The sequence below is a fragment of the Rheinheimera sp. genome (assembly GCF_037442525.1).
Taxonomy (GTDB): Bacteria; Pseudomonadota; Gammaproteobacteria; order Enterobacterales; family Alteromonadaceae; genus Pararheinheimera.
The window spans coordinates 1-57,671 of sequence record NZ_JBBIQD010000001.1; the positions used below are offsets into that span (position 1 = coordinate 1).

At 51.6% G+C, this 57,671-nt stretch carries 50 protein-coding genes and 1 tRNA gene (1 of these 51 running past the window's edge); 22 read left to right on the plus strand and 29 right to left on the minus strand.

The window, feature by feature from the left end:
- Positions 1 to 188: 188 nt before the first annotated feature.
- From pgsA to WKJ03_RS00020, 4 genes are all read right to left on the minus strand, one after another.
- Positions 189 to 731 carry a CDP-diacylglycerol--glycerol-3-phosphate 3-phosphatidyltransferase gene (gene pgsA, locus WKJ03_RS00005; protein WP_337840096.1) on the minus strand — a complete coding sequence of 181 codons (543 nt, stop codon included), beginning with the start codon at positions 729 to 731 and terminating at the stop codon, positions 189 to 191.
- 18 nt (positions 732 to 749) lie between these two features.
- Positions 750 to 2,564 carry an excinuclease ABC subunit UvrC gene (gene uvrC / locus WKJ03_RS00010; protein ID WP_337840097.1) on the minus strand — a complete coding sequence of 605 codons (1,815 nt, stop codon included), beginning with the start codon at positions 2,562 to 2,564 and terminating at the stop codon, positions 750 to 752.
- Between the two features lie 6 nt (positions 2,565 to 2,570).
- Complete coding sequence (gene uvrY / locus WKJ03_RS00015; RefSeq protein ID WP_337840098.1) at positions 2,571 to 3,215, minus strand: UvrY/SirA/GacA family response regulator transcription factor; 645 nt, start codon at positions 3,213 to 3,215, stop codon at positions 2,571 to 2,573.
- 169 nt (positions 3,216 to 3,384) lie between these two features.
- A tRNA-Ser gene (locus WKJ03_RS00020) sits at positions 3,385 to 3,475 on the minus strand.
- 166 nt (positions 3,476 to 3,641) lie between these two features.
- Here WKJ03_RS00020 and ansA point away from each other — a divergent pair.
- Positions 3,642 to 4,655, plus strand: coding sequence for an asparaginase (ansA, locus tag WKJ03_RS00025; protein ID WP_337840099.1), 1,014 nt, complete (start codon positions 3,642 to 3,644; stop codon positions 4,653 to 4,655).
- Positions 4,656 to 4,706: 51 nt separating this feature from the next.
- Here the strand turns inward: ansA and WKJ03_RS00030 are convergent, their stop codons facing one another.
- The 5 genes from WKJ03_RS00030 to WKJ03_RS00050 form a co-directional block, all read right to left on the minus strand.
- The gene (locus WKJ03_RS00030; protein ID WP_337840100.1) at positions 4,707 to 7,403 is read right to left on the minus strand and encodes a DUF349 domain-containing protein; all 2,697 of its coding nucleotides are present in this window, start codon (positions 7,401 to 7,403) and stop codon (positions 4,707 to 4,709) included.
- Positions 7,390 to 7,668 carry a DUF1315 family protein gene (locus WKJ03_RS00035; RefSeq protein WP_337840101.1) on the minus strand — a complete coding sequence of 93 codons (279 nt, stop codon included), beginning with the start codon at positions 7,666 to 7,668 and terminating at the stop codon, positions 7,390 to 7,392. The genes WKJ03_RS00030 and WKJ03_RS00035 overlap by 14 nt, the downstream gene beginning before the upstream one ends.
- 2 nt (positions 7,669 to 7,670) lie before the next feature.
- Positions 7,671 to 7,997, minus strand: coding sequence for a zinc ribbon domain-containing protein (locus WKJ03_RS00040; protein WP_337840102.1), 327 nt, complete (start codon positions 7,995 to 7,997; stop codon positions 7,671 to 7,673).
- A 105-nt stretch (positions 7,998 to 8,102) separates the two neighbouring features.
- Positions 8,103 to 9,230: a M14-type cytosolic carboxypeptidase gene (locus tag WKJ03_RS00045; protein WP_337840103.1), complete on the minus strand. Its 1,128-nt coding sequence runs from the start codon at positions 9,228 to 9,230 to the stop codon at positions 8,103 to 8,105.
- Positions 9,231 to 9,376: 146 nt separating this feature from the next.
- Complete coding sequence (locus tag WKJ03_RS00050) at positions 9,377 to 10,828, minus strand: glyceraldehyde-3-phosphate dehydrogenase (RefSeq protein WP_337840104.1); 1,452 nt, start codon at positions 10,826 to 10,828, stop codon at positions 9,377 to 9,379.
- Between the two features lie 167 nt (positions 10,829 to 10,995).
- Here WKJ03_RS00050 and WKJ03_RS00055 point away from each other — a divergent pair, with 167 nt between their 5' ends.
- Positions 10,996 to 11,796, plus strand: a complete 801-nt coding sequence (locus tag WKJ03_RS00055; RefSeq protein WP_337840105.1) for a DUF2989 domain-containing protein — start codon at positions 10,996 to 10,998, stop codon at positions 11,794 to 11,796.
- On the opposite strand, the gene msrB is transcribed toward WKJ03_RS00055, so the two are convergent.
- The 5 genes from msrB to malQ all read right to left on the minus strand — a co-directional run bounded on the left by msrB (position 11,786) and on the right by malQ (position 20,390).
- A complete protein-coding gene (gene msrB / locus WKJ03_RS00060) occupies positions 11,786 to 12,169 on the minus strand; it encodes a peptide-methionine (R)-S-oxide reductase MsrB (RefSeq protein WP_337840106.1) in 384 nt (127 codons plus the stop codon). The genes WKJ03_RS00055 and msrB overlap by 11 nt on opposite strands.
- An 87-nt stretch (positions 12,170 to 12,256) precedes the next feature.
- Complete coding sequence (gene gndA, locus WKJ03_RS00065) at positions 12,257 to 13,786, minus strand: NADP-dependent phosphogluconate dehydrogenase (protein ID WP_337840107.1); 1,530 nt, start codon at positions 13,784 to 13,786, stop codon at positions 12,257 to 12,259.
- A gap of 76 nt (positions 13,787 to 13,862) precedes the next feature.
- Positions 13,863 to 15,899, minus strand: a complete 2,037-nt coding sequence (gene glgX / locus WKJ03_RS00070) for a glycogen debranching protein GlgX (RefSeq protein ID WP_337840108.1) — start codon at positions 15,897 to 15,899, stop codon at positions 13,863 to 13,865.
- A gap of 3 nt (positions 15,900 to 15,902) precedes the next feature.
- Complete coding sequence (gene glgB / locus WKJ03_RS00075; protein ID WP_337840109.1) at positions 15,903 to 18,080, minus strand: 1,4-alpha-glucan branching protein GlgB; 2,178 nt, start codon at positions 18,078 to 18,080, stop codon at positions 15,903 to 15,905.
- Positions 18,081 to 18,206: 126 nt separating this feature from the next.
- Complete coding sequence (gene malQ / locus WKJ03_RS00080) at positions 18,207 to 20,390, minus strand: 4-alpha-glucanotransferase (RefSeq protein WP_337840110.1); 2,184 nt, start codon at positions 20,388 to 20,390, stop codon at positions 18,207 to 18,209.
- 184 nt (positions 20,391 to 20,574) lie between these two features.
- Between malQ and gap the strand changes: the two genes are divergently transcribed.
- A complete protein-coding gene (gene gap / locus WKJ03_RS00085) occupies positions 20,575 to 21,588 on the plus strand; it encodes a type I glyceraldehyde-3-phosphate dehydrogenase (protein WP_337840111.1) in 1,014 nt (337 codons plus the stop codon).
- Positions 21,589 to 21,652: 64 nt separating this feature from the next.
- Positions 21,653 to 22,528: a D-hexose-6-phosphate mutarotase gene (locus tag WKJ03_RS00090; RefSeq protein WP_337840112.1), complete on the plus strand. Its 876-nt coding sequence runs from the start codon at positions 21,653 to 21,655 to the stop codon at positions 22,526 to 22,528.
- On the opposite strand, the gene WKJ03_RS00095 is transcribed toward WKJ03_RS00090, so the two are convergent.
- The gene (locus tag WKJ03_RS00095; protein WP_337840113.1) at positions 22,507 to 22,899 is read right to left on the minus strand and encodes a hypothetical protein; all 393 of its coding nucleotides are present in this window, start codon (positions 22,897 to 22,899) and stop codon (positions 22,507 to 22,509) included. The genes WKJ03_RS00090 and WKJ03_RS00095 overlap by 22 nt on opposite strands.
- A gap of 289 nt (positions 22,900 to 23,188) precedes the next feature.
- Between WKJ03_RS00095 and ccoN the strand changes: the two genes are divergently transcribed.
- The 11 genes from ccoN (at position 23,189) to ttcA (ending at position 33,017) form a co-directional block, all read left to right on the plus strand.
- Positions 23,189 to 24,616, plus strand: coding sequence for a cytochrome-c oxidase, cbb3-type subunit I (ccoN, locus tag WKJ03_RS00100; RefSeq protein WP_337840114.1), 1,428 nt, complete (start codon positions 23,189 to 23,191; stop codon positions 24,614 to 24,616).
- Positions 24,617 to 24,627: 11 nt separating this feature from the next.
- Complete coding sequence (gene ccoO, locus WKJ03_RS00105) at positions 24,628 to 25,269, plus strand: cytochrome-c oxidase, cbb3-type subunit II (protein WP_337840115.1); 642 nt, start codon at positions 24,628 to 24,630, stop codon at positions 25,267 to 25,269.
- 5 nt (positions 25,270 to 25,274) lie between these two features.
- Complete coding sequence (locus tag WKJ03_RS00110; protein WP_337840116.1) at positions 25,275 to 25,451, plus strand: CcoQ/FixQ family Cbb3-type cytochrome c oxidase assembly chaperone; 177 nt, start codon at positions 25,275 to 25,277, stop codon at positions 25,449 to 25,451.
- Positions 25,444 to 26,421 carry a cytochrome-c oxidase, cbb3-type subunit III gene (ccoP, locus tag WKJ03_RS00115; RefSeq protein ID WP_337840117.1) on the plus strand — a complete coding sequence of 326 codons (978 nt, stop codon included), beginning with the start codon at positions 25,444 to 25,446 and terminating at the stop codon, positions 26,419 to 26,421. Before WKJ03_RS00110 ends, ccoP begins: the two co-directional genes overlap by 8 nt.
- A gap of 72 nt (positions 26,422 to 26,493) precedes the next feature.
- Positions 26,494 to 26,982, plus strand: coding sequence for a FixH family protein (locus tag WKJ03_RS00120; protein WP_337840118.1), 489 nt, complete (start codon positions 26,494 to 26,496; stop codon positions 26,980 to 26,982).
- Between the two features lie 21 nt (positions 26,983 to 27,003).
- Positions 27,004 to 29,385 (plus strand): heavy metal translocating P-type ATPase, encoded by a 2,382-nt coding sequence (locus WKJ03_RS00125; protein ID WP_337840119.1) that lies wholly within the window; start codon positions 27,004 to 27,006, stop codon positions 29,383 to 29,385.
- Positions 29,382 to 29,552 (plus strand): cbb3-type cytochrome oxidase assembly protein CcoS, encoded by a 171-nt coding sequence (gene ccoS, locus WKJ03_RS00130; protein WP_337840120.1) that lies wholly within the window; start codon positions 29,382 to 29,384, stop codon positions 29,550 to 29,552. The genes WKJ03_RS00125 and ccoS overlap by 4 nt, the downstream gene beginning before the upstream one ends.
- On the plus strand, positions 29,545 to 30,228 hold the full coding sequence (locus tag WKJ03_RS00135; protein WP_337840121.1) for a sulfite exporter TauE/SafE family protein: 684 nt from the start codon (positions 29,545 to 29,547) through the stop codon (positions 30,226 to 30,228). The genes ccoS and WKJ03_RS00135 overlap by 8 nt, the downstream gene beginning before the upstream one ends.
- Before the next feature lie 32 nt (positions 30,229 to 30,260).
- Positions 30,261 to 30,977, plus strand: a complete 717-nt coding sequence (fnr, locus tag WKJ03_RS00140) for a fumarate/nitrate reduction transcriptional regulator Fnr (protein ID WP_337840122.1) — start codon at positions 30,261 to 30,263, stop codon at positions 30,975 to 30,977.
- Between the two features lie 109 nt (positions 30,978 to 31,086).
- Positions 31,087 to 32,019 carry a universal stress protein UspE gene (gene uspE, locus WKJ03_RS00145; RefSeq protein WP_337840123.1) on the plus strand — a complete coding sequence of 311 codons (933 nt, stop codon included), beginning with the start codon at positions 31,087 to 31,089 and terminating at the stop codon, positions 32,017 to 32,019.
- 68 nt (positions 32,020 to 32,087) lie between these two features.
- Positions 32,088 to 33,017 (plus strand): tRNA 2-thiocytidine(32) synthetase TtcA, encoded by a 930-nt coding sequence (gene ttcA, locus WKJ03_RS00150; RefSeq protein WP_337840124.1) that lies wholly within the window; start codon positions 32,088 to 32,090, stop codon positions 33,015 to 33,017.
- An 18-nt stretch (positions 33,018 to 33,035) separates the two neighbouring features.
- Here ttcA and WKJ03_RS00155 read toward each other — a convergent pair whose 3' ends face one another.
- From WKJ03_RS00155 to WKJ03_RS00165, 3 genes are read right to left on the minus strand one after another with little or no spacing between them, the layout of a single operon-like run.
- Positions 33,036 to 33,521 carry a DTW domain-containing protein gene (locus WKJ03_RS00155; RefSeq protein ID WP_337840125.1) on the minus strand — a complete coding sequence of 162 codons (486 nt, stop codon included), beginning with the start codon at positions 33,519 to 33,521 and terminating at the stop codon, positions 33,036 to 33,038.
- Positions 33,521 to 34,165, minus strand: coding sequence for a DUF2987 domain-containing protein (locus tag WKJ03_RS00160; protein WP_337840126.1), 645 nt, complete (start codon positions 34,163 to 34,165; stop codon positions 33,521 to 33,523). The genes WKJ03_RS00155 and WKJ03_RS00160 overlap by 1 nt, the downstream gene beginning before the upstream one ends.
- 1 nt (position 34,166) lies before the next feature.
- Complete coding sequence (locus WKJ03_RS00165; protein WP_337840127.1) at positions 34,167 to 35,033, minus strand: glucosaminidase domain-containing protein; 867 nt, start codon at positions 35,031 to 35,033, stop codon at positions 34,167 to 34,169.
- A gap of 221 nt (positions 35,034 to 35,254) precedes the next feature.
- Here WKJ03_RS00165 and WKJ03_RS00170 point away from each other — a divergent pair, with 221 nt between their 5' ends.
- From WKJ03_RS00170 to yfbR, 4 genes are all read left to right on the plus strand, one after another.
- Positions 35,255 to 35,881 (plus strand): hypothetical protein, encoded by a 627-nt coding sequence (locus WKJ03_RS00170; protein WP_337840128.1) that lies wholly within the window; start codon positions 35,255 to 35,257, stop codon positions 35,879 to 35,881.
- Positions 35,881 to 36,312 carry a lecithin retinol acyltransferase family protein gene (locus WKJ03_RS00175; protein WP_337840129.1) on the plus strand — a complete coding sequence of 144 codons (432 nt, stop codon included), beginning with the start codon at positions 35,881 to 35,883 and terminating at the stop codon, positions 36,310 to 36,312. The genes WKJ03_RS00170 and WKJ03_RS00175 overlap by 1 nt, the downstream gene beginning before the upstream one ends.
- Positions 36,313 to 36,402: 90 nt before the next feature.
- Positions 36,403 to 37,617, plus strand: a complete 1,215-nt coding sequence (locus WKJ03_RS00180) for a pyridoxal phosphate-dependent aminotransferase (protein ID WP_337840130.1) — start codon at positions 36,403 to 36,405, stop codon at positions 37,615 to 37,617.
- Positions 37,614 to 38,204 carry a 5'-deoxynucleotidase gene (yfbR, locus tag WKJ03_RS00185; protein WP_337840131.1) on the plus strand — a complete coding sequence of 197 codons (591 nt, stop codon included), beginning with the start codon at positions 37,614 to 37,616 and terminating at the stop codon, positions 38,202 to 38,204. The genes WKJ03_RS00180 and yfbR overlap by 4 nt, the downstream gene beginning before the upstream one ends.
- A 53-nt stretch (positions 38,205 to 38,257) precedes the next feature.
- On the opposite strand, the gene WKJ03_RS00190 is transcribed toward yfbR, so the two are convergent.
- Positions 38,258 to 39,172, minus strand: coding sequence for a cation diffusion facilitator family transporter (locus WKJ03_RS00190; protein WP_337840132.1), 915 nt, complete (start codon positions 39,170 to 39,172; stop codon positions 38,258 to 38,260).
- Here WKJ03_RS00190 and WKJ03_RS00195 point away from each other — a divergent pair.
- Complete coding sequence (locus WKJ03_RS00195; RefSeq protein WP_337840133.1) at positions 39,164 to 39,385, plus strand: hypothetical protein; 222 nt, start codon at positions 39,164 to 39,166, stop codon at positions 39,383 to 39,385. The two genes, WKJ03_RS00190 and WKJ03_RS00195, sit on opposite strands and share 9 nt — an antisense overlap.
- A 35-nt stretch (positions 39,386 to 39,420) precedes the next feature.
- Positions 39,421 to 39,972: a transglycosylase SLT domain-containing protein gene (locus WKJ03_RS00200; RefSeq protein WP_337840134.1), complete on the plus strand. Its 552-nt coding sequence runs from the start codon at positions 39,421 to 39,423 to the stop codon at positions 39,970 to 39,972.
- Here WKJ03_RS00200 and WKJ03_RS00205 read toward each other — a convergent pair.
- From WKJ03_RS00205 to ppsA, 7 genes are all read right to left on the minus strand, one after another.
- The gene (locus tag WKJ03_RS00205; protein WP_337840135.1) at positions 39,898 to 40,962 is read right to left on the minus strand and encodes a glycosyl hydrolase family 8; all 1,065 of its coding nucleotides are present in this window, start codon (positions 40,960 to 40,962) and stop codon (positions 39,898 to 39,900) included. The genes WKJ03_RS00200 and WKJ03_RS00205 overlap by 75 nt on opposite strands.
- Positions 40,946 to 41,458 (minus strand): cellulose biosynthesis protein BcsD, encoded by a 513-nt coding sequence (bcsD, locus tag WKJ03_RS00210; RefSeq protein WP_337840136.1) that lies wholly within the window; start codon positions 41,456 to 41,458, stop codon positions 40,946 to 40,948. Before bcsD ends, WKJ03_RS00205 begins: the two co-directional genes overlap by 17 nt.
- Positions 41,451 to 45,605, minus strand: coding sequence for a cellulose synthase subunit BcsC-related outer membrane protein (locus WKJ03_RS00215; protein ID WP_337840137.1), 4,155 nt, complete (start codon positions 45,603 to 45,605; stop codon positions 41,451 to 41,453). Before WKJ03_RS00215 ends, bcsD begins: the two co-directional genes overlap by 8 nt.
- Positions 45,598 to 49,983, minus strand: coding sequence for a UDP-forming cellulose synthase catalytic subunit (gene bcsA / locus WKJ03_RS00220; RefSeq protein ID WP_337840138.1), 4,386 nt, complete (start codon positions 49,981 to 49,983; stop codon positions 45,598 to 45,600). The genes WKJ03_RS00215 and bcsA overlap by 8 nt, the downstream gene beginning before the upstream one ends.
- A 22-nt stretch (positions 49,984 to 50,005) precedes the next feature.
- On the minus strand, positions 50,006 to 50,785 hold the full coding sequence (gene bcsQ / locus WKJ03_RS00225) for a cellulose biosynthesis protein BcsQ (protein WP_337840139.1): 780 nt from the start codon (positions 50,783 to 50,785) through the stop codon (positions 50,006 to 50,008).
- Positions 50,782 to 51,186 (minus strand): hypothetical protein, encoded by a 405-nt coding sequence (locus WKJ03_RS00230; protein WP_337840140.1) that lies wholly within the window; start codon positions 51,184 to 51,186, stop codon positions 50,782 to 50,784. The genes bcsQ and WKJ03_RS00230 overlap by 4 nt, the downstream gene beginning before the upstream one ends.
- Before the next feature lie 418 nt (positions 51,187 to 51,604).
- Complete coding sequence (gene ppsA / locus WKJ03_RS00235) at positions 51,605 to 53,980, minus strand: phosphoenolpyruvate synthase (protein WP_337840141.1); 2,376 nt, start codon at positions 53,978 to 53,980, stop codon at positions 51,605 to 51,607.
- 138 nt (positions 53,981 to 54,118) lie between these two features.
- Here ppsA and WKJ03_RS00240 point away from each other — a divergent pair, with 138 nt between their 5' ends.
- Positions 54,119 to 54,928, plus strand: coding sequence for a pyruvate, water dikinase regulatory protein (locus tag WKJ03_RS00240; RefSeq protein ID WP_337840142.1), 810 nt, complete (start codon positions 54,119 to 54,121; stop codon positions 54,926 to 54,928).
- 2 nt (positions 54,929 to 54,930) lie between these two features.
- On the opposite strand, the gene WKJ03_RS00245 is transcribed toward WKJ03_RS00240, so the two are convergent.
- The 3 genes from WKJ03_RS00245 to WKJ03_RS00255 form a co-directional block, all read right to left on the minus strand.
- Complete coding sequence (locus tag WKJ03_RS00245) at positions 54,931 to 55,992, minus strand: 2-dehydropantoate 2-reductase (protein WP_337840143.1); 1,062 nt, start codon at positions 55,990 to 55,992, stop codon at positions 54,931 to 54,933.
- Entirely contained in the window at positions 55,976 to 57,325 is a 1,350-nt protein-coding gene (locus WKJ03_RS00250; protein WP_337840144.1) for a 3-deoxy-7-phosphoheptulonate synthase class II, read from the minus strand. Before WKJ03_RS00250 ends, WKJ03_RS00245 begins: the two co-directional genes overlap by 17 nt.
- Positions 57,326 to 57,502: 177 nt before the next feature.
- Positions 57,503 to 57,671, minus strand: partial view of a TIGR02647 family protein gene (locus WKJ03_RS00255; protein ID WP_337840145.1) — the 3' portion only. It continues 65 nt past the right edge of the window; the window shows 169 of its 234 coding nt (coding positions 66-234); its start codon lies beyond the right edge, outside the window; the stop codon is at positions 57,503 to 57,505.

Here is a 57,671-nt window from a genome sequence, read left to right on the forward strand (position 1 = left end):
AACTCGTGACCTCGACCTTGGCAAGGTCGCGCTCTACCAACTGAGCTATGCCCGCTTTGCTATGGCCATTCGCCGTAACACGAGACGCATTCTACTGGTTTCTGTTTAGGCGTCAACAACAAATTCCTGCTTTCAAAACTGTTTGCTCAAAAAGTAGCAAATGCGCTGAAAATCAGGGCTTTTTCAGCTTATTTTGTCAACGCGGGCCAGGCGGCACGCAGGTAAGTCAACATAGACCAGATGGTCAGCAGTGTCGCTGCATAAAGCAGTACCAGGCCCAAATCAGTGATCCAGCCGACCGGCTGCCAAATCAGGCCAATCAACGCCAGCATCTGTGCTGCCGTCTTGTATTTACCCACTTCAGACACAGCAACCTGACCACGCTGCCCGACTTCGGCCATCCATTCACGCAATGCTGAAATCAGGATCTCGCGGCTAATCATAATAAAGGCAGGAATAGTCACCCACAGGGTTTGCATATCGACAGCAATTAATACCAAAGCCGCAGCCACCATCAGCTTGTCGGCCACTGGATCAAGGAAAGCGCCAAAAGGGGTCATCAGCTGCATCTTACGCGCCAGATAACCGTCCAGCATGTCGGTAATGGCTGCCAGCCAAAAACAGAAGGCTGCAAAAAATCGGGCGTAAGGAATGTCCGCATAAAAGCAGGCTAAACAAATGGGGATCAGGCACAAACGAAACACCGTCAATAAATTGGGAATATTCCACATGCTGCGTTACTTCTCGTTCTAATTTTGATGACAGGCCTGGTAAATCTTTTCGGCTTGTTGCCGCGAAATTCCCGGTACTGTGGCCAGTTCGTCGACTGAAGCTCTCAGCACACCCTGCAAACCACCCAGGTATTGTAACAAAGCTTGCCGGCGTTTCTCACCCACTCCGTCGATATTTTCCAATGGACTTTTCAGCAGATTCTTACCGCGTTTATTGCGATGCCCGGTAATAGCAAAACGGTGTGCTTCATCACGGATCTGCTGTATCAGATGCAAAGCCGGTGATTCGGCAGGTAAAGCAAAACCTGCAGGGTTGTCTGGCAAAATTAAAGTCTCCAGGCCTGGCTTGCGGCTGGTCCCTTTAGCGACCCCCACCAATAAGGGTTTGTGGACAAAAGTCCAACCGGAAAAAAACTCCACAGCCTGGTTCAGTTGGCCCAGTCCACCATCAATCAGGATAAGGTCGGGTATTTTGCTTTCATCCTGCAATTTGCCGTAACGCTTCTCCAGCGCAAAGGCCATGGCAGCGTAGTCATCGCCCGGGGTCACCCCTTCCACATTAAAGCGGCGGTACTCCGCTTTGTTTGGGCCCTGCCCGTCAAACACCACACAGGACGCAATGGTCTGTTGTCCCATGGTATGACTGATATCAAAACATTCCATGCGCTCCAACTGCACCAAGCCCAACAGCTCGCGCAGTTCGCGATAACGCACTGCCACCTGGTCCTTCACCGACAAGCGGGTGGCTGCTGCCAGTGCCGCGTTCTTTTGAGCCAAAGCCAGGTATCGGGCTTTTTCGCCACGCCGGGCGACCACCAGGCTGACTTTGCGTTGCGCCATATCAGAAATCGCTTGTGCCAGCTCAGTGTCATCCTCTACCTGCTGATTCAGCACTATTTCTTTGGGGACCATCTGACCGCCTGCCCCACTTAAATAAAACTGGGCCAGAAAAGACGGCATAATTTCAGTCGGGTCAGCATCGGCAGGCACTTTAGGAAAGAAGTTTTTGCTACCTAATACTTTGTGATCGCGAATAAACAGTACATGCACGCAGGCGATTCCGTGCGACCACTCCAGCGCTACCACATCCATTTCTTCCTGATCGCCGCTGACGTATTGCTGCTCCTGCACTTTACGCAGTGCAATGATCTGATCGCGAATACCGGCCGCTTTTTCGAAAGCTAAGTCCTGACTCGCCTGCTCCATAGTATTGACCAGCTGTTCAATCAACTGATGGCTTTTACCTGATAAAAACAAACTGGTGTTACGCACCAGCTCCGCATAGTCCGCATCGCTGATTTTGCCGACACAAGGGGCAGAACACAGCTTTAGCTGATATTGCAGACAAGGCCGGGTGCGAGCCCGGTAAAAGCCATCTTCGCACTGGCGGACAGGAAACACTTTTTGCAGCAGTTTCAGGCTGTCCCAAACAGCACCTGCACTGGGATAAGGCCCAAAGTACTGGCCTTCGATCTTACGCGGGCCACGATGACCACTGATACGCGGGTGTTTATGGTTAGAAATCAGAATAAAGGGATAAGACTTATCATCGCGCAGCAACACATTGTATTTTGGCAGGTATTGCTTGATCAGGTTATTTTCCAGGATCAGTGCCTCAGTTTCACTTTGAGTCACAGTAAATTCAACCTGACGGATATGGCTGACCAAAGCCCGGGTTTTAACCCCGGCCAGATTCTGGCGGAAATAACTGGATAAGCGTTTTTTCAGCTGTTTGGCTTTACCTACATAAATGACCGTATCTTTATGGTCCAGCATACGATACACGCCGGGTAAGTCCGGTACTGTTTTCAAAAAAGCTTTGGCGTCAAACATCAGCAGTTAAAACTTCGCAATATCAATCATGCCGTGGCGCAAGGCCAGGTGGGTCAGTTCCACATCCCCACTGATATCCAGCTTCTCAAACATGCGGTAACGGTAAGAGTTGACGGTTTTGGCACTGACATTGAGTTGCTCGGCAATATCATTGACTTTTTCACCGCGGGTGATCATCAGCATGATCTGCATTTCCCGATCAGACAGTTCATCAAAAGGATTGTTGCTGTTGCTGGTTACCTTGCTCATCGCCATTTTCTGCGCCACTTCGGCACTGATATAACGCTCCCCCAGGTGCACCCGGCGAATGGCCAGCACCACTTCGGGTGGCGCGGCATTTTTTGATAAAAAACCAGCCGCACCGAGCTGCATCACCTTGGTCGGTACCGGCTCTTCACAGGACACCGACAACGCGAGCACTTTAATATCCGGGCAATAATGTAAAATGCGTTTGGTGGCGGTCATGCCGCCCATGCCTGGCATATTCATGTCCATTAACACCACATCCGGCGTGTTTTGCCGGCAGAACTGCAGTGCAGTTTCCCCTGAACTGGCTTCGCCTATCACCTTGATGCCCCGCTCGTCCATTAGTATACGACTGATGCCGGTGCGAACCAGCTCATGATCATCCACTAACAATACTTTTATCACCAGAATTTCTCCGTGTTTGAAGGGGCAGCAAAGCCTCACTGAGCATAAGCAATAGCCACTCAAAGCTCAAGGGCAGTCGTTGAATTTGTGGCTAAGAACGGGTTGGAAAAATCTATTGAAAACAAAAAGATGCATAAACAAAAAAACCAGCATTCAGCTGGTTTTAAAGTGGCGGAGGGAGAGAGATTCGAACTCTCGGAAGGCTATTAACCTTCGCCGGTTTTCAAGACCGGTGCATTAAACCGCTCTGCCATCCCTCCGCGACAGGACTGCATCTTAGAGACCTCGCTTTTGGTTGTAAAGCGCTTTTCTGCATCGCCTGCACTGTTTGCTCAGCATTTGTGCAACCTGCTGAAAAATTGCCTGATTGCTCTGACAGTCCAGCCTTTACAGCGGTACAATAAAGAAAAAATCCGGATTAATTTGATGAATAAGAAGCGCATTTATGTCGCCTACACAGGCGGAACCATCGGTATGCAGCAATCCAGCAATGGCTTTGTGCCTGTGCCCGGCTTTTTGTCCGACACAGTGCGGGCTATGCCCGAGTTTTATCGTGGTGAAATGCCGGAATTTGATATTCATGAATACAACCCGGTGATTGATTCATCCGACATGACTCCGGCGCATTGGTCTGAAATAGCTGCAGACATTAAAGCCAACTATGCCGACTACGACGGTTTTGTCGTCCTGCACGGTACAGACACCATGGCCTACACCGCATCGGCCTTATCTTTTATGCTGGAAGATTTAGCCAAGCCGGTCATAGTCACAGGCTCACAAATTCCATTGGCGCAGCTGCGCTCTGATGGTCAGGTGAACTTACTGAATGCCCTGTATCTGGCCGCCTATTACCCTATTGCTGAAGTGGCCTTGTTTTTTAACAATAAGTTGTTTCGTGGCAATCGCGCCACCAAAGCCGATGCCGATGGCTTTGATGCCTTTGCCTCTCCGAACTTTCCGCCGCTGATTGAAGCCGGCATTCATATCAATCTGATTTCAGGCCATCTGACCTCGACTGCCGTCCCCAAGGCGCTGAAGGTGGCCGAAATCACACCACAACCTATCAGTGTCGTCACCTTGTATCCCGGGATCAGCACAGATGTGATCCGCAATATGGCGGCAGCACCGGTCAAAGCATTGATTATCAAGTCTTATGGGGTGGGCAACGCCCCCCAACAGCCGGCCTTGTTGGATGCACTGAAAGAAGCATCAGGCCGTGGCACTATCATTGTCAATTGCACTCAGTGCTTTAAAGGCAAGGTGAATATGGGGGGGTACGCCACCGGCAATGCACTGCGCTCCTGTGGTGTGATCAGTGGGTACGATATGACCCTCGAAGCCACCTTGACCAAGCTGCATTACTTGCTTAGCCAACCGATCAGCACTGAGCAGGTGCGACTCTTTATGCAACAAAGCCTTCGGGGAGAGCTGACACTTTAGCCTGGGCTGAACCACAAAAAAACCGGTCATCACCGGTTTTTTTGTATGCTATCAAAGCAGCGCCTGCCGCAGCTGTTTGACCAGGTCGAGCTCATCTGCACCTGGCATTCCCAGGCTGAGCCAGCGCTGCAGCAAAGCTTTCGCAGATAACTGCTGCCCCTGATTATGCTTTTCCGACAACAACAACAGCTGCACCTGAGCACGTTCTGCTTCGGAGCATAAGGCCGTTTTTCCTTGCACCAGGGCAATGGCCCAGGTCAGTTGGGCACGGCTAAACAGCTGCTCTGTTGGCTGTGTCAGCTGCTCCCGGTACAAAGCAGGCACCAGCTCTGGATCCTGCTGTTCCAGAGCAGTCAGTAGCTGCTCCAGCCCGGCATTGGCCTGACGCGCCATAAGGTCATCCAGCCGTTGTGTGATAGCTTGACGCAATTGCTGCTTTTTAGTGGCCAGCTCAGATTTCGCAGGCACAACAACAGCGGATAGCTGCAGCAACAACTGTTCCAGCTGTGCTGCACTCTGATCTTGCTGCCACTGGCTTTCCATTTCAGAAATTTGCTGCGAAGCCAAAGACAGCTCCTGCTGAGCCAGCTGTTCTTTCTGTTCGCGTTTTGCAGTCAGGGTGGCAAACACCTTGTCGCACTCTGCTCTGAATTCCTGCCACAAAGTCTGGTCCAGCTTGCCGGCAAATCCATGTGACTTCCATTGCTGTTGCAGAGTTTTGACCAAAGCAACAGCTGGGCCAGACTCCAGCTCAGATGCCGCTTTGGCCTGAACAATCAGCGACTTTTTCGCTTCAGCATTGTCGTGTTGCCATGCTGCCTGTCGTTGTCTGAGCACAGAGGTCAGTTGTTTTTGCTCTGCCGACAGCTGTTTATGCTCAGCTGCATCGACAGGGCCCAGAACGCGCCATTGCTGCAGATGACGGTTTAACCTGGTATCCAGCTCTTTGCCGGCTGGCAATTCAAGCAGTGTTTTTAGCTCAACAAGCAGCTGTCGTTTAGCGGCTGCGTTTGCAGCACGTTCAGCATCCAGTCTGGCAAAATGCTCGCGACAAGGCGCAAAGGCCTGCTCACAGGCCAGATTAAACGCCTGATTCAGCTCGTCCTCCAGCTCTGGCTGCGCTTTACCCAAACTGAGCCAGGCGGCTCTGGCCTGTTTGACCAAAGCCGCCCGCTGACCGACGTCGGTCACGGCTTCAGACGCCGCCTGTTGCATCTGCGCCACCAGTTCCTGTTTGCGCGGCGTGGCGATATAACTTTGCAGGTCGGTCAGTTCAGCTATCACCGCCCTCGCCTGTGCCATCTCTTTGTCCAGTTGCTGCTGCAAGGCAACTGGCCATTGCTGGTAATTCTGTTCTATGCCTTTGAGTAAGCCAAACAGCACATTAAAACGACCCGCCTGGTGCAAACGCCTGAACTCTGCCAGTTTGGCTTTGAGCTGTTTCAGCTCCCGTTCAACGCTGGCGGCAAAATGTTGCATAGGTTGCTGCCAGTTCTGTTGCAATTGCTGCAGCGCCAGCTGCAGGTGTTCAGGCACCAGAGCGCCCAGGTTTGCCGTGCTTTGCTTCCACTGTTTTTGCCATTGCTGGTAGCTGGAACTCAGCTGAAGGTACTGCGCCAAATCCGCGGGAATTGCTGTGCTTGACCAGTCGGCCACAAGCCGGGTCAATAATGCAAGTTGCTCCGCTTGCTGTGGCAGTTGATTCAGCTGTACCAATAACTGCTTCACCTGCCGTTTCAGTTCAGACTGAACAGTCACAGGCAACTGTTGCAGTGCCAGCTGGGTTGAAAAGTCCTGCAGTTGCTGTTGCAGATCCATCGCTGCGGTCAACTCCCCCTGCTGCAACCACTGCTGCAACTGCAGGCGAATGCGCTGCAACTCGGCGTCCAGTTGCTGTTGCAGTTGTTGCGCCTCCAGGTGCATAGCGGCAGCAGCTCGCTGCTCAGCCTGTTGTGCCAGCAGTGGTTTCCAGGCCTGCTCCGTCTGCTGTTTTATTTTTTGATACTTTTGTTCAAACTCGCCTGCATCCGGCAACAGCGACAACTCCGCAGCAAGGCCTTGCCATTCCTGCTCAAACTGCTGCCACTTTTTTTGCATTTGTTCCAGCGAGCCTTTTTCCCTCACACTGTTCAGCTTGGCCAGCACCAGCGCCACCTGCTTACGCAGCAATACAGGTTTCTCCCGTGCTTCAGCGGCCTGTTGCAACTGCTGCTTCAGCTCAGATGCCAAAGGTTCGTTCAGCTGACGACTTAATTTTTCCAGCAGCTTCGTATCATCAATCTGCTGCAACAACTGTCGCTTCTGTGCCAAAGTCAACAACTCTTGCTGCAGGTTTTGGGCGATCAGTTCGGCTTTATTCAGTCGTTGCAGAATGGAAAAACGCAGCTCGGCGTCTGGCTCTGACAACGCCAGTTTCTCCAGCACGGAGCTACGCTGACACTGCTCGACAAACTGGTGTTTTAAATGGCCAGAAATGCGGTTCTCCAGCACCATCTGGATCAATTGCTGCTCCGCATACTGTTTCAGTCGCTCGGCATTGTCCTGCTTACTGGCCTGCCACCATAAAGAGAACTCATTGAGTTTATCCAGTGCGGCACGGCGCACTGCTTCATGACCATCGTTAAAGGCCAGCTCATGCAAAATCTGTTTATGCTCTTGTGTGGCAGAAAGCTCGGCGATAGCCTGTTGCCGCACCGCAGCATCCTTATGCTGCCACTTCGGTGCGAACCAACGTTTAAAGATCATCATGGTTAAACCTGGCAATGGAGTCTGGAGACAATTCTTTTTTCATCTGGGCTTTGGATTTCACCACCATCTGGCCATCCGGGCCTATAGTGTACGGCTCATCTGATTTCAGTACATAGGCCTGATAGGCCATCACCAGTTGATGGGTCTGATCCTTTTGGGCGTCGCTCAAAGCCACCCCGTCGGCCCAACGGCCTGTGGCAATGGCATCCAGCAGGGACTGATAGGCGTCAGGCGAAAGCGAACTGACTAATGCTCTGAAATCCATAGTTAATTCTTACGTTTTAAATAAATAATCATGGCTCTGGCGGCAATGTACCAGAGAAAACCAACAGCAATGGCCGCCTGGCTGGCCTGTAACTGCCAGCTGTCCGGCTCAGACTGCCAGAAATACAACACACAAAAACCAGCCAGAAAAATAACCAGAGCCAGCATCGACTGGTTGATATAACTTTGCATCCGGTCGATACGCTTACGGCTGTTCAGCTCGTCAATCCGATCCGCGGTCATGCCGGTCATCGACAATTGACAGTGCGGACAGGATTGGCTTTTGTCAGAGATTTTTTTACCACATTGTGGACAGGCAATAATGGCCATAACGAAGGTTCCGAAGTTGAATTGGCAGCACTATAAAGTAAGCAGCGGACTTTGCAAGCAAAGGGGGCGGCTGACAACAGCACCCCGTCTGCCTGATTGTATGGTTTAACGCAGCTGGTCCACCACAGCAAGCACGGCCACTAAGGTGTCGGCACCCAACTTTATCGAACGCACATCAGACCAGCCATACGCCGGGTCTGGCAAGTTCGCATTGTCTTTAAATGGCATTTCCACCGTATAAGACAGGCACTTAAACTGTTCAGCGACCCAGGTGGACGCAATGGTCAGATTGGCCTGCCCTGGTGCATCCAGCTCATAGCCATACTGGGTCTGAAACTCTGGTGTGACGGCCAGCAGTGCCTGCTTAAACGACTGCTCCAGCTGTTGCATCCGTGAATCGTAGGATGGAACCCCTTCGGCACCAGCGACAAAGTTGTAAGGCAGGTTTTCGTCGCCATGGATATCCAGGAACATATCGACGCCAGTTTCCAGCATCTTCTGACGGACCAGATAAACTTCCGGGCTCTTGTCCATTGACGGAGTCTGCCATTCCCGGTTCAGGTTCACACCGGCTGCATTGGTACGCAGATGCCCCCGCACCGAGCCATCCGGGTTCATGTTAGGTACAATGTAAAACACCGCTTTTTCCAGCAAACGGCGTGACACTGCGTCATCTTCATCCAGCAGGCGGTCCAGCAAGCCTTCGACAAACCATTCCGCCATACTCTCACCTGGGTGCTGACGCGCGGTGATCCAGATTTTTTTCTTTTCTGCTGCAGGCTCGCCGACCACCAGCAAGGACATATCGCGACCATCCAGCGTCTCGCCAAGCTCGACCAGCTGGGCCATACCGCTGGCCTGCGTCTGATGCAGCAAGTCCATATGACGTTCGTAGCTGTAAGGCGCAAAATAAGCAAAATACACCGACTCGGCTTCAGGGTAATGGGTGATCACCAGCTCATCATTGAGGTACTGGGTTTCAACCCGGAACCAGTGTTCACGGTCATAAGACGCCACAGCCTGATAGTCTTTCCAGCCCCCTGGGTAGGCTGAATCTTTCACATTCACAATTCGCAGCGTGTGCGGTTCAAGACTGCTGGAGTTCAGCCGGAAATGGAACCACTGGTAAAAGTCTGAGTTGTTGTCTTTACGAATAGCCAGCTGAATATCCGCTGGCGAATCTGCTTTAATGACATCGATATTGCCACTGTCAAAATTGCAGGTAATTTTCATTGAACTGTCCACCTGATTGTTTGAATAGGCCACAGCGGGCCTGAAAGTGCCTGAATCATACTCTTTTTGAACGGTGCTTTGTAGTACCGGTTTATTGCAGCAATACGGATAACAAAAAGGCGCAGTTCACTGCGCCCTTGGTATTGTTACCTGTTGACAGGTAAGGTCGGGTAATTAATCCCGGCCATTTCATTCATCACCCGGATCACCTGAGTGCTGTAGCCGAACTCGTTATCGTACCAGACGTACAACACACAGCGGTCGCCATCCACAATAGTGGCCTGCGAATCAACTACACCGGCATAACGGGAGCCCACTAAATCGCTGGACACAATTTCTGTCGAACTGGTGAAATCGATCTGATCCTGCAACTCGGAAAACAATGAGGTCTTCTGCAGGAAGGCGTTCAGTTCGTCCCGGCTGGTTTCTTTATTCAGGTTCAGTGACAAAATCGCCATCGACACATTGGGCGTCGGCACCCGAATAGCATTACCTGTCAGCTTGCCTTTTAGCTCAGGCAAAGCTTTGGCGACCGCACTGGCAGCACCTGTGGAGGTGATCACCATATTCAGTGGCGCTGCACGGCCACGACGCTCAGCTTTGTGGTAGTTGTCAATCAGGTTCTGGTCGTTGGTGTACGAGTGCACTGTTTCTACATGACCATTGCGAATGCCGTATTCGTCCTGCAGCGCTTTGAGCACCGGCGTGATCGCATTGGTGGTGCAGCTGGCCGCCGACACAATGTGGTCTTGTGCAGTGATCATTTTATGGTTCACACCATAGACCACGTTTTTCACGTCACCTTTGGCCGGTGCGGTCAACAATACTTTGGCGGCACCTTTGGCTTTGAAATGAATGGCTAATTCTTTGTCATCTTTCCAGATACCTGTGTTGTCCACCACCAGCGCGTCGTGGATACCATAGTGGGTGTAATCCACCTGATCCGGTGAATCGGCGTAAATCACTTTAATAAAAGTGCCATTGGCTTTAATACCACCATTTTCTTCATCCACAGTGATGCTGCCGTTAAAAGGGCCATGAATTGAATCACGACGCAGCAGGCTGGCGCGTTTCTCCAGATCGCCTTTACGGCCCCCCCGCACCACCACTGCCCGTAAGCGTAGTTTGCTGCTGGGGCCAGAACGTTCCAGCATCAAACGGGCCAGCAGACGACCAATACGGCCAAACCCATACAGCACCACATCCACCGGCTTGATGCCATCGGCTTGATTCAGAATATCCTTCAGTTCACCGGCCAGGTACTGTGACAACTCCATGCCTTCACCTGCACCTTTATACAGGTAGGCGAAAGCCAGCTTACCAATGTCGACCCGCGCTGGAGCCAGGTCCATCTGACTGATGGCTTCGAGCACAGGGAAACTTTCCCGCAACCGCAGTTTGGTGTGTTCAAAACGCTCGACCGTTTTATGGGCTTTGATGATATCTATTGTTGTTGCGTTCACCAGCGGGCGGCCGTATACCACCACTTCAATACCTTTGTTCCGGTACAAACGGCCGATGATTGGCTGCATATTTTCGGCGTATTCCTGGCGTTCTTGCCAGCTGCGTTGGTACTGTTCTTCGTGGGATAAGGTCATGTTTTCGCCTTTTACGTCGTCTAGGGTCAGAGGTAAGCCAGTGGTCGTGCGCCACTTGATGGCCGGCGCATTGTAATTTAAACCGTAACCCTACAACAACAATTACAAAAAGATTTTTTGTTGAAACTTCGTTATGCTTGGTTCAGCTTATTTTTGCCGGATGCCCTATGAAAATTTTAGTTCCCCTTTCTCTCGTACTTGCACTGAGTGCCTGCTCAGAGACCGAGTTGAATGTACGCACTGTCTGTGAAAAAGATTCAGGGCTCTGCACTGATTTAAATGAAGATTCCCACTGTAATAATCAACGCCGTGATGTGATCCTCAAACGCTTTGAAGAAAAACGCCTGCCGTCCGACAATAACAAGTATTTATTGCTGAATGCCTTTGAAAAGTATTCCAAATGTATTGAACTGGCAGCCGGTATTGAACATATCAAACTGAAAGAAAAAACCACCTCGAGAATGCAGGGTTACCTTACCAGCCTGAATGAAATCAAGCGTTTAAGTGATGAAACAGTCTCATCCGAGGATCCGCGGTTACTGCACTACCACTGGTCGCGCAATAAAAGTGAAAGTCATCTGGAAAAGTTTTTGTTGGCAGAACAGCAAGGGCTGACTGAAACCCCGGAGCTGCAGCTGGCCCTGGTCAGTTACTACAGCAAAAGAGATATCAATAAAAGCATTCGGCTACTGCACCATGCTCTGGAACTGTATCCGGCCAATGCCTCTGTGGATCCGGAAATTTTTGCCTCACTCGCAACCATTTATTACAAAAAGAAAAACTATCCCGCGTCCTACCATTGGGCTTACCTGGCGCAACAGAGCGGAGCCTTCAACGTGGAGTTGCAGGAACTTAAAATTCAGCTGGAGCAAGCCAAACTGAACCACGAACAGATCCAGCTGCAGGCGGAGCAAACCCTGCAACAGCTGCAGCAGGGCCAGTACAAGGAAAAAGAGATCAAGGCTTAGGCTCAAAGTTCAGCGATACAGAATTTACGCAATAACGTTGGCCCGTCGGCGCCGGGCCATCGTCAAATACGTGACCCAAATGAGCGTCACAGTTGGCACAAAGAATTTCAGTTCTGTCCATGCCATGGCTGAAATCGGCCTCATACCTCACCCGCCCTGCGATAGCCGCGCTAAACGATGGCCAGCCGCAACCTGAGTCAAATTTGCTATCGGAACTGAATAACTCGGCATGACAACAGACGCAGTGGTAACTGCCGGTACTTTTGTTGTGCAGCAAGGCGCCAGTAAAGGGGTATTCAGTGCCTTTTTGGCGGGTCACCCTGTACTGCTCAGCACTCAATTGCTGTTGCCATTCAGCGTCGGTTTTTTTCATGTAGCCCCCCTGTGTAATGATGAGTCAGGTATACCTGAGCCCGATAAAAACCACGATCAAAAAAGGCCCAACAGGGCCTTTTTCCGGTTATTTTACTTTTTGCATCGGCCTGTCACTATGACTCCAGTCAACATGGAAAGTTTTGCCTTTGGCTTTGTCGGTACGTTCAAAGGTATGGGCACCAAAGTAATCACGTTGGCCCTGCAGCAGGTTGGCCGGTAAGACCGCAGTGCGGTACGAATCGTAATAACTTAAGGCTGAACTTAAAGCCGCTACCGGAATACCAGTGATAGTCGCTTCGGCCACAGCACGACGCCAGTTCGACTGATTCAGTGAAATTTGTTTGGCAAAGAATGGATCCAGCAGAAGGTTTGCCAGTTGATCATCACGTTCATAAGCCTGGGTAATGGACTGCAGAAACACTGCACGAATAATGCAACCCGCCCGCCAGATCTTCGCAATTTCAGCGAAATTCAGTTGCCAGCCATGTTCTGCTGCCGCCGTTTTCATCAGGTCGAAGCCCTGAGCATACACACAGATTTTGGCGCAATACAAGGCATCATGCAGTTGCTTAATCAGTTGCTCAGCCGTCTGACTGGTGCAGTGTTCCCGCACCGGGCCGGCCAATAAAGTTGAGGCCAGCACACGCTGCTCTTTTAAAGTGGAAATGGAACGGGCATACACGGCTTCGGCGATGGTGGGTGCCGGACACCCCAACTCCAGACTGCTGACGGCTGTCCACAACCCTGTACCTTTCTGACCTGCTTTATCCAGGATCACGTCCACCAGCGGTAAGCCTGTTTCTGAATCTTTGGTCGCCAGCACTTCCGCACTGATTTCCATCAGATAACTGCCAAGCGGCCCTTTACTCCAGTCTTTAAACACCGCACTGATTTGTTCTGCACTCATGCCAAGGGCGTCGCGCATCACCTGATAGACCTCGCAAATCAGCTGCATGTCGGCGTATTCAATACCGTTATGCACCATTTTCACATAATGGCCAGAACCACCAGGGCCAATATAGGTGGCGCAAGGTTCCCCTTCAGTCACGGGGTTGCCTGGCTCATAGCGCTCGATGGCGCGTCCTGTTTCCGGATCCACTTTGGCAGCAATAGCGCGCCAGACGGGTTCAATCCTGGTCCAGGCGTAAGGATCACCACTGGGCATCAGTGAGGGGCCAAAGCGGGCTCCCACTTCGCCACCGGATACGGCCGTGCTGAAGAAAATAAACTTGCCTTCAAAATGTTTTTCGCGACGAACTGTGTCGGTCCACAGACTGTTTCCGGTGTCGACAATGATATCGTCGGCCGCAATACCGGCATCAATCAGTTTCAGACAAACATCGTCCACAGGTTTGCCCGCTGGTACTGACAAAATAATTAAATGCGGTGCTTTGAGTTTACTGAGTAATTCGGTATAAGAACTGCAGGACAATACCCGGGCGGCTTTGTCACCCCGTTCAGCTTCATCCTGTGCCAGCACGCCTTCCAGTTTTTTATGGTCCAAATCAAACGCCGCGACCTTGTAGCCATGGTCAGCCAGGTTCAGGATCAGGTTTTTCCCCATGACACCGGCACCTACAAAACCGATATCGCATAACATGGAGCGGTCAGACATTTGATTTTCCTTTTAAAATCAGGCACTGCAAAAGTGGCCGGCATTATACTGGAAAACACAGGATAAAGAAAAAGCTCTATTCGCTCTTCAGGCTCCAGATGGACAAAGAACGGCCAGCCTGCCGGTAATTCTGGCTGGTCACCGCTGCGACGGGTTCGCCTGTGGCTGAACTGGTATCCAGCATCAAAGTCCAGGGATGTTCAGGTAGCTCCAGCGCAAGCTCCTGCTCCATCGGGTTCATCACCACCAGTAATTCTTTGTGGCTTGGCAGTTGCTCGATCACCAGTACCAAATACTGGCCGTTCACCTCTGACCAGTCCTGATCCTGCATGAGCACTGCATCCGCACGATACCAGCTGACATTGTGTTTAGCGCCGTGCAGCCGGTAATGGTCGTCGGTCAACGACAATTGCTGCAGGCAGCTGAATTGATGACGCAGTGCGATCATGCGGCAGACAAATTGATAAAACTGCGTGGCATGGTAATCCAAAGTCCAGTGCAACCAGCTGATGTCATTGTCCTGACAATAGGCGTTATTGTTACCTTGTTGGCTACGGCTTAACTCATCACCGGCCAGCCAATGGATCAGACCCTGACTGAGCAGCAAGGTGGCGACCAGATTACGTTTGTGTTGGTAGCGCGCCTGCAACACTTTGGCCTCATTGCTTGGGCCTTCAACCCCATAATTCAGGCTCAGATTATGGTTATGGCCATCCCGGTTCTGTTCTGCATTCAGCCAGTTGTGCTTGTCCTGGTAGCACACCAGATCATGCAATGTAAACCCGTCATGGTAGGTGAGACAGTTCAGGCTGCAGACTGCAGGTTTACGGTGCTTCTGGAAAATATCCCTCGAGCCCATCAGCCGGGTAGCAAACTCCGCCCGCCCTCCTGGCTGTGGCAACCAGTAGGCCCGGAAACTGTCGCGACTTTTGTCATTAATTTCGCTCCAATGTGCCGGAAACTGCCCCAATTGATAGCCGTATGGCCCAACATCCCAGGGCTCTGCAATCAGTTTCACCCGGCTTAATACAGGGTCTTGTGCCACTATCTGTAAAAACGCAGCGTGGGGTTCAAAGCGTTTATTTTCCCGGGCCAGTGTCACAGCCAGGTCAAAGCGGAAACCGTCCACCTGCATTTCGGTTGCCCAGTAACGCAGCGCATCCAGCACCATACGCTGCATCATTGGATGTGCCACATTCAGGGTATTGCCGCAGCCACTGAAATTGCTGTTGTGGCGGTAGTCGGTGATATTGGCATGACTTTCGTACAGGTAATACTGGCGATTGGCCAGACCACGGAAGCTCAGCAGGTAATCATCTCCTTCCGCGCTGTGGTTAAACACCAGGTCAAGGATCACTTCGATACCATGCTGATGCAGAGTCCGCACCATAGTTTTAAATTCAGTGACCGGCTCAGCCTGGGCATAACGCGCATCAGGCGCAAAAAAATTGACCGGGTTGTAACCCCAATAGTTGACCAGCTTGAGTTTTTCCAGCCGGGGCTCCGACATGAAACTGGTCACTGGTAACAACTGAATACTGGTGATCCCCAGTTTTTTGTAATGTTCCAGCATTACGGGGTGACACACCCCCAGATAACGCCCTTGCTGCTCAGCCGGAATATCCGGGTGTAATTTGGTCAGCCCCTTGACATGAGCCTCGTAAATAATGGTTTTTTCCCGGGCTATCGCTGGTTTTTTCGTGCCCTGCCAATCAAATGCCTGTTGCTGCAACACAGCTTTAGGCACCATGTAATGGCTGGCACTCTGGTACAAACGCTCGTTCCAGACCAAAGCGCGGTTCAGCTGTCGGGCATAAGGGTCAATCAGCAGACGCTCCGGCGCAAACAAGAAGCCTTCGTCAGGGCGCTGCGCGCCGTCTGCTTTTAAACCATACAGAGTGCCTGGCTGGATGCCCTGAACTTCCAGATGCCAGATATCGCCTGTACGGCCGGCAAAAGGCAGTTGGTGCAGCAGCTCTTCCGTATCCGGGCAAAACAGGCACAACCACAACCCGCTGGCTTCCGGGGCATAGACAGCAAAATTCCAGTTGTGCTCATCCAGAGCGCTGGCACCGAGTGGATAAGCCTGCCCGTAGTCCGAGTACAACTGCATCACTTACTCCGGCTTTCGTCTGATATACAAGGTCGATAGCGGCGGCAGATCGAGCCGCAACTGGTATGGGGACGAAGCCCCAGTTCCCTGTAAATCATCCAGCCGCAGGATCACCGGGTAATTACTGCCCCAGTAATAAGCGCTGTCAGTGTTCAGGATCACTTCGTATTCACCCGGCTCAGACACAGGCAAAGCATGACCATCACGTGGCACAGGAGTGAAATTGGCCACAACATACAAAGACTGCTGTTCAGCATCCTGTCGGATAAAGCTTAGCGTGCTGTGTTCACTGTCCTGATAATTCAGCCAGCGAAATCCGGCAGCTTCATGGTCCAGCTGATGCAGCGCTGTCACCTTGCGGTACGTCAGGTTCAGGTCGCGCACCAGTTGCTGAATACCTTTGTGTTTGTCAAATTCCAGTAAAAACCAAGGCAGTTGCTGGTTATGATTCCATTCGGTACCCTGACCAAATTCATTACCCATAAAATTCAGCTTTTTGCCCGGATGAGCGTACATAAAAGCGTAATAGGCCCGCAGGTTAGCTGCCTGCTGCCATTCATCCCCTGGCATTTTGCCCAGAATACTGCCTTTACCATGCACCACTTCATCATGGGATAACGGCAGAATAAAGTTTTCGTTATAGGCGTACACCATTGCAAAGGTCAGATCGTTATGGTGGTACTTGCGGTACGCCGGGTCTTTGCTGATGTAACGCAGGCTGTCATTCATCCAGCCCATATTCCATTTGTAACCAAAGCCTAATCCGCCCGCATCTGTCGGTCGGCTGACGCCGTTAAATGAGGTGGATTCTTCTGCGACCATCATAGCGTTCGGAAAGCGGCTGTACACTTCAGTGTTCAGCCATTTCAATAAGCTGATGGCTTCATAGTTATGATTACCACCGTCAATATTCGGGATCCACTCCCCTGCACGGCGTGAATAATCCAGATACAACATCGAGGCAACCGCATCGACCCTCAGGCCATCCACATGGAAATAATCAAACCAATACAAGGCACTGGCCACCAGAAACTGCCGGACATAGTCTTTGCCATAGTCGTAGATGCAGGAGTTCCAGTCTGGATGCCAACCTTTACGCGGGTCTTCATATTCATAAAGGCAACTGCCATCAAAACGGGCCAGCCCGTGGCCGTCCTCCGGAAAGTGGGCAGGCACCCAATCCAGTATGACGCCAATACCGGCCTGATGGCAGGCGTCCACAAAGGCCTTAAACTGGTCTGGTGTGCCATAACGTGATGTAGCAGCAAACAAACCCAATGGCTGGTAGCCCCAGGACCCTGTGTAAGGATGTTCCATCACAGGCAACAACTCAATGTGGGTATAGCCCATATCCAGCACATAAGGGATTAGTTGATCAATCAGCTGCAGGTAAGTCAGAGGTTCATTTTTGTTGTTGTATTTCCACGAGCCCAGATGCACCTCATAAATACTCATCGGCTGGTGATAGCTGTCTGCTTTACGCTGCTGCCAGCGCTGATCCTGCCACTGGTATTTGCCATGATCGTAGACCAGAGACGCATGAGACGGATACTGCTCCGCAGCAAACGCCAAGGGGTCAGATTTATGCGGCAGTAAATTACCGGTACTGTCTTTAATTTCGTATTTATAGCGCACGCCAGCGGCGATTTCTGGCATAAACAGCACCCAATGCCCGCATTCGGTGCGCTGCATCGGATGGCGACGGCCATCCCAGTGGTTCATATCGCCAATCAGGCTGACACTGGACGCATTCGGCGCATAGACAGCAAACCGGGTGCCTTTAATCAGGTGTTTGTCCTGTTCAAACTCAACCAGCTGGGCCCCCAACTGAAGGTACAGGTTCTCTGGCAGCGAATTGACATAATGCACAGCGTAGAACGCCTGCTCACGAAACTGATAAGGGTCGGTCAGCACATAACTATGGCCAGAGCCAAGGGTCACCTTCAACTGATACAGGCAGGTTTTACGCTTGCGTGGCAATTCCAGTTCAAACAGCCCGTGCAATTCAGCACACTGGCTAAAATGCCCCAAAGACTTCGCCGTACCGAGCTCCAGGGCTTCCACCTGAACCGCATCTGGCAGGTAGCAGCGTAATAACAGCCCCTTGCTTTCGCCGCTTTGCCAGGACAACAACGAAAAAGGATCAGCACACTGAACCGCAGCGAGTCGGGCAACAGACATAAAAATTCCTTGTAAATCAGCTAAAAAGACAAGCTTCTTTTGAGTTCAAAACACAAGAGTCTTGTTTAAGATACCAAATCAAAATAAAACTGCCATCTACAGATGGCAGTTGTTTGGCTATTTTTATCAGGCGTGGCGTAACGAGGTCAGCTGTTGTAGCAGCGTTGTGATGTCTTCCCGACCAGCCAGCTGTTCCAGTGTCATGGTTAATTTGCGCCGCCAGTTTGGGTATTCGTCGCTGGTCCCAGGAATATTGACCGGCTGAGTCATTTCCATCCAGTCTTCCAGTTGCAGACACAATAACTGACTGGCCCCTTTGGCAACATGCCGCTGAATTGCATGGCTGAGTTCAGTGGTCATGCCAACCTGATCCACCTGACTGGCGAAATCAGGCCGCAACATCGCATGGCCATGCAAAGAATCCAGAATACGTTGCTTATCCTTGTGGCGGGATGCAAATAAGGCAGGTAATTGGTCATCGCGATACAACCCGACTTTTTTACCCAGCTCCAGATCGCCACAGTGCCAGTAGCCAATCAGGGTGGGCATATCATGCGTGGTTAAGGTCGCCATCGCCTGCACCGGGTAATGTGCCGGCGAAATATAACCGCCGTCTTCCGCTTGTTCAAAGAAGAACACCCGGTACGAATACATGCCATATTCAGCCAGTATTTCACGAATACCGTCGGGCACTGTGCCCAGATCTTCACCAATAACCACCACCTGATGGCGCTGAGATTCCAACGCCAGAATGCCCAATAAATCCTGGATTGGGTAATAGATGTAAGCGCCTTCCCCGGCACTTTCTGCCCCTTTGGGTACCCACCAGAGCCGCAGCAGCGCCATCACATGATCAATGCGCAGTGCTCCACTGTTTTGCATATTGGCACGGAACAGTTCAATCATGGGGCGGTAGGCCTGACGGAACATCTGATAAGGCAGCATTGGCGGTAACCCCCAATTCTGACCTTTAGGGCCCAGAATGTCCGGAGGAGCTCCTACACTGGCGTCGCGGCAATACAGATCCGGATTGCCCCAGATCTCGGTCGAAGCCTGGCTGACACCAACAGCCAGATCACGGTACAACCCCACCAGCATTCCCTTGTCTTTGGCCAGCCTTTGTACTTCAGCCAGTTGTTCACGGGCCATAAATTGCAGATAGCAGTAAAAATCAAGCTCGTCCGCATGGGCTTTGGCAAAAGCCTGTACTTCTTCGCTGTCCGGACGCTGGTAAGCTTCAGGCCAGACAGGCCAGCCCCAGGCATGTGGGTCCTGTTGGATCAGATGGGCATGAATCGCATCATACAGCGCCAACTGTAATAAACTTTCACCACCCTGTTGTTTAAATACAGAAAATGATTGCGCCAGTTCTGCACAGTCGGCCTGATGCTCCATAAACCAGTGATACAGCGCTTTTAAAACCGGCAGCTTCAGTGCCGTCACATTTTTATAATCGACCCAGTCGGTTGCACGCACAGCATTCAGCTGTTGCATAAAACCGGGCGCGGAGATCAATTGTTTTACCTGCTGGCACTGGTCAAAACCGGGTAATGAGGTCACCGACAGGTAAATGATGTTCAGCCAGCGTCGTGACGACGGGCTGTAAGGGCTGGCCGACTCTGGCATCGCCGGATAAAGCGCGTGAATAGGATTCAGGCCGATAAAGTCTGCGCCCTGTGCCGCCAGATAATTCACCAGCTGTTTTAAATCCGCAAAGTCGCCAATACCCCAGTTTTGCTCAGAGCGGACACAGTACAACTGAACGGACACGCCCCACTGCTTTTGCGTTTTAAACTGAGCAGGCTGATAACAGGCCGACGGCACAATAATCAGGCTTTGGCTGTAGCTTTGCTGCTCCAGCGTTAACTGCAACTGGTGATAACCCAGCTCCAGTTGCACCGGCAAGGTCCATTGGTACTGCTGAAACTCCTCGTCATCCAGCACCGTGACATGATTCAGCTCTGCATCGTCAGTCGCCACCAGACTAAACTGATGTTTCTGGCCTGCCTCTGTGGTGAGCTGCAGCGTCAGCGGCTGATTGGCCTGGGCAATCGACAGTTTGATCTGCACCTGAATGTCCTGCCCGGATTTTTGTACTGACACCGGATCAATCACCTGTTGCCAGATGTCGAGCTGCCGATCCAGCAACTGTTCTCTGGCCAGTTCATCGTTGTCTGTGGCAAAGCCCTGGGCGGCCAATAAGGTCAGCAGGTTGTGTTCCTGCACTTCGGCTTCATTTCCCCAGGCGTCGGTAAACCGGGTTTCAATTCCGCAAAACGCGATCAAATCAGCCAGCAAAGTTTTATCCATAAAGGCTCCAGCAATATGACTCTATTCAGTCTGGTAAAGGATGAGGGCACCACTAACTACCACAGTCTACTGCAGATGCAAGAGCCTGAAGCAGAAAATACGAATGCATAGATTTATTTGGCTTGAAAAACACCAAGAAAAATGTAATTTTATTACAGAATTAAATTACATTCCGGGGTGAGTGATGACTATTCGTGTGGCAATCAACGGTTTTGGCCGTATCGGACGCAACGTTTTACGTGCTTTGTATGAATCAAACAAAAACTACGATATTAAAGTCGTGGCCATTAACGATTTGGGCGACGCCGCTATTAACGCCCATTTACTGAAGTACGACACGGCTCACGGTATTTTTTCCGCCGACGTCAGCCATGATGACAAAGCTATTTATGTCAACAAAGACGAAATACAGACCCTGAGCGAACGCAACCCGGCCAATTTGCCGTGGAAAGAGCTGCAGATAGACGTGGTATTGGAATGTACTGGTTTATTCACAGACCGTAAAACCGCAGGTGCCCACTTGGAAGCTGGCGCCAAAAAGGTCATCATTTCGGCACCGGCCAAAGATGTCGATGCCACTGTGGTCTATGGAGTGAACCATGACGTCATCACGGCAGATATGACCATCATCTCGAACGCATCCTGCACCACCAACTGTTTATCGCCGGTCGCCAAGCCATTGTATGAAGCTCTGGGTATTGAATCTGGTTTGATGACCACCATTCACGCCTACACCAACGACCAGCGACTGAGCGACGTGTACCACACGGATGTGCGCCGTGCCCGTGCGGCGGCCATGTCGATGATCCCGACCAAAACCGGAGCCGCTGCCGCCGTTGGCTTGGTGGTTCCGGCATTAAAAGGCAAATTCGATGGTCTGGCCGTGCGGGTTCCGACTCTGAACGTATCACTGGTGGATCTGACCTTCATCGCAGGCCGTGAAACCACGGTGGACGAAGTGAACGACATTATCCGTCAAGCGGCTGCATCTGCCCCAATGAGCCAGGTGCTGGCTGTCAATGACTTACCTCTGGTGTCTGTCGATTTTAACCACAACCCGATGTCATCCATTTTTGATGCCACTGAAACCCGGGTGTTGGGCCGGCTGGTCAAAGTTATGGCCTGGTATGACAATGAATGGGGTTTCAGCAACCGCATGCTGGACAACACAGTTGAACTGATGAAATTCGGCCGTTAAGCTGTTTATCTATCCGAAAGGCGGCATCAGCCGCCTTTTTTAATCGCTGAACACCGCAGTTTTTATGACGGAGCATCAAAAAGTGCTTGCCCAAATTGAACCTCTGAATGGTTTTGCCCATTTAGCCGAGTTGCCTTGCCTGCGTCTGGCGCTTGGCGACGCCACGGCAGTCATCAGTCTGTACGGCGCCCAACTGCTGTCTTACCGGCCTGATGGTCAGACTGAATTGCTCTATCTGTCTCCAACTGCCGAGTGGCGCAACCAGACGCCGATCCGCGGAGGGGTTCCGGTTTGCTGGCCCTGGTTTGGTCCTGCCGCCCCAGGCTTTTCACAAAACAATCCGTCTCTGCCAAGTCATGGCCTGGTCAGAACTCAGTTGTGGACAGTCACGCAGCAACAGGTTGATGCGGATCAGGTGACACTTAGCCTGCAACTGGCGCTGCCCGCCCAACTTTGTTTTCATCAGGGCTTGTCGGTCTGTCTGACCGTCGTTTTAACTCTGGATTCGCTGCGGATTGAACTGCATTCACCAAGTCAACCGCTGCAACAGGCAGCATTGCACAGCTATTTTTCGGTGCAGCAACTGGACAAAGTGCAGGTCAGCCCATTAAAGGGTCATTACCTGGACAAGGTCACCGGCTCCAGGGCAGAGCAACACAGTGATATAGTGCAGTTTGAGGCGGAGACAGACAGAGTGTATCTGGACACTGCAGCCGAGCTCAGCTTGATCACAGGCCAGTATCAGCTTCAGCTTCGTCAGCAAGGCCATGATGGCAGTGTGTTATGGAACCCCTGGCAAGACAAGGCAAAACGTATGGCAGATTTACCGGACCTGGGCTATCTGGACTTTGTCTGTGTCGAAACTGCGCGGCTGGATCTAAAGGACCAAAGCCCTTTATGCCTGATACAGGAAATCCGTTATTGCCCCCAGCGGGAATAAAAAGGCAGGTCAAGGCGACGCAATTGTCCTTGTGGGGTGACCAGCTGCAACTGCAATTGCCATTGCATCGCCGGGTCAGAACAGGCCCCCAGCACAAACTCGGCGTTATAGCCACCGGCATGGTGCTGCAGACGCAGCGGGATCTGCCCCATCGCCATCGACAGCCCGACAATTTGCGCCTGTTGCAGTTCAAATCCGGCAGGCAGCTGCACCTGCAGCTGTAACACCTGCTCCACCAACACAGGTTCAGGCCCAAGTGTCACCACGACGCCGTCCTGCTGATACAAAGTGGCCATACGACTACCCTGCTCAGCAGCATCAGAACAGCCCAGCAGTAACAAAACTGACATCAGCCTACAAATGGCGTTCATCACCAGGCTCCGGAAAAAGTGGGTTTTTAGTGTATAAAAAAAGCCATCACTGATGCAAAAGCTTGTTGTGATTGGTCATTTTGCAACCAGCACCTTTGTTCTACATCATAAAACCAGCGCTTTTGCCTATCTTTTTCAGGTCAAAACTTTTATTATTCAGCCCCAAAATGACCTAGGCTTTTTCAGGGTGCTGGCCAGTCCAAACCCTGTCAAACCAAAGTCAACAATAAGAAGGGTCACCCTCGGGTGAATTTTTAACCAAACGCAATAAACTGCAGCGGAACTCAACATGAGCCAGACCAAATCGTTAAATGTTGACTACAACTACACCGTTGTCCGCCTCTTCGCCGTCACCACAGTGTTGTGGGGTATTGTCGGTATGGGGTTGGGTGTTTTTATTGCAGCCCAGTTATTCTGGCCTGCTTTAAACTTTGACACGGAGTGGTTAACTTACAGTCGTCTTCGTCCTCTTCATACTAACGCGGTGATCTTCGCGTTCGGCACCAGTGCCCTGTTTGCGACCTCCTATTATGTGGTCCAGCGCACCTGCCAGGTCAGGCTTTTTGCCGAAAAGCTTGCGATGTTCACCTTTATCGGCTGGCAAGCTGTGATTATCGCTGCAATTTGCACTCTGCCTTTTGGTATCAGCCAAAGCAAAGAATACGCCGAACTGGAGTGGCCGATCGACGTGCTGATCGCCGTCGTCTGGGTTTCGTATGCGGTGGTGTTTTTTGGCACCTTAATTAAACGTAAAACCAGCCATATTTATGTAGCCAACTGGTTCTATGGTGGTTTTATTATCACGGTCGCTGCTTTGCATATAGTTAACAGCATGGTGGTCCCTCTGACCTTAACCAAGTCATACTCCATTTACGCCGGTGCAGTCGATGCGATGGTGCAGTGGTGGTATGGTCACAACGCGGTAGGTTTCTTATTAACAGCGGGCTTCCTGGGTATGATGTATTACTTCGTGCCTAAACAAGCAGGCCGTCCTGTGTACTCTTACCGCTTATCTGTGGTGCACTTCTGGGCGCTGATCGCGCTGTACATCTGGGCCGGTTCTCACCACTTGCACTACACTGCACTGCCAGACTGGACTCAGTCCGTTGGTATGGTGATGTCAGTGATTCTGTTTGTGCCAAGCTGGGGTGGCATGATCAACGGTATTATGACGCTGTCTGGTGCCTGGCATAAGCTGAAAACTGACCCTATCTTACGTTTCCTGATCGTGTCTCTGTCTTTCTACGGCATGTCCACTTTCGAAGGTCCGATGATGGCCATCAAATCAGTAAACGCCTTGTCTCACTACACTGACTGGACCGTAGGCCATGTTCATTCTGGTGCCTTGGGCTGGGTCGCCATGGTGTCTATCGGTGCTATTTACCATTTGATCCCGAACGTGTTTAATCAGGGCCGGATGTACAGCATCAGACTGATCAATACCCACTTCTGGTTACACACTGTGGGTGTGGTTCTGTACGTGGTCGCAATGTGGATCAGCGGCATTATGCAGGGCATGATGTGGCGCGCAGTCAATACAGACGGCACCCTGACCTACAGCTTTGTGCAGTCGCTGGAAGCCTCATACCCCTTCTACCTGATGCGTTTTATCGGTGGTTGTTTCGTCGTGACCGGCATGCTGGTGATGGCCTACAACGTGGTCAAAACAATCAGAGCCAAAGAAGGTGCTCTGGAACCCGTTGCTGAAGCTGCCTAAGGAGCCCCATCGTGTCTAAGAACCATCACGAAAAATTTGAAAAAAGCGCTGGCTGGTTAGCTATTGGTACTGTTGTTGCTATCAGTTTCGGCACTTTAGTGGAAATTACCCCACTGATCTTTTTGAAAGAAACCACTGAACCTGTGGACGGTTTAATGCCATACAGTGCACTGCAGCTGGAAGGCCGTGACATTTTCATCCGCGAAGGCTGTACTAACTGCCACAGTCAGATGATTCGTCCGTTCCGCCATGAAGTAGAGCGTTATGGCCACTATTCTGTTGCCGGTGAAAGTGTCTGGGAACACCCTTTCCTGTGGGGTTCCAAACGTACAGGTCCTGATCTGGCCCGTGTCGGTGGTCGTTACAGCGATGACTGGCACCACGCTCACCTGATGGATCCACGTTCTGTTGTACCTCAGTCCAACATGCCAGGTTACCCCTGGTTGGACCGGAATGTTCTGGACGGCAAATTAACAGCGAAGAAGATGGAAACCTTCAACCTGTTAACCAAAGGCAAAATGCACCCGAACGATGAAGATGGCGTGATGTATTCCGCTGACGACATTGCCGGAGCAGAAGAAGCCGTCAAGGGCAAAACAGAAATGCAGGCCCTGATTGCTTATCTGCAGTCACTGGGCACAGCGTTGAAGTAATCCCTATGGATTTCGCAACTCTACACAGCATTTTTACAGTGGTCGTGTTTGTGGGTTTTATCAGCCTCGTAGTCTGGTTGTTCTTGTTAAAGCGCAGACCAGACTTCGATGAACAGGCAAATCTGCCTTTTGCCGATGACAAACCACAACAACAACAGAAACAGGAATCGGATCATGAGTAGCTTTTGGAGCATTTGGATCATCGTTTTAACGCTTGCCGTTATTGTATTGTGCTTCGTGCTGCTGACCTGGAACCTCAAAAACTACGTTGGGGTGAAAGAAGGCGAATCGACAGGCCATGAGTTTGACGGCATTGAAGAAATTAACAATCCACTGCCGAAATGGTGGACCTACATGTTTTACGCATGTATCGCCTGGTCAGTGTATTATTTCGCCGCCTACCCTGGCCTGGGTCAGTGGAAAGGTTTACTGAATTGGACCAGTTCGAATCAGGGCATTAAAAACCTGGCGGAGTCGAAAGCCGCCATTGAAGCCGCCAAGGCCGAAGGCCGCAATGTTCAACTGGATCGCGAGTATGAAGTGGCCAACGAAACTTATGGTAAAGAGTTTGCCAAGTTCACCAGCCGCGACATTATGGATCTGGCGTATGACCCGGCAGCACTGAAAATAGGCCAGCGTCTGTTTTTGCAAAACTGTGCCCAGTGTCACGGTTCAGATGCCCGTGGTCAGCGTGGTTTTCCAAACCTGACCGACGATGACTGGCTGTACGGTGGCACCCCGGATAAGATCGTCGAAACCATTACGCATGGCCGTAAGGCGGCAATGCCAGCCTGGGGCGACGCTCTGGGTGAGCAAGGCGTGAAGGAAATGACGGCTTATGTGCTGGGTCTGTCAGGCCGTAAAGTCAATGACAAAGACGCTGAAGCGGGTAAAGCCAAGTTTGGTATGTGTGCGGCCTGTCACGGTGCCGATGGTAAAGGCAGCCTGGCGCATAACCTGCCCTTTGGTGCTCCTAACCTGACAGATAATATCTGGTTATACGGCGGTTCTGCCGGTACTGTGGAAGAAACGTTGATGAAAGGCCGTAACGGTCAGATGCCAGCGTTCAAAGACACCTTAGGTCACGATAAAATCCATATTATCGCTGCTTATGTGTACCGCTTGTCCCGCCCGGAAGAATCCACCAAATAAATCCGGTGGTTTGAATCAGCTAAGCCCCACCTGTGGGGCTTAGTGCTATCTAACGCTCTAAAGTGAGAACCGATGATGCTGAGCCACGATAAACCCTGGTATAAACAAGTCTGGCCCTGGATCCTGCTGGCTTTCCCGCTGGTGTCTTTTATTAAAGCCGGCCACACCATTTACGTCATGCAGGGTGCCAATCCAGATCTGGTGGTCGATGACTATTACAAAGAAGGCCGGGCTATCAATATGAATCTGGCGTTGTACCGAGAGTCAGCCTTGCGTAATCTGCAGGCCAGTACACTGATTGCGGGCAATCAGGTGATAGTGCGCTTTCAGGAAAATAAAACGCTGGGTCAGCATCTGAACCTGGAGTTTTTCCACAACACCATCGCCGCCAAAGATTTTGCGGTAACCGCAGAGCGCAGCGGAGAAAATCTCTATGTGGCCACTCTGCCCTCCACCTTAACCGGTAAATGGAACCTGGTGGTGTCTGATGAACACAAAGACTGGAAATTAAGAGCCACGGCCATGTTGCCGGCGGAAAAAGAAATTCCGCTTGGCTATTAAAAGCCATCAGGAGCTGTTGTTGTGTTGTGTTTTCATTGCCATGAACCTGTCCCCACTGGCAGTCAGTTTCAACTGACTATTGAGGGGCAACCCCAGTCCTTTTGTTGCCCGGGTTGTCTGGCAGTGGCCCAGACCATTGTCGAACAGGGGCTCACCGATTATTACAGGTTCCGCACCGCTCCCGCCAGCAAAGCTGGCCTGGTGCCGGACGAACTCAAACTGCAAAGTTATGACAGTGCTGACGTTTTGGCCGAACTGACTCATCGCAGTGCCGCAGGCACAGAGATCGAGCTGTCGTTATCCGGAATGAGCTGCGCCGCCTGTGCCTGGCTGATCGAAAAGCAGCTGAATGCCGAACCCGCTATCCACCGGGCATCGGTGAACTCGTCCACCGCCCGCCTGCAGCTGAACTGGGACCCTGAGCAGTTAAAACTCAGCACCGTACTTCAGAAAATTCAGGCGCTGGGGTATCAGGCCAGTCCATTTATTGCCGACAACGAAGAGCAGCAAGAGCAAGCGGAACTGCGTCAGTTTCTGAAACGTCTGGCCGTCGCTGGCATTATGAGTATGCAGGTGATGATGCTGGCCATTGGCCTCTATTTTGGTGATTACACCGGTATTGAACCTGAATTTGAAGGCTACCTGCGCTGGATTTGCTTTTTGCTGGCCACCCCTGTGGTGTTTTATGCCGGTAAACCTTTTACGCAAAGTGCCTGGCGCGCTGTGAAAACCCGTCAGCTGAATATGGATGTGCCTGTCACATTGGCGGTGTATTACACTTTTTTCGCGTCCGCCTATGCCACAGTGTTTGAAACCGGTGAGGTGTATTTTGAGTCCGTCACCATGTTTATTTTTCTGCTGCAGCTGGGAAAATTTTTTGAATTCCGCGCCAGGGCCCGTGCCCGGGCCGCCACAGGAAATCTTTTGAAAGTCATGCCTGTGTCAGCCCGGTTGCTTGGTGGCAACGAGCCACAAATTATTCCGGCAAAACGTTTGCAGCCCGGCGATTGCATTCTGGTGCAGGCAGGTGAAACCATTGCCGCAGATGGCCTGGTACTGACAGGACACAGCTCAGCCGATGAGTCCATGCTGACCGGCGAATACAAAGCTGTGGCCAAAGGCCCTGGCGATACGGTGTTGGCCGGCACTGTGAACCACGATGGCATTCTGCAGGTACAAGTCTCACAGGCACTGGTCAGTTCACGCCTGGGGCAGATCATTGCGCTGCAGCAGCAAACCTTAAACCAAAAACCACAGATCATCGAAAAAACCACCCGTCTGGCACAGTTTTTTATTCAGCGCCTGCTGCTGATTGCCACCGCCACCTTTATCGTCTGGTCTATCTGGATTGATCAGGAACGGGCCTTTTGGGTCACTTTATCTGTGCTGGTCGCTACCTGCCCCTGCGCGTTAACTCTGGCGACCCCAACCGCTATTACCTGCGCTTTGGCACGACTGAACCGGCAAGGCATACTGATTAAAAATCAACAGGTACTGGAAGTGTTGCCCAAGCTGAGCACCCTGTTTCTGGATAAAACCGGTACCCTGACCCAAGGCCGTTTTAGTGTGGCCCGCACCCATCGTGTCGGCAGCACATGGTCTGAGGAACAGCTGATGGCACTGATTGCCCGGCTGGAAACCTATTCAGAACACCCTATTGCCAGTGCATTTCGGTCTTATCTGCATACAACAGACAGGTTAACCGATGTACAGCTGCATATAGGTGAAGGCCTGTCTGCACTGTGGACAACTCCGGACGGCCAGCAACACCAGCTTCAGGTTGGCAGCGCTGACTTCTGTGGTTGTGACACCATCGCAGAAGCGCAGGTGTATTGTTGTATCGATGGTCAATTGCAACTGGCCGTTGAACTGGACGATCAATTAAGGCCAGAAACCGGCCAGACACTGACAGCACTGAAGCAGCAGCAATTAACACTGGTGCTGCTGACCGGTGACAGTTCAGCGCAAGTAGACAAAGTGGCATCCGGCCTGGCTTTTGATCGGGTCGAAAAAGGCTGCAGCCCGGAGCAAAAAGTGGCGCACGTTCAGCAGGCCGTGCGCCAAGGCGAGCATGTGCTGATGTTGGGTGATGGCATTAACGACAGTCCGTCCTTCCACGCCGCTCATGTCTCAGTGGCACTGGACAGCGGTACCGACCTGTCAAAAAACCAGGCCGATGTGGTGTTATTGCACAGCGACCTGCGTCAGTTGTCACAGCTGCTGCAAGGCGCCCTGTTGGCACAGCGGGTGATTAAACAAAACCTCTGGTGGGCCATGGGCTACAATCTGTTGATTATTCCGTTAGCTGTCTGTGGTTTTGTCTCACCGCTGGTCGCTGTTATTGGCATGTCATTCAGCTCTGTGCTGGTGGTGTCGAATTCACTGAGGTTACTCAAAGCATGAGCATTATCTATGTGCTGATCCCCATCGCCATTCTGTTTGTCTGTTTGGGCCTGGCTATTTTTTTCTGGGCAGTTCGCAGCAAACAGTTCGAGGATCTCAACAAAGAAGGCTACAGCATTTTGTTCGACGATGATTCTTCGAAGCACACAGCCAAAAAAGATGACTGAGTTTGCACTGCAACTGCTGAGTTTATTCAGTATTGGTTTCTTAGGCAGCGGGCATTGCCTGGTGATGTGTGGCGGTATGGCCAGTGCGCTGCAACTGAGCATGACTGGTTCATCTGCGACCCGACGCACAGAACTGCAGTTGTTGCTTAGTTTGGGGCGCTTAACGACCTACAGCCTGCTCGGCGCTCTGGTGGCCGGTTTTGGCGCCTTGTTATTGGCCAGCCTGGGGCTGGCTCTGTTCTGGTTGAAACTGCTCAGTGGTTTGTTGCTGTTGGCCATGGCGCTTTATCTGGCCAGGCTCTGGTTTGGTTTAAATCAGCTGGAACGGGCTGGCGCTCTGCTCTGGCGTTCTATTCAGCCAGTGGCTAAACGCCTGATGCCGCTGAACAGTCGCCGTAAAGCTTTGGCCTACGGGCTCTGCTGGGGGTTCTTGCCTTGTGGTCTGGTGTACAGCGCGCTTGGCTGGGCACTGGCGAGTGGTGAACTGCTGTCAGGCGCCAGTTTGATGTTCGCCTTTGGGGCTGGCACTTTGCCCTCCATTTTGTTATCCGGCGGAGCAGCAACACTGCTCAGCCGCTTTAAAAATCATACGCAGGTACGGGTTTGTGCCGCTTTGTTATTAGGCATTTACGCAATTTACCTGATTTGGCTTGCTCTTGCCCCGCGGTTTTTTTAAGCTGAACCCAGTCTTTACTCAGGGTGAGTTTTATGTCGCACGCCAATCTTAACTGTCAACATTGTGGTTTCAGTCAACTCTGTTTGCCTTTCAGCCTGAGCGAGGCCGAACTGGATAGCCTGGATGAAATTATTGACCGAAAAAAACCATACCATAAAAGCGACTACCTGTTTGAATCCGGCAAAAAACTGACGGCCCTGTATGCGGTACGCAGCGGCTCTTTTAAAACTTTTACCCTGACCGAAGCAGGTGAAGAGCAAATCACCGGTTTTCATTTACCTGGTGATGTGATTGGCTTTGATGCCATCGGCGAGCACCAGCACCCCAGTTACGCCCAGGCTCTGGAAACGGCCATGGTCTGTGAAATTCCATTCTCACAAATTGACCAGTTGATGGACCAATTGCCTAAACTTCGGCAGCAACTGATGCGGCTGATGAGCCAGGACATCAGTGGCGACCAGCAAATGCTGTTATTGCTGAACCGTAAAAACGCCGAAGAAAAACTGGCAGCCTTTTTGGCCAATCTGGCCAACCGCTTTGGCAACCGCGGATTTTCCCGTAAAGAATTCCGTTTAAGTATGACCAGAGGTGAAATAGGCAACTATTTAGGCCTGACTGTTGAAACTATTAGCCGGTTATTGGGTCGATTCCATAAGGATGAGCTGATCCGGGTCGATGGTAAACTCATTACCATTATCGACACAGAAGCCTTGCAACAGTTAGCCGGACAGTCGGTGATTGCCCGTTAAATACACCGTCAGTCGCACAGACTCTTGATTTAAAACAAGGTCCAGACCGGACGATCAGCTTATCTTGGCTACACTTAGTGTAAAGCGAACGCCAAGCAGGAGATCGACCATGACATCATATGCCAACATTCTGGTGGTGCTCGACCCTTCCGTGGTGGAGCAAAAGGCGCTGGACAGAGCGATAGAACTGGCCAGATTACAGGACTGCCAGCTCACTGCGTTTTTATCCATTTACGACTTTTCCTACGAAATGACCACTATGTTGTCCGGTGAAGAGCGTGAGTCCATGCGGCAGGCTGTCATAGCGGACCGCGAGCTGTGGATCCGTGATCTGGTGGCTGAATACCAGGCCGCAGGCCTGCGTATTGATATTCAGGTGGTCTGGCACAACAGGCCCTTTGAAGCCATAGTTCAGGCAGTGCTGGAACAACAGTTCGATTTGGTGATCAAAGGGACCCATGATCACGACGTTTTAAAATCGATGATTTTTACCCCTACCGACTGGCACGTTCTGCGCAAGTGCCCTTGCCCCGTGCTGCTGGTCAAAGACCATGGCTGGCCGGAGCAAGGCAATATCATTGCGGCTGTCAACGCCGGCAGTGAACAAGTGCATCACAGCTCGTTAAACCAACGCATTTTGCAGCAGGCCAATGCGCTGGCTACGTTGCTCAACAGCAAAGTGCAGCTGGTAAATGCCTATCCAGGTACGCCGGTGAACATCGCCATCGAAATTCCTGAATTTAACCCGCAGGATTACAACCAGAATATGAAACAACACCACGAGCAGGCGGTGCAAAAACTGGCCGCTGAGTTTGGTATTCCCCAAGCGCAAACCCATGTCGCCGAAGGCATGCCAGAGGATGTGTTGCCCCGGCTGGCCACTGAACTGGACGCTGAAATGGTCGTTATCGGGACCATAGGTCGTACCGGCTTGTCGGCAGCCATTATAGGCAATACAGCCGAACACGTGATTGACCGGCTCGACTGCGACGTGCTGGCAGTGAAACCAGCCAATTTTGTCTGTCCGCTCAGTAAAAACTGAGTACCACAGATGACGCAAGCCAAGGCGCACAGTATACTATGCGCCTTTTTTCGTCGGGGTTTTAGTCCATGTCACATTCAGTTCAAGCCAAAGCACAATACAATCTGAACAAACTGCATAAACGTCTGCGCCGCCACGTCGGTCAGGCCATTGCGGATTTCGACATGATTGAAGCCGGCGATAAAGTGATGGTGTGTTTGTCCGGCGGTAAAGACAGCTACAGCCTGCTGGATATACTGCTGAATCTGCAACAATCTGCACCTATTGAATTCTCTATTGTGGCGGTGAATCTGGACCAGAAACAGCCAGGCTTCCCGGCGGATGTGTTGCCGGCCTACCTGACGCAACTGGGTGTGGACTACAAAATTGTCACTGAAGACACTTACTCCATTGTCAAAGAAAAAATTCCGGAAGGTAAAACCACCTGCTCTCTGTGCTCACGGCTGCGTCGTGGCATTTTATACCGCACCGCCAAAGAACTCGGCGCCACCAAAATTGCCTTAGGCCACCACCGGGACGACATGATTGAAACTATGTTTCTGAATATGTTCTACGGCGGAAAAATGAAGTCGATGCCACCGAAACTAATCAGTGACAACGGCGAGCATATAGTGATCCGTCCGCTGGCCTACTGCAAAGAAAAAGACATTGAAAAATACGCAGAAGCCAAAGGCTTCCCTATTATCCCGTGCAACCTCTGTGGTTCACAGGACGGCCTGCAACGTCAGGTGGTCAAGGAAATGCTGCAGGACTGGGACAAACGTTTCCCTGGCCGCATCGAAACCATGTTCCAGGCCATGCAAAATATTACCTTGTCGCATATGCTGGACAAAAATCTGTTTGATTTTGCCGCCATTCGCCGTGGGGAAACACTGGCCGAAGGCGACACCGCCTTTGATAAAGTCGATGTGCCTAAAATTCCGGTGGGCTTGTTGGCCGACGAGGACTACCAGGAGCAACAGCATGCCGTACAGATCCAGACGGTGGAATTAAGCTAAAACTGGACTGTAATACGCTCAGCGGTGATTAAAATCCCTAAAGCGCTGCGCCAATGCAGCGCCCTGCTCAGGCCAACCAGACAACGCCAGCAACTGCACCACCACTTCAGCCGTACATAAAGCCCCTGCCTGCTGATTGCGCCGCAGCAGATAAGCAGAGTGGGAAGCAGGTAAACTCAGCCGTTTTGCCTGCTGCAAATACGGGCTTTGCCGGAGCATCTTCTGACTTTCCTGCCAGGTGGCGTCCAGCAGCACCCAGTGCTGACTGGCCCAACACAGCGGCTCTGGCCTTACCACAGCTTCTGTCGGCTCTGAGGCTGGATACAACAACCACAACTTTTGTTGTTCTGCCAGTTGCACTAAATGCGGGTCGGGGTTTTTGCGCTGCCACTGAAGACGGATCACCTGCAGGTTGGCATACTGGGCAAGTTCATCAAGCACCAAACGTCCTGTATTGCTTGGCCTTTCCAGCTCACGCTGGTGCGTCAGCAAATACAGCGGCATCAGGGTCTGGCAAGTAAAGGTGTAGCGTACAGCGGTGTCTGGCTGAACTGAATCACAGCGGTCTGAGTCAATGCTTTGTTCAACATCAGTTTGCAGCTGTGCCCTTCACAATGCAGTGCTGCCTGAACCTGTGGGTCCGGCGAACTGGCCACCACTTCAGCGGCAAAATGCAGCGTCAGCCCCTGCACTTCTGGCAACCAGTACTTGCCGACTCCGGCCAGGCTGTCGAGCAGCGCATCAAATTGACTGTGCATCCCTTGCAACACAGCCAATTGGGTTTCACGCTCAATTGGCAGACGGGAGCGCAGTTTAAAATTGAGGTCACAGGGGGCTTCACCTGCAGGCTGTTGCAACCGGATCAGCGCTTTATTGTCATTCAATTGCTGATCATAAGGCAGGATCAACTCGCCATTGGCCGCCTGGGTCAATGGCGCCTCGCTGATATCTGTGGTAATCAGCGCTTTATCTACCACACAAGGCTCTGAGCTGCCTGCACGCTGCAATTCAAAGGCCAGCGTAATAGCACTGAACTGTGCCTTTTCGCTTTTTTTCATCCGGGCATAAAAGCCGTCGTAATTGAAAATAGTGTCAGCCTGCAATGGCAGGCTGCAGCAAAGCACTGCCGCGATGATCCAAGCTTTCATATCAGCTCTCAATATGCTGATCGTTCACTCTCAGCATTTTTTCAATTTCGTTGACGTACGCCTGACCACGTTCAGAATACTTCAGTAAACCGGCCACCAGATGTTGCCCTTTCACTTCGCCACTGCTGCGTTGTTTCGCCCGCAATGCCCGTAACTCTTCGTATTGATAGAAGGTATTGAGGTTATAGAAATAGCTGGTCACAGCGGCAGCAACATGCGGAAACACCGCCACCTCGTGGTATTTGCCGGCACCACGCTGCGATGGCACCAGGCCACACCCCGCTTTAAAACACCACTGACCAAAAAAATTATAGGCTTCCAGTGCAAAGCGACTGCTACCCCAACCTGATTCTTTCGCCGCCTGCACCAACACCAGTTCTGCCGGGATCACATCCACACGCTTTAACAACTCAGTAAAGCCTGTGGCATCGACGTCCGGGTAATCCAGCTTAAATTCATCATACAGGCTGAATAAAAATGCATACTCTTCAACTGTCAGCTCCCGTTGCTGATACTGTTGTTCCAGTTCAATGATCTGATGGCGCAGGTTCAGCAAACGGGCATTTTCGCGTTCAACAAAAGGCAACAGATAACCAAAAAACTTCTTCTTCTTTTCGTCCACGTCTTTCATGGCAGAAAAATCTGGCACCGCACTGAGTTCTGGCATGCTGACCGGATAAGCGAGCCGCTTCAGTAATTTCCGCTGATCAGCTGCATCCAGTGCCGCCAGTTTGGACGGCATTTGCCAATCCTCTAACGACACAATGTCTTCAACAGGTGCGGGGTTCAAAAAAGGATAAGCGGCGCAGTACAGCACCACAGCGGCAACTGCGACTTGCCCTAACCTGCTGATCACCTGAGCTGGCATCACATCTCCTGTTGAACTTCTCCGTCAAAGGAAGAAGCCTGTTGTCAAAACTGAATGGGTGCGTATTTTAACCACTTCAACTGCGTTTTTCGACTATTCTGCGGTGAAAAAGCCAAATCGGCCACTACCACGCCAACATAAGCACATGAAAAATAACAACTTTAAAATTGGCAGACTCTATGCATAAATCCATTTAACACACAACAATAAGGATAAACACCATGCATAAACTCAACTTCATCGCCGCTGCTGTTCTCTGGTCAGGTACTGTCCTGGCCGCCGATACAGTGCAGCTGCAACAGCAACTGGACAGTAAAAACCTGCAGCATTTTGAACTGGATGTCGCCGTAGGTGAAGTGGACATCCGCGTCGTCGAAGGCACAGAGATCTCTCTGGATGTCGAACTGGAACCAGATAACAACTGGTTGGGTTTTGGAGCCGATTTATCCGCCGCCAAAATTGACGTCCGCCAACAGGGGGATACCGTCAAAATCCGCATTGAACTCGACGATGATGATGATGTGGAACAGAACTGGACTGTCCGCCTGCCAGCCCACTTGAGTCTGGCGCTGGATTTAGGTGTCGGCTCTGTCGAAGTGGAAGGTTTACGCCAGAATGGCAAAGTGGATGTGGGGGTCGGTGATGTGGATTTTGCACTGGACACCCGTCTGTATCAGCAGATTGAACTGGATGCCGGCGTTGGTGATACGGCGATCCGCGGTGGTGCTGGCCGTTATCAGACTGAACGGGCTATGGTCACCAGCAACAGCAAACTGACTGGCTCAGGCACTTTGCGTCTGAATGCCAATGTCGGTGTCGGTGATATTAAGGTCAATCATCAGCAGTGATGCGCCACAGTTCCGCCTTGCACACCGCAGTCCCAATCGGGGCTGTGGTGTGTTGTGAAATTTATCACCTGTTTGAACACAGCGGCATTTATATTGGCGATGGTCAGGTGATTGAGCTGGCAGGTTCAGGCCTGATCCGGGTGCTGTCGTTCGAGCGTTTTGTCGGCCAGCGCTCCGGTGAAGATTTGTATCTGGCCGCCACAGCATCAGGCCAGATCATAGGTTCAGCTGCGGCAGCAGAGCGTGCGCTCTCTCAGCTGTACAGTTACCAGTCCTATGACTTGTTGCGCAATAACTGCCACCGCTTTACCTATGCCTGCGTCAGTGGTCAAAGCTTGCCTGTCACCAGCTTTTACGATTTAAAACAAGCCTTAGGCCACTATTGGCGTTTTACCCCACAGTGGCAGCAGTGGCGACTGCCTCGGCGCTGACTTTTTTTCCTGATGGTGATTGCAAAAGACGTCTGGATGTGTGAAAACGTCGAAACAACAATGACTTTCAGGGGATAAACGGGTAGTGGTATGAAAACGATTGAGCGTTCGGGTAAATTGGACGGGGTTTGTTACGACATTCGAGGCCCTGTGGCACGTGAAGCGAAACGGATGGAAGAAGAAGGCCAACGTATTCTTAAGCTCAATATTGGTAACCCTGCCCCTTTTGGTTTTGAAGCACCGGATGAAATTCTCAAGCATGTGATCCATAACCTGCCCAATGCCCAAGGCTACAGCGACTCTCAGGGCATCTATCCGGCCCGGGTTGCCGTTGCTCAGTATTACCAGCAGCGTGGCATACGCGGCGCTGACGCCGACGATGTCTATATTGGCAATGGGGTGTCTGAACTGATTCTGATGGCGCTACAGGGATTATTGGATAATGGCGATGAAGTGCTGATCCCCTCTCCTGATTACCCGCTTTGGACTGCCGCAGTGAACCTGGCTGGCGGTAAAGCCGTGCATTACCGCTGTGATGAGCAAGCCGACTGGATGCCAGACCTGACCGACCTGCGCGGTAAAATCAGCAAAAAGACCAAAGCCCTGGTGCTGATTAATCCGAATAACCCGACGGGGGCTGTCTACAGCGACGCCATGCTGCTGGAACTGCTGGCGATAGCCCGTGAACACAAACTGGTGGTAATGAGCGATGAAATTTATGACAAAATTTTATACGACGGCACGACTCACACCAGCACGGCAGCGCTGGCGGATGACTTATTTATCCTGACCTTCGGCGGTTTATCGAAAAACTACCGTATTGCCGGTTTTCGTGTTGGTTGGATTTTCCTGTCCGGCGCCAAGCATCTGGCCAAGTCCTATATTGAAGGCCTGAATATTCTGGCGTCGATGCGGTTATGCGCCAATGTGCCCTGCCAGCACGCGGTTCAAACTGCATTAGGTGGCTATCAGAGCATTAATGAGTTGATTGTACCTGGTGGTCGTTTGTACGACCAAATGGATCTGGCGCACCGGCTGGTCAGCGACATTGACGGTTTAAGTTGTGTGCGGCCCAAAGGCGCCATGTACTTATTCCCCAAAATAGACCGCAAAAAAATAAAAGTGAAAGACGACGAACTCTTTGTGTTGGATTTTTTGCGCCAGCATAAAGTGTTGCTGGTGCATGGCACCGCCTTTAACTGGCCGGAGCCGGATCATTTCCGTATTGTGTTTTTACCCCATAAAGAACAGCTGGAAATGGCCATTGGTCGCCTGGGTCAGTTTGTTACTGGTTATTCCCAATGACAGCCAACAGCCATTTTTTTGCCCATTTGTTCCGGATGAAGCTGATTAACCGCTGGCCCCTGATGCGCAATGTCACCACTGAAAATGTGGCTGAACACAGCCACCAGGTGGCGGTGGTTGCCCATATGCTGGCCACTATCCGCCGCGAATTATTTCAGGGAGAAATCAATCCGGACCGCGTGGCCACTCTGGCTTTGTTTCACGATGCCAGTGAAGTACTGACTGGTGATTTACCTACGCCGGTCAAGTATTTCAATGCGCAAATAGCGCAGGAGTACAAAAAGATTGAACAGATAGCCGAGCAAAAGTTGTTGGCAATGCTGCCGCCTGAGTTACAGGCCCATTACGAGTGTCTGTTGCTCAGCGACAGCTACAGCCAGACGGAAAAACAACTGGTCAAGGCGGCCGACACTCTATGTGCTTATGGTAAAACCCTGGAAGAAATTTCTGCGGGGAATCATGAATTTGTGCTTGCCCAAAAGCGGCTGGAAGGCATGCTGGCCACCTATGATTTACCTGAAGTAAAGTACTTCCTGCAGGTTTTTGTGCCCAGTTTTTCGTTATCACTGGACGAAATCAGTCAATAAGCGGCCAGCCCACAGCAGGTACAGCAGCAGCGCGCTGCGCCTGCTCTGCACTCTTAATGATCGCGGCAGGCTTCTGCAGCAAACTCAAATTCGATCGTCGTATGTTGCAGCCGGTAAGGCGCCAACAGCTCGCGGATTTGCTGTTTGTATGCAGGCAAGTCCGGATGTTCGGCCACAGTGAGCACCAGGTGGGCCGTTAACACATGCTTTTCACCATCCAATGACCACAAATGCAAATGATGCACCTCGCTGACAAAATTCAGCGCCTGCAGCTTCTCTTCAAGTTCCTGTGTCAGCGCCGGGTCCGGCGATACCTGTAAAAACAGGCCAAAGGTGCGGCGCAGGTTGCGCCAGACATTCAGTAAAATAAACAACGTAAAACCTATACTGAGCAACGGGTCTATCACAGCCCAACCGGTCAGGTAAATCAGTAAAGAGCCTACTAACACTGCCACCCAACCAAAGACGTCTTCCAGCAAATGCCAGGTCAGCACCTGTTCATTCTGAGTTTTACCCAGCCGTAATTTCAGCACAGCAGCGCCATTCACCAACACCCCCAACACAGCCAGCGCCATCATACCTGGCGCATGGGGTAACACCGGGTCCCAAAGCCGCGGCACAGCTTCGTACAAAATCCAACAGCTGCCTAACACCAGGATCAGGCTGTTGACCAGAGCACTGAGTAAGGACCAGCGCCGGTAGCCATAGCTATACCTTTGATTGGGTGCTTTGCCAGACACTTTGGCAGCAGCCCAGGCAAACGCAATGGCCAGGCTGTCTCCCAAATCGTGCATTGCATCCGCCAGAATCGCCACACTGTTGGTTAACAAGCCACCGATCAGCTCAATGAGGCTGAAACTGAAGTTCAGCCAGAAGGCAACGGCGATATTGCCCGTTTCAGAGCCGTGATGGTGCCCATGGTGGGAATGGCCGTGAGAATGAGAATGACCTGAGTGATCATGGGGCATAGCATCTCCCTGCAGTTGTCTTCAGTACTTTATTCGGGCTGGCTGTCAGGTTACCTCAGTCAACCAACAGCTGTCAGCAGCAAAGCCAACAGAAAAATCACTGCACAGCTGAAAAAAATGCGTGAGGCTGGTACAGTTTTGCCAATCGCTTCCGATACAGAACAAGAACTTCAGATCACACTTCTCTTATGCGCACTTTATTCAACTGCTTGAGCCTTTGCTGTTTTATTTTTCCATTACAGGCCATGATGTCGTATGACTACGCAGCCTGGGCAGGCCACAACAAAGACGGCAGCTGGACCAGACAATTGGAACGCTCTGTTCAGCAATCGAAATTACCTCAGCTCAAACCTGCGGATATCACGCAATTTTGTCCGGCTTACCCCAAACTGACCTTGCATCAGCGCAGTAAGTTTTGGGTGGGCTTGTTGTCTGCGATGGCTAAACCTGAAAGTAATTTCCAGCCATTGACCCGCTATCAGGAAAAATTCCGCGATGGCAAAGGCAAACCGGTGATCAGCCGCGGTTTGTTGCAAATCTCGCAGGAAAGTGCCAACCAGCCACGTTACAGTTGCAACATCACAAAGGCAGAGCAACTGCATGATCCGGCTATTAATCTAAGTTGTGCTGTACGAATTATGCAGAAATGGGTGCAAACCGATGGCCAGATCAGCTCGTCAGACTGGGGAACTCAGGCGAAAGGCGCAGCCCGTTATTGGTCGGTGTTAAGGCCCGCCCGGGGGCAATTGCCGCAGATCCGTCGTTTTACCAGTCAGTTGCCCGTGTGCAGGGCCAGTTAATACAGACTGCGCAGCCAGTTTGCTTAGCATCAACAGCGAGGCGGCGTAGTAGTCGTCTTCCGCTTTCAGTTGGGCCGCAATAAAACTGCTGTCGCCATGCAGCAATGCCTGCACAGCTTTAATTCCGCTGGATGCAGGGTAATTGGCTTTTTCTCCGGATTTCACATCCACCCAGTCTGCAATCACCTGGCCTTGTGGCCAGAACGCCAGAAATGGCTGCTTCAGCTCGGGAGTTAAAGCCCTGCCCCACACGAAATACATGGGGATCCGTACTGCATCGTAACTGAAACGGCTTGGTTTTTCCGGCGTCGGTGAGACTTTGGCATCCTGCTCGAGGCGGATCCAGTCTGTTGGTAATTTCAGTTCGCCAAAGCGGCATAAAGCCAATAACTTCTGGCCATCGCGCACCAGAGCCTGCCACTGCAGCTCTGGCTCCAGCTTGGCGAAATCATTAAAGGCAGGGATCACCCAATAGGACAAATTGATATCCACATAGTGGTCAGAATCAAAACCTGACAAGCCAGGCAGCAACACCGTATAACCGGCAAACTGACGTATCAGTAACTGATGGATATCGCGACGGATTGCCGCAGAAGCTGCAGCGTAATTCGGGTTTTTCCAGCGCTGTGCCGCTTTGTGCAAGGCCCAGGCGATCAGAATGTCACCATCACTGGCGTTGTTCGGATCTGTGACTGCAGGCAAAGACTGACTGTCATAGCGCCAGGAAAATAACCTGTTGTCTTTTCTGGCGAGATTTTTTCGGGTCCAGCGCCACATGGATTCAAAGGTCTGCGGATCATCATTGGCCTGGGCAAACAACATGCCCCATCCCTGCCCTTCGGAATGGCTGATTTTGTTAAAAGTGTCGACAACACGGCCTTCAGGGGTGACAAAACGTTGTTTGTAACCTGACCAGTCTGCCGAAGTATCAGCCAGGCATGACATGGACATCAGCAGCAGACCGGACAGCAGACTAATTAGGCCAGGCATGGTGACCCGGATGATCCTGCCGGCTTTTTCCATAAACAAATTCAAATAGACCTCCGGCTTCTGCTTTGCGCATTCTGACCTGGACATCGGGTTTCCCACCCAATGACACCAACCAACTCTGATACAAACCTTCCAGCAGCGCACTGAACAACCGCGCTTCCAGCCTTTCCTGCCCGGCATCGCCATACGAAGGCAGCGGAAAGGCACCGTGGCGCAACAGCAGACTGCTGTCCAGCACCTGAATACGCACCCAGCCCCACTGAAACTGTTTCAGCACCCCATTGATGGAACGCTCAAGCTCTTCAATGCTGTTGTACAGCGCCAAAGGATAGTCTTTTGCCAGCCGCTTGCCCATCTGACGTAAAAAGGAATCGGCACCAGCTTCCCCGGCGGTCTGTACAATTTCAGCAATAAAAACCCGCACAAAGGGGATCCAGGCCGCCTGAGTTTGTTGGCGGAAAAAATAATCTACAGTTATATCCGCCTGATCAGTCATTTGTCCCTCCCACCAGATACTTCATATATAACCGGATCACCGACTCGTTGTATTCACCAAAACTGTCGTACGCCAGCTGTCCACCAAACTTCAGATCCGGGCTGGGTCTGTATTCACCATTTAAGCCAAAACTCATGCCAAAACCAGATTTGCTGGAGGCGGCATAACCTGCCTGATCAAAGGCACCAAGTGCATAGAATAAATCCAGTGCGGCCTGTGCTGCTGCATCGGTCGGGAACAGACTGTTGCCATCTTCGCTGTAGCTCTGAAAGCCAGGTGCAAACAACAGGTTATAACTCCAGTCGTTCACTGTAGCACCATAACTGACAGGAAACGCCACACTGACATAATCCTGCGGGCTGAAGTAGCCACCATGGCCAAAGGTAAATTTGCTCAGGTTTTGATCGAAGCTGTTGTAGCTGACATGAATACCTAACTGCAGCTGCTCATCCGGATCACGCACCGGGCGGTAATATGCACCGACCTCTGCCGCTTCGGATCTGTTGGACGCCACATTGTCGCCATCGTACTTATGTTTGGACACCGAGCCATAAGCCCCGGCGGCCCCGTTGTCAAAGTTCAGCCCCAGACTGCCGCCCGTTTTGGTCACGGCCCCCCAACGCTCACCGCTGACATGGTCCACAGTGCCAGCGTAGGACAGCAGGCTGTCTTTGACTGCACGGCGTTCGCCCTGCAGCACGACCCGGGTGTTTTTGGCAATTTCCGGCTGCACTTTCAGGCCACCGACCACATTGGTTTTATCAAATCCCAAAGGAGTGGTTCCCACATCAGCACTGAGCAGATCACTCTTATAACCCACCGCCAGAGCGACCCCTGAATTGCGCTGAGTCTGCGGGTTGCCTGTGCTGATGGCCAGGGTATCCAGTTGGTTCTGTGCTGCGGCGATCAGGCTTTCCAGCCTGGCCCGGCTTTCCCTGAACGCTTCAACGGAGGATGAATCCAGCGTAATAGTGGATGCACCATAGTTTTCGTTTAGAAACTCGTCAATCAGTTCAAGCTGACTGGATGTCAGGTTGCGGGCTGTCAAATCAAAGGTCTGAAATAAATCAATAGCGGCAGCCCGGTCAAAGACGGTTTTAGCTGCTGCTGTCACGGCCTGAAGACGTGCTATCTCAGCTTCTGTTGTATTCGGTGCAGTTTCGGCAGCGTCAGAAACCTTTTTCGCACTTTCGTAGGCCACCCCCAAATCATCAATATCATCCAGTACATCCCCCAGTACTTCCATTCGCGCACTTAACCCGCTGGAAGCATTGACCACGGCACCACGGCCAAACAGGTTGATGTCGTTTTCTGTTTCCACTGTGCCTGAGTTCAGCGACACCGGAGTGACACTGGCCTCGACCCGGCCCCCTAACAGGCCGGTAGACAGGGTGATCGGCGTTTCAACAGCAGCCAGGCCTGAGGATCCATCCGCGCCTTCGCGCACCCGAAGGACGACATCGGTGTCAATCCGGGTTTTGGTGTCCTGCTCAATCGCCACCAACATGCTGTCAATTTGTTCAAACAGGGACGCCGACGGATTACGGACTTCAGCACTCTGAATATCGGCAACCCCAGGCTGACCAGGCAGCCATTCTGGCCTGCTGTTGCGGGCAAAACTCCGTTTCTGTTTCCGGTCACGGAACGGATTGTTTTCTGTCTCAGCAGTCTCACGGAATGGGTTAGAGGAAGGGCTTGTTTCCGTCTGTCCCCAGACCGCCGTATTCTGATACGCCAGTTTGCGGGCTTTGACCAGCAGCTCTGTTGCCCTGTCATGATCGCCTTCCGCCTGAGCAACCCTGGCGGCCAGCATCAGCCATTCTGGTTGCTGGTTGCTATTCCAGTCCAGTTTGTTTAACAGCTGACGGGCGCGCTCCGGGTTATTTTTTTGCAGCGCCAGTTCGACAGCCCCTGACAGCGCCTCTTTGCTGTCGGGTTTGAGTCTGAGTACATAGTCATAAATCTGTTCAGCTTCGTTGGTCTTTTTGCCATCCTGGTAAAGCCGAGCCATGGCCAGCAGCAGGCTTTCGTCTTCCGGAAACTCACGCAGATGCGCCGCCAGCAAATCGTACGCCAGCGCCAGTTGACCATCCGTTCTCAGCGCATCCGCTTCCCTGACGGCCAGTCCTCGTTGCAACTGATCAAACTGAGCTTTGTCGGTCTGGCTGAGGTCGGATCTGAGCATCAGCTCCGACAACAAGAGTTTGGCCTGCCGTGCATGACCGGTTTCATTCAGCACTGTGATATGGCTCAGGTACTGAGACGGAGCATCGGTCATGCCACGCATCAAATCCATTTCAACCACCTGATACGCCAGGCCCGACTGACCACTTTTTAACAGCTCAGCAGCCAAGTCGCCGGCTGCACCTGCACTCATTGAGCCCTGCTGCATCATCTCTGTGATCAGTTGTTGTGCGTGGTCCTGATCCCCTGCCGCAGCGCGTTGCAACACCCGGCTTAATTTAGCCCGCGCAGCCGCCTGTACTGCCAGCTCCCGCATGGCAGCCGTCTGCTGAGCGGCTGGCACCGACGCCATAATTTGCTCCACATCGCGCCAGCGTTGCTGCTCACTGGCAAACATAGCTGCAGCAAAGCGGGAATCTGCGTCCGGCTGACTGAGCAAGGGCTCAATGACCGCTCGGGCCCTCGCCGGTTCCCCCTGTTTCTGCACCAGCCGGGCCAAATCCAGCCGGACCCATGGATCGTCCGGGGCCAGCTTTAACGCCCGGCGCAGGCTAATTTCCGCCAGTAAATCGTTGCTGTTGGCCGCATCCGCGCGTAACCGCTGCACTTCAGGCTGAGACAAGCCGGCAATCTGACCACGTTCAGCTTCAGACAACTGAGCCGCTAAACGTTCGGCCTCTTCCCAGCGCCCCATACTTTGCAGTACGCCCACCAACCCCAGTTTGGCCGCTGTATGGGACGGTTTTTTCTGTAACACAGCCGCAAAGGTGGATTTCGCCTGTTCCAGCTGTCCTTGTTTTTGTTGCAGCTGACCAGAAACCACCTGCGCCTCCAGATCAAAGGGGGCCGGGAATTTGATTAAAGCCGCGACTTCGGTTTGTGCCTGCTGGTAGTTTTCCTGATCGGTCAGTTGTTGCACCCTGGCCATCCGGCTGTAAAAATCAGCCGACAGATAAGCCTGACGCCAGTTGTTACTTTTGCCGGGCGCCATTGCCATGGCACGACCAAGGGTGTCTTTGGCCTGACTGAACTGCTGCTGTTTCAGACGAATTAAACCAATACCGGCCAGCGCATCAGCGTCGTTCTGGTTTTCGGTCAGCGCTTTGCGAAAATAACTTTCAGCCTGGCTGAGCCGGTTAGCATCCAGAGCCCGGTAGCCGAGAGTCCGGCTATTTAACACCGCCGCCGTGGATCCAGACTTGGCCTTTTCCCTGAAGTAGTCCATCACTTCAACATCGTCCGGGAACTGCTGGTTGTACTGTTCGTACAGGTTTTTATCTGCAGCTTTGACATCGAGCCACAGCAGAGCCTGACGCCAGTTGCTTCGGGCTGTTTCAGAACCTGGCGCCAGCTCGGCCAGCATACGGATCCCCTGCCTGCGACTGCCTTCGTCATAACTCAGCACCTGAGCATAGGCCAGCCGGATACTGCCGGATGCCGGACGCAGTTCGTGCAACTGCTTCAGCTCTTTTTTGGCAACCGCCAGACCTGCCGGTGTACCGGCTAAGGTCAGGTAATACTCAGCCGCTAAATCCTGGGTGGGTGTGTCACTGCCAAAGACCTCTTTGTAACGCGAAATTGCCAAATCGTATTGGCCTGAGGCGGCCAGACGGCGCGCTTCACTCAAAGTGGCCGGGTCAATTTGCCGGGCCACCTGCACAGCTGTCAGCTCTTTTAAACGGGGATCCAGTGGTGACAGGCTGGCCAGCAACCCTGACCATTTTTTTAACTCGGCTTCGTTGTTGTCACGCGCCGCCAAAACCCCCATCCGGTAAATCGCTTCCAGGTTATTCGGGTCTGCGGCCAGAATTTTTTGCAGCGCGTCGCGGGCCAGATCGCTGCGGTTGCGTTCCTGCCAGAAGTCTGCCTGCTCAAACAAGCCACCAAAACTGGTCTGGTCGTCGGCGGCAACGGCCTGTCCCAACAAACAAAAGGTGAATACAGCCAGCATTGATCTATTCATTTATCCCGGATCCCATCTTAATTCTGTACTCAGCCCGTTGTTTTAATAATGGATACAAAATAGCGGCCCCCGCAAAGGCCGCTAAGGCAAGGCCTATCACCATAAAAATAATGTGCTGGCCAAAAAACCAGCGCAGCTCCATATGCCAGGGCATGCGGCCAACCGCAATTTGTTCGCCGACTCTGGCACTGCGTACCTTGCCGTCTGAATCCACCAACGACATGTCCCACAATACTTCACTGCTGACCAGCGGCTTGTTCAGTGATTCGATCAGTTGAGGTAACTGAGCAGAGGTTTCAGCCGCCACTACAACCACCACACGCTCCTGATCAACAGGTGACACAAAACTAAACAGCCCCTGCACATTTTGTGTGCTGTCCAGCACTCGGGCCGCCGCTTTGGTTTCTCTGGTCCAGTCACCTTTTAAAAACCACAACACATGCTCCAGAGTGCTGTAGGATTTTACCTGCAGCCGGTCACGTTGCACTTCAAAGGCACTTTGATTCAGTATGTGCGATTTTTTTAGCTCTTTAAAGTTTGAAATAACAAGTAAATCATGGCCTTGAAGATCTTCAGTGTAACTCAGGCCGGTTTTTACACTGAGTTCCAGTGCCGGGTAGCCTGTATCACGCCCCATCCGTGCAGCCAGTTCAAACAAGGTTTCAATTTCTTCATTGCCAGGCTGGGCTGGCAATAACACCACGGTTTCAGAGAGATCAGCCCGGCGCGTAAACGGAAAACCAACACCAACGAAATAAGATAAGTTTGGCAATTGCGTAAAGTTTTTCGCCGCAGTCAAATCGATACTGGAATCACCGTGAATACGGCCGGTGATTTCTTTAGGTACATTCAGATCACAGCCGGTCGAATTCACCGCAAAATGATGGTACAGCCGCAGTTTGTTTTCACCATAAAGTAAATAAGGCGGAATACGCAACCTGGCACTTTCCTGTCGGATGTCCCGGCCCAGCCAGCGGTTCAACGTGGCCCAGACACCGGTCTGGTTCACCGGTAAAGACGCGAGGTAACGGCCATTTAATGACACATCCAGTGATGAATTGCGTTCATCCAGCCAGTCGCCTTCCGGAAAGTTATACTTGATGGTCATTGGAATGTATTCACCATCCCAAAAAAACAGATCCGGCGATGCCCGGAAATTCAACTCCACCGGCGAATGGAACAAGCCATGGCTGGCCAGCTGAGATTCCTGCAAGAATTCAGAAAACTGCACGGCTCTGTGTGTGGTGGTCCAGCGGGGCACTTCATAGGCTTGCATCAGATCACGGCTGACTTTTTCGGCCTTGACCACTGTACCTTTGAGTGCCGAACTGCGGGTGACCAGATAAGTAGCGGCAGTTTTCAGCTCTTCCGGCGTGCGGCCCATCACCAGCAGTAATTTGTAAACAGGGCTTAATGGGTTGTCAATTAACCGCAGTTCCGGCCCCTGGATCCTGGGCAAGGTCAAGCCCTGAATACGCTCATCCGGCGTGACAAACACAATGGCGTTTTCCATCGGGATCAGGTTTCGCATCACTGGGAAACTCAGATTGCGGTACTCCGCCACCCGGCCAATGTACGATGCGACTATGGCACCACTGGTCAGCGTCGCCACACTGGCATTGACCGGCAGCACCACAGGCACTGACACCCGGTTCATCGCCCCTGGATTAAAAAAGGGTTCAGGAAACCTGGCCAAATCCGGACTGACCGGAAGGCGCTGCACTGACATACTCAAGGAAGAATCGCGCTGAACCTTGATCCAAATTTCTTTGGACAACTCGTTCTGACATTCCTGCACAGTACGACCGGTCAGACGGAAGCCAAGATTGTTGGTGCTCAGCACCAGCGCCGGCTCAATGGCAATATCCACTTCCAGGGACTTGGCATTAAAAGGCGACAACTCCACCGTCTTCAGCAACTGTCCATTCAGCACCACATCAAGAAAACTTTCATCTTCAAGCAAAGCCTCGGAATAATTCAGTTTTAACTTCAGCTGGGCACTGCGGACAAATTCATCATTACGTAGCGTGAAATTCAGACCCGATGCCGTGTTATTTCCAAAAAAGTAAATGTCTTCCAGCGCGCCGAGATCTTCAAAAGAGTAGATTTCAGTGCGGCTGTCCCACACCTTATTGCCTTTGGCCATCACGACTGGTTTTTCAGCCAGGGTGACAGGCGCACTCAGCGCCTGGTTTGACAGAATGACAGCACTGACTGCAATCACCACTAACAATGCCAGTCTGGCTTTCCAGCCGCTGAGCGGACGGGCGGCACCTTCGGCTTCATACTCCCTTTCCTTTTTCTTCACTATGGATTCCTGGAATAAACCGGCAATGGAGCGCATCACCCGAAAGCAAGATAATAAGATGTTATTGTCTTTGTGCTCGGTGTAGCTGGGTAACCAGGCATCCGCGCGGCCCATCACCACTTTGACCAGTTCGCGTCGCTGCGCAATAGGCAAGTCACCAAAGCTGAAGCGGATACATTCTTCATCCCTGTAGATGGTATCGACCGGGAACACCATCGCGGTGTTATTCAACGAGATCTCAATATCACGGATCTGTTCGTTGTCTTCCTGCTGGGTCACATTCTCCACCTGGGCGCCCCCCATCGATAAATTCATCGACTTGGTTTTACGGGTGTGACCAGATTCCAGATGCAACACTACCGGCAATGAAATATCCAGACGGACTGTCCGCCGCACCTGTTTCATTTCACGGGCCACAGCGACGGAAGCAAACAACATAATGCAGCTGAAGCCGGCCCAGAACAGGTTCAGTGCCAGCACTTTAGGTTCAATATTGTAATACTCATTCCAGATAAGCTGCACGATGCCGGACAACACACCACAGATCAGCAGCACCAGGGTAAACAAATGTGGTTTGACAATGTCGTAGTCAAAATAGCCGTTTTCCAGTAAACCGCCTTTTTCGGTCACATTGAACTTGCCTTTGCGCGGATTTAACAGGGTGGCGATGGTTGGCAGCACCAGATGGAACGACAGCACAGCCTCGTAAATTTCGCCCCAGAAGGTGTGCCTGAAACGCCCCTGCAATCGAGAGTTGGTGTAGGTGGTAAATAAGAGGTGCGGCAATGCATAAGCCAGAATCATTTCTGGTGAGGCATCAATAATGTTCTGACCAAATAACAGGTAACACAGGGGGGCGGTTAAAAACACGATACGGGGCAAGGCAAACAAAAAATGCATCATGGCGTTGAGGTAACACAAACGCTGGGGCAAGGTTAATCCTCTGCCCAACAGTGGGTTGTCCATCCGCAGGATCTGGATCATGCCCCGGGCCCAACGCGCACGCTGACCAATATGCAATGCCAGACGTTCAGTGGCCAGCCCGGCGGCCAGCGGCAAACCCAAAAAGGCGGAATTCCAGCCCCGTCGCTGCAGTTTCAGCGCCGTGTGAGCGTCTTCTGTCACTGTTTCTACCGCAAAGCCACCAATTTCCTCAATTGCACTGCGTCGTATCACAGCACAGGAGCCGCAGAAAAATGCGGCATTCCAGAAATCGTTGCCTTTTTGCACCGGGCCGTAAAACAATTCGCCTTCACGCGGAATTTCATTGCCCGTGGTCAGGTTCCGTTCAAAGGGGTCTGGTGAGTAGAAGAAATGTGGTGTCTGCATTAATGCCAGTTTTGGGTCTGTCACAAAAGCCCCCACTGTCGCCTGCAAAAAAGCTCTGGTTGCTACGTGATCACAGTCAAATATGCAGATCAGCTCACCGTCTGTCAGCCGGATGGCATTGTTCAGATTACCCGCTTTGGCGTGTTTATTGTCATCACGGCTGATATAGCCGACGCCAGCAGCTGCCGCAAAAGCACCAAATTCAGCGCGCCGACCGTCATCCAGAATATAAATTTTCAGTTTGTCGCGTGGGTAATCAATATTTTGCGCCGCCAGTACTGTGTCTTTCACCACATCCAGGCTTTCGTTGTAGGTTGGAATGTAAACATCTACGGTGGGCCAGGCAGAGACATCATCCGGCATGGGCACGATGCGGCGCTCCAGCGGCCAGATGGTCTGAAAGAAGCCCAGCGTCAGGATAATCCAGGCATAAAACTCAGCCAGCAGTAAGCCTATGCCAAGAAAACCTTCCAGCAGGCTGTCAAACACCAGGGTTTCTGTGGTACGCCAATACAGGTAACGGGTGGAGACAATGACACACATCAACAGCATGACCATATGAGTCCAGTGGTTTTTGATGCGAGCCACCAAAATCAACAACACACCACAGGCCAGACCAAATAAGGTTTGACTGCTCAAGTCCAGAGGGGTGGTCACGATCACGACAGCCACCACCAACCAGAAGATAAATGCCAGCACACTCAAGGTCGTCGAGGGCGCTTTAGAGTCTCTGTTCGTCATTTAATCCCTTACGCAACGTTTTTTAAATTGATTTTTTATGCGGATTAAAGATTGCTTTGGGCAATAACCTGTGAAGATTTTTTGCTATTGCATCAAAATCGGCGGCAACAGCAGACGCCTGGGAATATTTGAATACCAGCATCTGATTTGCATTGGCTTCGGCCACAGCCTCATCACGGTGCACTGTTCCCAGTAAAGCCGACCCCAGACGCTGGGTCAGAAATGAAGTGACATCTGCATTCAACTGACTGCGTACATCCACCTGGTTCACAATGTAATAGCAACGATCACGCATATCCTCGCCATACAGATTGCCGGACTCAATTTCCGGCAGGCTGCTCAGTGAGGCACTGTCGGCCAATAGCACATTGAGAATAATAGGATCAAACTGACACAAGGCCTGCATGGCCACAGAATAACCAGGCGCCAGATCCGCTATCACCACCAGCTCTGGCTGGCTGATAAAAGGGGCCAGCCAGGTCGCCAGCAGTTTGGGTTCTTTTGCCAGCGTCTGCTCGTAGTGATCTTTTTCAAATTTTTGGACACGGCCATAAGGCACATAACGCACACCAGACTCAGATTCCCGCACATGATGAGACCATTCCTGGACTGCATTCCAGTCTTTGACATGGCCGGACGAATCGCTGAGTGGCATACCAAAATGTAACCTCAGTGAATTTTGCGGGTCAAAATCAATCACCAGTACCCGCAAGCCTAAACGCTGTAACGCGTGTGCAAGATTGGCCGTCAGCGTTGTTTTACCCACGCCCCCTTTTGGAGATGCCACACAAATTAAATTCATGCACCTATCCGTTCTAATAATAATGATAACGGACTGGCTGGCTCTTTTTCTGCAGCTGGTGCCGGATTCTGCGTTTTAAGAAATAAATGGGACAAGTCGCGAATGGAACCGTCTCGGGCTGTTCCATGCAGTTCATTCACTGATTCAACCGTACTTAACCGTTGAACAGGGCTGCCGGGCTCACTGCGCCCGACCACTTTGTCACCATAAGGGTAGGATGCGGCGTCCGCATTCGGGGCTCTGGAAAATTCAGCCGTTTCCCGGTCAAATGACGCCACCTGATTGATTAACTTCCAGCGGGAATTGCCCGGAATAAAAGCAGCAGATTCAAAGCTTCGGTAGTTAAAATTTTGCGCGCCAGTTTTTGTCACGAACTGCAACACATCATCATAGTGTTCCATGATACCTCCTAACAAGGCCGCGCCATCAGCCAGTTCTTAAAATTGCAAAATTGAAACAAGCACAAGCAATCTGATATGGTTCTGTTGTCGGAACGACTTAAAATTCAGATTTCATGTATCACTTTTACTAATTTAATGAAAAAAACATCAATGCGCAAGTGTAAATATGAAAAAAACGGCATTTTTATCATTTCTGTATTTTTATCTGCAGGAGTCTGACTTTTCAGAGGATTCAAAGTCAATACGGATGAATTTAATTTGACTATATGATAAATATGAAACATGGACCCAGCGTATTTTGCCAGATCAAAATTTCGGTCAGGCTTCAGTTTAAAACATCGGCCACGAAGTGGATTTTCTAAAGCAGAATTTGATGGCAAAGGCTGACTGCCGGGTGATCACCCGGCAGTCAACCCCCTTATTCGCCGTATTTTTCGCCCAGGTACAACCAGGTTTCCAGTACCGTATCCGGGTTCAGTGAGACTGAATCAATGCCCTGCTCCATCAACCAGGCGGCAAAGTCTTCATGATCGGACGGGCCTTGCCCACAAATACCGACATATTTACCTTTGGCTTTGGCGGTGGAAATGGCCATTTCCAGCAACTTCTTAATGGCGGGATTCCGCTCATCGAACAGATGGGCAATCAGACCACTGTCCCGGTCCAGACCCAGAGTCAGTTGTGTCAGGTCGTTGGAGCCGATGGAGAAACCATCAAAATGTTCCAGGAACTGTTCTGCCAGCAGGCAGTTTGATGGCAACTCGCACATCATAATCACCTTCAGGCCATTTTCGCCACGTTTCAACCCATGGGCTTCCAGCAGTTCAATCACGGCTTTGGCCTCCTCCAGCGTCCGTACGAAGGGGATCATCACTTCCACATTGGTCAGCCCCATTTCGTTACGCACCCTTTTGAGTGCTTCACACTCCAGCGCAAAACAGTCCCTAAAATCAGCACTGATATACCGCGATGCGCCACGGAAACCGATCATCGGGTTTTCTTCATGCGGCTCAAACTGCTGGCCGCCGACCAGATTGGCGTATTCATTCGATTTAAAATCGGACATCCGCACTATCACCCGCTCTGGTGCAAAAGCCGCCGCCAGGGTTGAGATACCTTCGGTCAGTTTGGCAATGTAAAACTCCACCGGCGAGGCGTAACCGGCCATCATCTGACGGATAGTGGCCTGCAGTTCAGCGCTCTGACGCTCAAAGTTCAGCAGGGCTTTGGGATGTACCCCAATCATCCGATTGATAATAAATTCCAGCCGGGCCAGACCAATACCGGCATGTGGCAAACGGGCGAAGGAAAAAGCCCGTTCCGGGTTACCGACGTTCATCATAATTTTCATCGGTAACTTCGGCATCTGGTCAACACGGGAGGTCACCACCTCAAAAGGCAGAATGCCCTGATAGACATAACCTGTGTCGCCTTCAGCGCAGGACACTGTAACATCCTGACCATTCTGAATACGGCTGGTGGCGTCACCACAACCGACCACAGCCGGGATCCCCAGTTCACGGGCAATAATAGCCGCATGGCAGGTGCGGCCACCGCGATTGGTGACAATAGCTGACGCACGTTTCATGATCGGCTCCCAATCCGGGTCCGTCATATCGGTCACCAGCACATCCCCTGGCTGAATTTGGTCCATGTCAGCAATACTGGCCAGTACCTTGGCTTTACCGCTGCCAATTTTATGGCCGATAGCCCGGCCTTCAGTCAACACAGAGGCTGTGCCTTTGAGCTGGAAACGCTCCATCTCATTGCTGTCTTCACGGCTGCGTACTGTTTCAGGACGGGCCTGCACTATATAAAGTTTGCCATCTACGCCATCTTTGGCCCATTCAATATCCATAGGACGGCCGTAATGTTGTTCAATAATGATGGCCTGCTTGGCCAGTTCCTGCACTTCGGCGTCGGTCAGGGAAAACTGCTGGCGTTTGTCTGCTGCAACATCCTGTACCAGCACCTGCTTGCCATGACTCAGATCCGATGAATACACCATCTGCACCAGCTTGCTGCCTAAAGTGCGGCGCACCACTGCAGGTCTGTTTGCCAGTACAGTCGGCTTGTGAACATAAAATTCGTCCGGATTGACTGCGCCCTGCACCACCATTTCACCCAGACCATAAGACGAGGTGACAAAAACCACATCCTCAAAACCTGATTCAGTATCGATACTGAACATTACGCCGGATGAAGACAAATCAGAACGCACCATACGCTGCACGCCTGCAGATAAAGCGACACCCCGATGGTCATAGCCCTGATGCACCCGGTAAGAAATAGCACGGTCATTAAACAAGGACGCAAACACATGTTTAACGGCTTCATGCACCTGCGCATAGCCTTTGACGTTTAAAAAGGTTTCCTGCTGGCCGGCAAAAGAGGCATCCGGCATATCTTCAGCGGTAGCCGATGAGCGCACAGCAAAAGAGACATCACCCACACTGTCTGAGACTAACTGCTGATAGGCCTGCTGCAGCGCCTGTTCAAACTCCGCCTGAAAAGGCGTATCAATCACCCATTGGCGGATCTGCGTACCGGCTTTCGCCAGTGCTGCCACATCGTCGACATCCAGGCCATCCAGCAGTTGATAAATTCGTTCGTTCAGCCCACTCTGTTCCAAAAACTGGTTAAAGGCATCCGCCGTAGTTGCGAAGCCGCCTGGAACCTGTACACCGGCAGTAGCCAGGTTACTGATCATCTCCCCCAAAGAGGCATTTTTTCCGCCGACGCGCGGAACGTCATGCATGCCTAAGTCCTGGTACCAAACAACGAATTCTTGCACGATAATTCTCCAATTTGTGTTGCAGGTTCTGTAAGCTTACATGGCTAGCCACATAGCCATCTCATTCTACACTGGGGTTAGAATGAATTAAAACCTTAATTTCTAATGTAATTTTATAACGACAAAATGAGGTATCCTGTGCGAACTGCCTTCTATATATCTGATGGGACCGGTATTACCGCAGAAGTGTTTGGACATGCACTGCTATCGCTCTTTCCCGCAGAATTCGACCATATCACTATTCCTTTTGTCGAAACCGAAGAGTTGGCCTTACAGGTCAAGCAACGGATTAACGATCGTTATAAAACAACCGGAGTGCGCCCTTTGGTGTTTCAGACCTTTGTAGACGACAAGTTGCGGTTGATCATTAACAGCAGCGAAGGCAGTTGTTATGACTTTTTAAATGCCTTTGTTGAACCCATGCAAAAAGAGCTGGGCATACTGGCGATGCCCAAGACCCACCGAACTCACAGCATTCATGAAAAAACCTATGACTTCCGGATTGACGCAGTCAACTTTGCTCTGGCCAATGATGATGGTTCCAATTTAAAGGACTATGCGAAGGCCGATATTATTCTGGTCGGTGTCAGCCGTTCCGGTAAAACCCCCACCAGTTTGTACCTGGCCTTGCAGTACGGTATTAAAGCCGCTAACTACCCTTTTGTGCCAGAAGATTTGGATCATCTGAAACTGCCGAATGAGTTGCGTCTGCATAAAAACAAACTTTTTGGCTTAACCATTACGCCGGAACGGCTCAGTCAAATCCGTGAACAGCGCCGACCTGGCAGCAAGTACGCGTCATTGCGCCAATGCAAACTGGAACTGGACGAAGTGGAAGCTTTGTATCAGAAAGAGCGTATCGCTTATCTGAATTCCACCCACTTATCGATTGAAGAAATTTCAGCCAAAATCATGGCGCAAACCGGCTTAAAACGGCAGAAGTACTGAGTCTAAAGTGCCAGCAACTGCAACGCCTGTTGTGGTGTCAGGCTGACAGGCTGGCCCTGTTGCTTTTGCCGCACCAGGCTGACCAGCGCCTGATTCAGCGGTGCCGTCAGTCCGGCTTCTTCAGCCAAAGCCACCACGGCACCATTCAGGTAATCAATTTCTGTCTGCCGTCCAGCCTGCAGATCGTCCCACATCGATGAACGGGCCTCAGGATTGATAGCCAACATGGAACTGGCCAGCAGACGAAACAACACGTCCGGCAACCGCAGTACAGTGGGCAGTACAGCGTTAGGGACTTGGGTATAACGATGCAGTGACAGTTTTCTGTAACGACACAAGGTCAGCAACTCCTCCATCACGCCAGCCAATAACAGACGATACGGGCGTTGCAGTAACTGCTGCCTCAATGGCAGTCCACACAAAGCATTAATGGCATTATTCAGGTTCAGCAATAACTTACCGAGTTCAGCCGCCAGAATATTGGGCTGTAACTCTGACTGCAAACCCGTGGCTGACAAGGCGTCCATCAATCTGGATTGTAGAGTCATCGCAGGTGCTGACCACACCATGGCACCGCCACTGGTACGGGCGTACAAACCAGGCCCGGCTTTTACAACATTAAAGGGCACTATCGCTCGCCCCACCTTTAATGGCAGAAACTGCTGATACCAGCTTTGCATCGCCACGCCATTTTGCAGTGCAATGATTTCAGCATCAGAGCGCAGGTAGCGGCCAAGTTCGGGTAGCAAGGAATGCAATGAAACAGCTTTGACAGTACAAAGCACCAGATCCGCTCCCCGCAGCGCCTCCAATGAGGTAAAGACAGCGGGGCTGTTCAGCGGATAACAGCGTAATTCGAGATTCTGCGCTGTAAAGCCATACACGGCGGCATCAAGCGCCAGCGATTCGCGACCAATAAAACTGACCTGAAACAGCCCACTCTGAGCGGCCAGGACGCCGAGGTAACAACCTATGCTGCCAGCGCCAAGCACCACTAAATGGGGTAAAGCCGCAGCACTAGCCGCGGCTTTGGTGGCAGAACTGTGGTTATTTGCGGACTGCACGTAAAGTGTCAGCGATCAGGAACGCCAGTTCCAGCACCTGATCGGAGTTTAACCGCGGATCACACTGAGTGGTGTAGCAGCGGCTTAAATCCTGTTCCGACAAACCATAAGCACCACCCGTGCATTCAGTGACGTTTTCACCTGTCATTTCCAGGTGAATACCGCCAGCATGACTGCCTTCGGCCTGATGCACTGCGAAGAAGTAGCGGATTTCACGCAGAATGGCTTCGAAGTCACGGGTTTTGTAGTCATTACTCGCCTTGACCGTATTGCCATGCATAGGGTCAGAGCTCCAGACCACCTTGCGGCCTTCCCGCTGAACCCGACGCACCAGAGCCGGCAGTTTTTCTGCCAGCTTGTCCGCCCCCATTCGGGTGATCAGGGTCAGTCGACCCGGTGTATTGTCCGGGTTCAGTGCATCAATCAGACGGATCAGATCCATTTCGTCCATACCAGGGCCAATTTTCACCCCAACAGGGTTCTTAATTCCTTTAAAGAACTCCAGATGGGCATGATCCAGCTGCCTTGTCCGCTCACCAATCCACACCATATGGGCTGAACAGTCGTACCAGTCTCCGGTCAATGAATCACGGCGGGTCAGCGCTTCTTCGTAGTTCAGCAGCAACGCTTCATGCGAGGTGTAGAGCGACGTCTCACGGATTGAAGGTGCATTTTCAGACGTGATGCCGCAGATTTCCATAAAACGCAACGCTTCCTGAATACGTTGGGCAATGTCCTGATACCGCCCTTTCAGCGGATTGGACTCGACAAAGCCCATATTCCAGCGGCTGACCTGATGCAAGTCGGCGAGGCCTCCCTGTGCAAAGGCACGCAGCAGGTTTAAGGTTGCGGCTGAGTGATGATAAGCCGTTAATAAGCGGTTCGGATCGGGCCGGCGCGACTCTTCAGTAAATTCAAAGCTGTTGATAATGTCGCCACGGTAGCTGGGCAATGACAGACCGTTAATGGTTTCCAGATCACTGGACCTGGGTTTGGCATACTGGCCCGCCATACGGGCCACTTTGACCACAGGGCAACCACCGGCAAAGGTCAGTACCACCGCCATCTGTAACAGCACTTTAAAGGTGTCACGAATTTTTGGCGCATTAAAGTCACTAAAGCTTTCAGCACAATCGCCACCCTGCAATAAAAATGCTTTGCCCTCGGCCACCTGGCCGAGCTGACTAAACAAATCCCGGGTCTCTTGCGCAAACACCAATGGCGGGTATTTATGCAATTGTTGCTCGACCGAAGCCAGCAGGGATTTGTCATCGTAGGTGGGTTGTTGTTGGATTGGAAAAGCTCGCCAACTTTGAGGCGTCCAGGTCGTCACTTTTTAAGTTTCCTATTACAGATTAAATAAATTCTTCGCTTGGGTTATGGATCCGCAGACAAAGTAAATTTATTACCGGAGAAATTCAATGAGAAATTGGTCGGAAAGGCATTTGGATGGAAAAAAAACAACAAAGCCAGCGGCATTGTGCAGCTGGCCAGCTGTTTGGTGGTCGTTTCAGGGACCCAGAATACGCAAAGCCGATTGGATATGCTCAGCGCAATGACGCCCAAGATCAGTCAGGTAGCCGCCGTCAGGTTGAGTCAACAAGCCTTTCTGATACAGACGGCCTATAGCGGCCTTGTACTCGGCAGTGGCATCTTTATGGGCTTTAATACCTTCGAGT

Bases quoted from the DNA above. Each gene is read 5' to 3' on its own strand.
- ccoP (WP_337840117.1), top strand. From the start codon at position 25,444: ATGAGTAGCTTTTGGAGCATTTGGATCATCGTTTTAACGCTTGCCGTT.
- WKJ03_RS00175 (WP_337840129.1), top strand. From the start codon at position 35,881: ATGCGCCACAGTTCCGCCTTGCACACCGCAGTCCCAATCGGGGCTGTG.
- WKJ03_RS00090 (WP_337840112.1), top strand. From the start codon at position 21,653: ATGACGGAGCATCAAAAAGTGCTTGCCCAAATTGAACCTCTGAATGGT.
- WKJ03_RS00230 (WP_337840140.1), bottom strand. From the start codon at position 51,186: ATGGAACACTATGATGATGTGTTGCAGTTCGTGACAAAAACTGGCGCG.
- uvrC (WP_337840097.1), bottom strand. From the start codon at position 2,564: ATGTTTGACGCCAAAGCTTTTTTGAAAACAGTACCGGACTTACCCGGC.
- uspE (WP_337840123.1), top strand. From the start codon at position 31,087: ATGACATCATATGCCAACATTCTGGTGGTGCTCGACCCTTCCGTGGTG.
- WKJ03_RS00120 (WP_337840118.1), top strand. From the start codon at position 26,494: ATGATGCTGAGCCACGATAAACCCTGGTATAAACAAGTCTGGCCCTGG.
- WKJ03_RS00155 (WP_337840125.1), bottom strand. From the start codon at position 33,521: ATGCCGCTGTATTTGCTGACGCACCAGCGTGAGCTGGAAAGGCCAAGC.
- ansA (WP_337840099.1), top strand. From the start codon at position 3,642: ATGAATAAGAAGCGCATTTATGTCGCCTACACAGGCGGAACCATCGGT.
- fnr (WP_337840122.1), top strand. From the start codon at position 30,261: ATGTCGCACGCCAATCTTAACTGTCAACATTGTGGTTTCAGTCAACTC.
- WKJ03_RS00160 (WP_337840126.1), bottom strand. From the start codon at position 34,165: ATGAAAGCTTGGATCATCGCGGCAGTGCTTTGCTGCAGCCTGCCATTG.
- WKJ03_RS00200 (WP_337840134.1), top strand. From the start codon at position 39,421: ATGTCGTATGACTACGCAGCCTGGGCAGGCCACAACAAAGACGGCAGC.
- msrB (WP_337840106.1), bottom strand. From the start codon at position 12,169: ATGAAAAAAACCGACGCTGAATGGCAACAGCAATTGAGTGCTGAGCAG.
- WKJ03_RS00165 (WP_337840127.1), bottom strand. From the start codon at position 35,033: ATGCCAGCTCAGGTGATCAGCAGGTTAGGGCAAGTCGCAGTTGCCGCT.
- WKJ03_RS00135 (WP_337840121.1), top strand. From the start codon at position 29,545: ATGACTGAGTTTGCACTGCAACTGCTGAGTTTATTCAGTATTGGTTTC.
- WKJ03_RS00045 (WP_337840103.1), bottom strand. From the start codon at position 9,230: ATGAAAATTACCTGCAATTTTGACAGTGGCAATATCGATGTCATTAAA.
- ccoS (WP_337840120.1), top strand. From the start codon at position 29,382: ATGAGCATTATCTATGTGCTGATCCCCATCGCCATTCTGTTTGTCTGT.
- WKJ03_RS00055 (WP_337840105.1), top strand. From the start codon at position 10,996: ATGAAAATTTTAGTTCCCCTTTCTCTCGTACTTGCACTGAGTGCCTGC.
- yfbR (WP_337840131.1), top strand. From the start codon at position 37,614: ATGACAGCCAACAGCCATTTTTTTGCCCATTTGTTCCGGATGAAGCTG.
- WKJ03_RS00180 (WP_337840130.1), top strand. From the start codon at position 36,403: ATGAAAACGATTGAGCGTTCGGGTAAATTGGACGGGGTTTGTTACGAC.
- bcsA (WP_337840138.1), bottom strand. From the start codon at position 49,983: ATGACGAACAGAGACTCTAAAGCGCCCTCGACGACCTTGAGTGTGCTG.
- WKJ03_RS00205 (WP_337840135.1), bottom strand. From the start codon at position 40,962: ATGCCTGGCCTAATTAGTCTGCTGTCCGGTCTGCTGCTGATGTCCATG.
- gap (WP_337840111.1), top strand. From the start codon at position 20,575: ATGACTATTCGTGTGGCAATCAACGGTTTTGGCCGTATCGGACGCAAC.
- WKJ03_RS00040 (WP_337840102.1), bottom strand. From the start codon at position 7,997: ATGGCCATTATTGCCTGTCCACAATGTGGTAAAAAAATCTCTGACAAA.
- malQ (WP_337840110.1), bottom strand. From the start codon at position 20,390: ATGGATAAAACTTTGCTGGCTGATTTGATCGCGTTTTGCGGAATTGAA.
- WKJ03_RS00170 (WP_337840128.1), top strand. From the start codon at position 35,255: ATGCATAAACTCAACTTCATCGCCGCTGCTGTTCTCTGGTCAGGTACT.
- WKJ03_RS00110 (WP_337840116.1), top strand. From the start codon at position 25,275: ATGGATTTCGCAACTCTACACAGCATTTTTACAGTGGTCGTGTTTGTG.
- WKJ03_RS00050 (WP_337840104.1), bottom strand. From the start codon at position 10,828: ATGACCTTATCCCACGAAGAACAGTACCAACGCAGCTGGCAAGAACGC.
- gndA (WP_337840107.1), bottom strand. From the start codon at position 13,786: ATGTCTGACCGCTCCATGTTATGCGATATCGGTTTTGTAGGTGCCGGT.
- WKJ03_RS00195 (WP_337840133.1), top strand. From the start codon at position 39,164: ATGGGGCATAGCATCTCCCTGCAGTTGTCTTCAGTACTTTATTCGGGC.
- pgsA (WP_337840096.1), bottom strand. From the start codon at position 731: ATGTGGAATATTCCCAATTTATTGACGGTGTTTCGTTTGTGCCTGATC.
- ccoN (WP_337840114.1), top strand. From the start codon at position 23,189: ATGAGCCAGACCAAATCGTTAAATGTTGACTACAACTACACCGTTGTC.
- WKJ03_RS00190 (WP_337840132.1), bottom strand. From the start codon at position 39,172: ATGCCCCATGATCACTCAGGTCATTCTCATTCTCACGGCCATTCCCAC.
- glgB (WP_337840109.1), bottom strand. From the start codon at position 18,080: ATGTCTGTTGCCCGACTCGCTGCGGTTCAGTGTGCTGATCCTTTTTCG.
- WKJ03_RS00095 (WP_337840113.1), bottom strand. From the start codon at position 22,899: ATGAACGCCATTTGTAGGCTGATGTCAGTTTTGTTACTGCTGGGCTGT.
- bcsQ (WP_337840139.1), bottom strand. From the start codon at position 50,785: ATGAATTTAATTTGTGTGGCATCTCCAAAAGGGGGCGTGGGTAAAACA.
- bcsD (WP_337840136.1), bottom strand. From the start codon at position 41,458: ATGACTGATCAGGCGGATATAACTGTAGATTATTTTTTCCGCCAACAA.
- WKJ03_RS00030 (WP_337840100.1), bottom strand. From the start codon at position 7,403: ATGATGATCTTTAAACGTTGGTTCGCACCGAAGTGGCAGCATAAGGAT.
- ttcA (WP_337840124.1), top strand. From the start codon at position 32,088: ATGTCACATTCAGTTCAAGCCAAAGCACAATACAATCTGAACAAACTG.
- WKJ03_RS00215 (WP_337840137.1), bottom strand. From the start codon at position 45,605: ATGAATAGATCAATGCTGGCTGTATTCACCTTTTGTTTGTTGGGACAG.
- WKJ03_RS00035 (WP_337840101.1), bottom strand. From the start codon at position 7,668: ATGGATTTCAGAGCATTAGTCAGTTCGCTTTCGCCTGACGCCTATCAG.
- glgX (WP_337840108.1), bottom strand. From the start codon at position 15,899: ATGCAGTTGTACTCGGACTACGGGCAGGCTTATCCACTCGGTGCCAGC.